The following is a 42,561-nucleotide window of genomic DNA, read 5'->3' on the forward strand; positions in this document are numbered from 1 at the left end:
CAAATTCCGGCAAGCTTGTTTTACCTTTCGAGGCTATAAATTTAAAAGCTGTAGATGTTACCGTTATTAAAATTTATGAAAATAATATTCCGCAGTTTTTTCAAACCAATAGTTATAAAGATGGCAATGAGTTACGCAGGGTTGCGAAACCTATCCTCCAGAAAACGGTTCGTTTAGATGAAGATAAGTCACTAAACCTCCACAAAAAAAACCGATTCACACTCGACTTAGATAAAATGATTCGCACAGAACCGGGCGCCATGTATCGGGTTACGATCGCTTTCAGGCAGGAATATAACGCCTATAACTGTAAAGCTACTGAAGAAGCGCAGGTTAGCGATGGCGAAGGCGAAGACGAGTATGGCGAATACGATAATTATGGAGAAAAGATTGACGAAGACGATGATTTCTGGCAACGATACAATAATTATTATCCAAAAAATTACCAATGGAATGATAAAGGAAACCCCTGCACGCCATCGTTCTACACAAATGAAAAGTGGGCAAGCAGAAACCTGATAGCATCAAATATTGGCCTGGTTGCAAAACGCGGTAACGACAACAGCATGCTTATCATCGCTACAGATTTACGCACCGCAGAGCCTTTAAGTGGTGTCAACCTGGAGTTAATGGATTTTCAGAAGCAAATTATTTTCACTACAAAAACCGATGGTGATGGATTTGCCAGATTCGATTTAAAGCGTCAGCCATTTCTGCTAATTGCAAAGAATGGGTCCGAACGTGGCTATTTAAAACTCGATGATGGCAGTTCACTTCCTTTAAGTCGTTTCGATGTTGGAGGAGACGTGGTTCAAAGCGGATTAAAGGGGTTTATTTATGGCGAACGCGGCGTTTGGCGCCCGGGCGATAGTTTATTTGTATCGTTTGTATTAGAAGATAAACTGAAAAAATTACCGGCAAACTACCCGGTAACCATGGAGTTTTACAACCCTAAAGGGCAGTTGTACAAGCGACTGATTAATGGCAAACCATTAAATGGATTTTACACTTTCAAAACGGCAACTGAAAGCACTGCACCAACCGGAAACTGGCTGGCAAAAGTAAAAGCAGGTGGCGCAACATTTACTAAAACCCTGAAAATTGAAACGGTAATGCCAAACCGTTTAAAAATCGATTTCAACGTAGGCAACAGAACTTATTTAAGTACGGGTACATCTGCTGCCACACTAACCGCCAAGTGGCTGTTTGGCTCGCCGGCGCAGAACTTAAAAGCAAAAGTTGATGTTAACTTAAACACTACCGAAACAAAGTTTAAAGGTTTCGAGGGATTTAGTTTTGATAACCCGACTGTGAACTTTGAGTCGCAGGTTAAAACCATTTTTGAAGGCGCTTTAAATGCTGCTGGAATGGCACAAATTAATACAAACTTGAACGAGAACAATACTGCTCCGGGCGTTTTGAGAGCCAACTTCACCACGAAAGTTTTCGAGCCGGGTGGAAATTTCAGCATAGATAATTTCAGTATTCCTTATCACGTTTATAAAAGCTATCTGGGTATCCGACCTGAAAAAGGCGATAAATTGAGCGGTATGTTAGTTACCGGAAAAGATCATAAAATTGAAATTGTAAATGTTAACACCGACGGTAAGTTGCTTGCTGGAACTAAGACTGTACAAGTAGAATTGTACAAAACACAATGGCGTTGGTGGTGGGAACAAGACAGTGAGTATACCTATGCAAACTTTACGCAAAACCAGTACAACAAGTTAGTAGAAACGCACCAGGTAAAACTAGTTAACGGAAAAGGGAATTGGAATTTACGTATAGACGAACCGGAATGGGGCCGTTATCTGATACTTGTTCGCGATGAAAATGGCGGCCATGTTACCGGAAAATCCGTTTATGTAGATTGGCCAGGTTGGGCCCAGCGAGAACAGGCTGCTAATCCGACCGAGGCATCTATGCTATCTTTTACTGCTAATAAAGAGAAATTTACCGTCGGTGAAGACATCACTTTAACCATTCCAACTGCGAAAAATGGCAGGGCTTTAATTTCTGTTGAGAATGGAAGTCGGGTTTTAAAAACGTTTTGGATTGATACCAAAGCCGGACAAACGCAATATAAGTTTAAGGCCGAAAAGGAAATGGCCCCAAATGTTTTCGCAAATATTACGCTTCTACAGCCACATGCGCAAACCGTAAACGATTTGCCAATAAGGATGTACGGTGCAATCCCGCTCTCCGTTGAAGACCCTCAGACGATTTTAAAACCAACAATTAAGATGTTGGACAAAATCAAACCAGAAACGGAAAATACCATCACCGTTGGCGAGCAAAACGGTAAAGCTATGACTTACACCATTGCATTGGTTGATGAGGGCCTACTGGATTTGACACGCTTCAAAACCCCAGACCCACATAGCGCTTTCTATGCACGTGAAGGTTTAGGCGTAAAAACCTGGGATTTATTTGATTACGTTCTAGGCGCCTGGGGCGGAAATCTCGAACGCATTTTAAGCATTGGTGGCGACGGCAGCATCAATAAAAATTTGAATCCCGCAAAGGCAAATCGATTTCAAGCCGTTGTTAAATTTATGGGGCCATACACAATTGGAAAGGGCGAAAGCAAAACGCATAAATTTAAGCTACCACAATATATTGGCGCCGTTAGGGCTATGGTTGTTGCAGGCCAGGATGCTGCTTACGGTTTTGCAGAAAAATCAGTTCAGGTAAAAAAACCTTTAATGGTGTTGGCCACATTGCCACGGGTTATTGGTCCGGGTGAGAGTTTTACCCTGCCAGTTACCGTTTTTGCTACCGAAAACAATTTGAAAAATGTTTCTGTTCAACTGCAGGCTAGTAATTTAATTGTACAAGGAACAAACAAACAGCAGCTGTATTATCAAAAAACGGGCGAGCAAATGGCCTACTTTGAAGTTAAAGCGCCAAATACCGTTGGCATTGCCAAAGTAAAAGTGATTGCCCAAAGTGGCGCAGAGAAAACCGTTTACGATGTTGAAATGGACATCAGAAATCCGAACCCTTACATAACCAATGTGGTTTCGGCGACTGTTCAACCTCATACTAAATGGGCGGTAAATTATCAACCTATCGGGATGACAGGAACAAATTCCGGGTCATTGGAAGTGTCGTCAATACCGGCAATTAATTTGGGTAAACGATTAGGTTATTTGATTCAATATCCTCATGGATGTATTGAGCAAACCACTTCAGGGATATTTCCTCAACTTTATTTAGATAGATTGAGCCCGTTAAATGAACAGCAAAAAGCCAAAACAGAAGCGAACATTAAAGCCGGCATTAATAGGTTAAAGGGTTTCCAAACTACTGATGGAGGTTTATCTTACTGGCCTGGCGAAGCGAATTCTGATGAGTGGGGAACTAACTATGCGGGCCATTTCTTAGTTGAGGCGCAAAACGCAGGTTATACCTTGCCAGTTGGGTTGATTGATGAATTGTTACGTTACCAGAAAACAAAGGCCACAAACTGGGCTCCAAACAGCAATAATTTTTATGGCGGAGATCTATCTCAGGCTTACCGTCTATATATGCTCGCCCTCGCAAAGAAACCAGAAATGGCGGCAATGAACCGTTTAAAAGCTTTTGAATATTTATCCGTTGCTGCAAAATGGCGCCTTGCTGCTGCTTACAAGTTAGCCGGCCAAAGTAATGTTGCGCTGAACATGATTAGTGGATTAGACACATCCATCCAACCGTACAAACAGCTGGGGGGCACTTATGGCTCGGATGTTCGTGATGAGGCGATGATTTTAGAAACGCTCACATTGCTTGGTCAAAAAGCAAAAGCCGCTGGTTTGCTCCAACCTTTAGCGGCCAAACTCGGCGAAAACACCTGGTACAGTACACAAACCACAGCATACAGTCTTTTAGCAATTGCTAAATTCTGTGGAGCGAACCAGTCATCAAATAAATTGCAATATCAATATAGTTTAGATGGAAAGTCTGCGCCTGTTAACTCCACTCAGTATTTGAACAGTACATCTATTAACTTTAAAGGCAATACCGCATCGGTTACCAATAACGGAAATAATGTGCTTTTTGTTCGGTTGGTTCTGGAAGGACAGCCCGTAGCCGGACAGAACAATTTTCTGCCTAACAAACCAGATGTTTTGGATATGAACGTTACTTACAAACGTTTAAACGGAACTGTATTAGATCCGACCACAATAAAACAAGGGACAGATTTCTACGCAGAGGTTTCGGTTAAAAATCCAGGTAGAATGGGCTATTATGAGCAAATGGCTTTAACTCAAATCTTTCCATCGGGTTGGGAAATTATAAATACCCGTGTAAATGATAATCAAAGCATCCTGGCATCATCTCCATTTACTTATCAGGATATTAGAGATGACAGGGTTTTCACTTACTTTAACATAAGGGAGAATGAAAGCCTGGTTTATAAGGTATTGCTTAATGCATCTTACGTTGGCAAATATTATCTATCGGCGGTTCAATGTGAAGCAATGTACAACAACGATATTTCTGCTACCCAAGCCGGGAAATGGGTTCAGGTTGTGAAGTAGCCAAAATAAACCTGCGAAGTTTCGAAGGCCAAAAACCGGGTCGAACTTCGCAGGTTTAATCATTCAACAATTCTTCGGATGCAAAAAATTCCTAGATCATTTTTTTTTACTGACATGATTTGCCTGGCTTTGCTCCTGGCATTTCTATTTTCTTTGCCTGCAAAGCTTTTTAAGTCCCCTACTTCATTTGTAGTCGAAGCCAGCAACGGAAATTTACTTAGTGCAGCGATTGCCAGCGACGGGCAGTGGCGGTTTCCTGTTGCAGATTCCGTTCCGGTAAAATTTAAATATTGCATTATAGCATTTGAGGATAAACGTTTTTACCATCACTTTGGGATTGATTTTTTGGCGATGAGCAGAGCCATGAGACAGAATTTTAAAGCTAAAAGTGTGGTTAGTGGTGGCAGTACCTTAACCATGCAGGTTATTCGCCTATCCCGAAGGCAAGACCGAACAATTTTGCAAAAACTGCTGGAGGTAATTCTGGCCTTGAGGTTGGAATTTAGGTACTCCAAAGAAGAAATTATTGGCCTATACGCAGCGAACGCCCCTTTTGGCAGTAACGTTGTGGGCCTTGAAGCTGCGAGTTGGCGTTATTATGGTCGCGATGCGAAGACATTATCCTGGGGCGAGATGGCTACGCTTGCTGTGCTTCCAAACAGCCCTTCTCTGGTTCGTCCAGGTAAAAATTCGGCAAGATTAATTAAAAAAAGGAATGATTTATTGGACAAATTAGCAAGGCTTGGGTATATCGACCAGTCTACAGCTAACCTTTCAAAATTAGAACCTGTACCTGGCAAGCCACTCCCATTACCTCAAAATGCGCCGCATTTACTTAACCGCTTTAAAATTGAAAGGGCAAGTCTTGAGGTGAGTTCAACCAGAATTAAATCGACAATTAACGAAGAACTTCAGCTCAAAATTAATTCTATCCTTAAGCGATACAATAACAGATACAGGGCTAATGACATTAACAACATTTCTGCATTGGTTTTGAACGCAAAAACCGGACAAGTAGTCAGTTATGTTGGCAATATTTATCAGCCTGAAAATGCCGATTTGCAAAGCCATGTCGACATGATTAAAGCACCGAGAAGCCCCGGCAGTACGCTTAAGCCGTTGTTGTATGCGAGTATGTTGAATGATGGCTTTATTTTGCCGAAAACATTAATTCCTGATATACCAACACAAATTGCAGGTTACTCGCCACAAAATTACGACCTGGGCTATGACGGGGCAATTTCTGCAGATAAAGCTTTGAGTCGCTCGCTAAATATTCCAGCTGTAAAAATGTTGCAGCAATATAAATATGAACGATTTTATGACAAGTTAAAAAAGTTAGGCATCGGCACTTTGAACCAGCCAGCAGACCACTACGGTCTGTCGCTTATTTTAGGCGGAAGTGAAGTTACCATGTGGGATTTGGCTAATACGTATATGGGCATGGTGAGAACACTAAATCATTTCAATACTTACAAAGGCCTTTATAATCCAGATGACTACAGCCAGGCAACTTACTTTGTAAGCAAAGAAATTGATAATAAGGACTATGAGCGAACTTCCTTTTTGGATCATGGCGCCATTTGGGCAACCTTTAATGCGATGGAAGAAGTAATGCGGCCCGGCGATGAGGGTTTGTGGGAACAATTTTCGTCTTCGCAAAGGGTGGCCTGGAAAACGGGCACAAGTTTCGGCTTTCGGGATGCCTGGGCAGTTGGTTTAACGCCAAACTATGTGGTTTGTGTGTGGGTTGGCAACGCCGATGGTGAAGGAAGGCCTGGTTTGGTCGGAATTGAAGCCGCTGCGCCGGTTTTATTCGATATTTTTAAACAATTACCTAACGGAAAGTGGTTTGAAACACCGAAAACGAAACTTAAAAAGCTAAGAATTTGCAAGCAGAGCGGTTATAAAGCCGGTGAAAATTGTACCGATGTTGTGGAGGAAATGGTACCGGTTGCAGGTGAAAAAACGGCCATTTGCCCATTTCATAAGATGATACATTTAGACAAGGGTGGTACCCATCGCGTTACTGACGAATGTGAAAGCGTAAACAGCATGCAACATAAAAGCTGGTTCATTTTACCGCCGGCAATGGAATATTATTACAAAATTAAAAACAGCGATTACAGAAGCCTGCCACCTTTCAAATCGGGCTGTACGCTTGGCGGTGGAAACACCGCGATGGAACTGATTTACCCTAAAAACGGTGCGGTTGTATATATTCCTTTGGAATTAGACGGGACCAGGGGTAAAATAGTACTGAACGCGGCACACAGAAATCAAAATTCTAAAATTTACTGGCATGTCGATAATGAGTACATCGCTACAACAACCAATTATCATCAACTTGCCGTTAGTCCGGCGCCGGGCAAACACACGCTAACGCTGGTTGATGAAAACGGTGAGCGTTTAGTGCAGAATTTTACTGTAATGGATAAGGAGAAAAAATCCGGAAATTAAATAGGAAAACCAGCAATAACAGTTAATTAATTGGGCTCTTTAAGCGTTAAAATCCTGCATCTACTAAAAAATACATAACCGAGCTGACTAAGGATTGAAGGTTTTCATTATTCGGAAAGAGCTTAAACGTAGCAAATGGTTGGCTTTGGGTCTTCATTGCAATGTTCTGTGTAAATAAACCTGATATAGTGGAAATACTTTTTTAAAAACCAGTAAGATTTTCAAAATCTTTCTGGTTTGAAAAAGATTGGAACGATAGCAGGACTGTCGCAACCGATTAACACAAAACATTGCTTTTCGAAAAAAGATAGCGTTTAAGGTTTTTACACCGCGGCTTAAATTTCTGTTTTTGTTATGATTAATTTTCGTTCTACGGTGCCGTAAACAATCAAAAATTGGGCAAGCATATAGGTTGCCATTATAAGTACACCGGCCTGCGGGATTGGCTGTGCGAACTTGTTTACGGCCAGGGCGCTATCAGATAAAAGAAAAAATAATGCGCCGTACAGAATAAGTTTATAGCTAAATATATTCACCTTCCCGTATCTGTTAACAGCCATAATGGCCATAAATGTAATGATGATGGCGTAGATTAAAACGGCGAACTGCATGGCGCCAAGAAAAGGCTGCAAGTAAAAGAATAAGCCAACACAAAAAATAATTAATGCGCCTACCGCCCATAAAAAGAAAGAATTTTTGAGATTTGGGTTCGATTTATGATCGAGGATAAATGCCCTGATATAATACACATGACAAAGTAAAAAGGCGACTAAACCGTAGGTAAAAAAGCCTGGTCGACTGGTTTGCAGCATCAAAAAAACGTCGCCGGCGAGCGCAAAAATTAATCCGGTAAAGATGCGCTTATGAAAACGACCTTTTAGTTTAGTAGCTAAATAAAGCCAAACCAAAAGAACAACTGCAATTAAAGGCTTTGAGAAGTTGCGAAGTGGAATATTGCCCGTAGATTCTGCATAAAGTTGAATGACGAATATGAGGGCAAAAATGAAGGAGAATAGCTTAGTTTTCATCGAGATAAAGGTTTGCCTTTTGCAAATTGAAAAACCAAATTACGGATATTAACTGAATGCCAGCAAATATAACCTGGTATCCGACTGGAAATTTTAACGCCAAAACGAGTACAAAGCCAAGCGCCAACCTCCAATATTCGAATTTCCTTAACCATTGCTTTTGTTCCAGTAACGCCCCACATGCCGTTAGTGTACACAAAGTAAAAATGGCGCCGCATATTAATGGCAGGGATGCTAATCTCGTGTATGAAAACAAGATAACCGAGCCAGCCGTTAATGCGATAAGGAACTGAACTAGTACATAAGCTGTCATTTTCGGGTGGTATTTTGGATTATACTTTTGATAAGTTTTAGCGTCGATTTCGGGCGCATTCTGGAAGCCACCTAAATCGGCTGGAAACCAGCCGGGCGGCTTGGTAAAAACTTTAATCTTATCGGCAAGGGTTGATGATTTGCGAGCAGTTTTTACCAATTCATCCCAATAATGAACGTTAGCCCAAACCGGATTCCAACTTGCTAATGGTTTGGTAATGCCATAGTAAACTTCTTCTTCCTCCTGTTGAAAAGTGCCAAAAATTCTATCCCAGATAATTAAAGTACCCGCATGGTTTTTGTCGATATATTTTGGATTGGAACCATGATGCACACGGTGATGAGCAGGTGTATTTAATATGTACTCAAGAAAACCCATCGATTTAACAGACCTTGTATGGATCCAAAACTGATAAAGTGTATTGAAAGCACTCAGGGTTAAAAACATAACAGGGTCGAAACCGGCAAAGGCCAGAGGTAAATAAAACACCCAGCTAAACCATCCCTGAAACCAGCTTTGCCTAAGGGCTACCGTTAAATTATATTCTTCTGATTGATGATGAACAATGTGCGCCGCCCAAAGTGCATTTACCTGATGGCTCATCCGGTGAAACCAGTAATAAAAAAAATCGACTGCGATGAAAAGCGTGATCCACATCCAGATGGTTTTTGGCATTTCGAAAAGCCGCCAATGTTCGAAGATGTATTTGTAGCCGAAGAATAACGCCGTTTTCATGAAGATACCGGTGAGCTGTTGTCCTATCCCCTGACTTAGATTTGCAATGCTATCATTTAGCCTGTAATAATTTAGCTTGTAATAAAAATTGTAGGCCAGTTCCAAGCCAATAAGGATAAAAAAAACAGGTATAGATAGTGCAATGTAATCCACTTTCATTGGCAGGATAATCTTTGGCTAGCACACTAAATTTAGCAAATTTTTTAAAAACCCGCTCACTTCTAAGCGATTCGTTTTTCGTTAATTGATTTTACCCACTCCGTTTTACTACATTTTGTGCAAACGGTTTTTCTTGCCGGCTGTAATTTTTTTGTGTTACCACAGAAAGAGCATGAATATAAACCTTCTGTTTCGATTTCCTCAGAATGGGCATTAAAGGCATCTGGCAGTATCGGCAGCCCGTATTTTACTGCGTCATCTTCGTAAAAGAAAGCGCTTAGTTCGCCCGACGTTTCTATAATTGCCAATTTTACCTGGCCCAAATGTGAAACACTTTTTTGTCGCAGTTCTGCAAAAAATTCATCCTGTGCCAGCGTTTCCTTCTTAAAGTTTTCGATGGAGAATTCGCCATCTTTAATTAAAGATGTGGCCGTACCTTCAACAATTTTTTCAATTTTATGGTATTTGCCAACAAGATAAGAGGTAAATTTATATGCGCTAACTACAACGGCAAAAACCACTAAGGCAGAACCTAAACCAACCTCTTTATAAAACATTGGGTCGCCGGCTGCAGAACCTAAACTGATAATAACCACCAACTCAAATACCGAAAGTTGCTTCACTCCCCTTTTTCCCAGCAAGCGTAAGCTAAATAGGATGATGAGGTACATGACTAAGGTACGAATCATAATTTCGGGAACAAAACCCCATTCTTCGTCACCAAATAATATCTTTTCGAAATCAGGCATAGCGCATATCTTTAATCGTTAAACTCGATAATTCCGAATTTGTTTAAATGATATCATAAATAGATGCACGCAAAACATTATCAGTCTGATTTTGTATTAGCATAGTTAATAACTTATAATAAAAGATTTGTTGCCGTGAAACGAGTACTGGTTGTAGATGATGATCCCGATATTTTAGAAGTTTTTCAGCTCGCATTGGAAGCTGAGAACTATAGTGTTTATCCATTACTTTCTCCAAGGTTTATTTTTAAAACGATTAAAGATTTTCACCCGGATTTAATTATTCTGGATATCATGTTAAACGGAATGGACGGCAGGGCAGTTTTCAAACAGCTTCGCTCAAATCCAGAAACCGAAGAGATACCGGTAATCATGGCGTCGGCAAGATACGATGAAAGCTATATTGCGTCACAAGAATTTCATCCTGATGATTATTTGGAAAAGCCGTTTAATATGGCTGCCATGCTTCAAAAAGTGAACAGATTAACTGAAAATTAATTCCATTATGAAAATAAAATTACTAATGCCGATTGCTGTGCTTTTTTTAGCCCTTTCGATGAACGTTAAAGCGCAAACTGGCAGACCAGATAAGCTGTATTCTATGAGCAGCATAGGTTTTGCTTTGCCAGTAGGTGAAACATCCGATTACTTGAAGCCAAAATTCTCTACCGCCCTTGGTTTAAATCTTGCTTTGGGTACTAAAGGGTTGTTTCTCTATCCAAAGGTTAGTTTGCACGCCTTTCAGTTTAATCAAATAACGCCAGATGCAGGTTTCAATTACACACTCCAAAAAGGACGTGCCACAACATACCTCTTAAACGTGGCATTGGGCTATCGTAAAATAGTAAAAAAATGGGCTTACTATGGGTTTGCAGGCGCCGGTGGCGGATTTATTTTAACACCACAAGCTTCTGTTAATGCGCAAACGCTACAAGTTACTATGGATAACAAAACAAACAGCACCGGAATTTTCGAAGCGGGTGGCGGTTTAGAATACAATATTGGTAGTGCAAATTTATTTGCCGAGGTAAGTTACATGTACGGTTTTGGCAAAATACAAAACAGAACTTTTAATACAGTTCCTATCTCAATAGGTATAAAACCTAATTTGAGCAAGTTGTTGAGTAAACTCTAAATAACAATACGAAATACCAAAGCGACAGCGTTAATACGTTGTCGCTTTTTTTATTTACAGCCATAAATAATGCGAAAATTTGTTTTAATTACTAATTATTTTAGTATAGCTTTGTATCAAAACCAATTTGATGTTATACGCAGTTGTAGATATAGAAACCACAGGAGGCCATGCTTCAGCAAATGGCATAACTGAAGTTGCCATCAACATACATGATGGTAACGAAATTACTGAAAGCTACACTACATTAATAAATCCCGGAAGAGCCATTCCAGCGTACATTACAGCCTTAACCGGGATTGACGAGGAAATGTTGGCCAACGCACCTGCTTTTGAAGATGTAGCCCTACAGATTTATCAGCTTTTACATGGAAAAGTGTTTGTTGCGCACAACGTTAACTTCGATTATTCTTTTTTAAAACATCATCTGGCTCTAGCCGGTTACGATCTGCAATGCAGAAAGCTTTGCACTGTTCGGATGAGTAGGAAAATCTTTCCCGGAAAGGTTTCTTACAGCCTTGGCAAACTCTGCAATGCACTACAAATTCCACTTCAAAACCGCCACCGTGCCGCTGGGGATGCTGATGCAACAAGCATTTTATTTAATTTACTTTTGGAGCATGATTTGGAAGGAACAATTCCGGAAATGCTGAAAAAAACTTCCAAAGAACAGGTTTTACCGCCGAATTTGGACAAAGCCGCCATTATGAGGTTACCGAACCAGCCGGGGGTTTATTATTTTAAAGACAGTAAGGGTAAAATAGTATACGTTGGTAAGGCCAAAGATCTTAAAAAACGGGTAACGAGTCATTTTACGGGAAATAAGCCAAACAGGCAACGTCAGGATTTTTTACGAACGATACACCACGTTGATTATGTGGTTTGTGGAACCGAACTGATGGCTCTCATTTTAGAAGCGAACGAAATTAAACGGCTTTGGCCCGAAAATAACCGTGCCATGAAACGATATGAGCACAAATATGATTTATATGTTTTTGAGGATCAGAATGGCTATTTAAGGTTGGCAATAGATAAGCACAAAAAAAATAATAAGGCCTTGCAAAGCTTCAATAACCTGCTGGAGGGCTATAACTTTCTAAACCAGATTGTGGATAAATACCAGCTTTGTGCCAAATTGTGCTATTTACAAAAAACAGCGACAAGATGTACCGCACACGAAAATGGCCAGTGTTTTGGTGCCTGCAGTGGCATCGAAACAGTAGCCGTTTACAACAAACGACTAACGTCGGCGCTTGATGACATCCAAAATATGCAGCCAAGCTTTGCCCTGGTAGATGAAGGGCGGGAGCATGAAGAGTTAAGTTGCCTGGTTGTTGAGAAAGGAAGGTTTTATGGCATGGGCTACTTTAAAGATAAAAATTACCTGGCAGACGGGCTTGCATCTGTCAAGGAAAATTTATCAACTTATCAATCAAACAGCTATATCTTAAATCTAATCCTCAACCACGCTGAACAACATCCGCAGAAATTATATAAATTGTAGGATGATAACTGCAGCATGGATTGAAAGCGTTTGCCTGGATTTTGAGGGTGTTACAGAACATCCGCATTTTGATAAAAAGGCATTCAAATTTAAAAACAGGATTTTTGCTACACTCGATTTCGAACGTGGAAAGTTGAGCATAAAACTTTCAGAAATCGATCAATCGGTTTTTTGTGATTTTCAGCCAGAAAAAATTTATCGTGCAAATGGCGCCTGGGGTAAACAAGGTTGGACAATTTTTGCATTCAACACTTTGAAATCGGCAATGCTGATTGATGCACTAACGTTAGGATACGTAATGATTTCACAAAATAAAAATAAATTGTCCTAAACAGCCCCGTAAGTTTTCTTGTAGAAGCACCCTAATTCGACATAAGGTTACCTATCTTTATTCAAACAAAAATAAAACATTATGACAAAATCAATCTGGATAAACCTGCCGGTAAATGATGTAAGCAAATCAAAAGAGTTTTTTACTCAAATTGGTTTTACACCCAATACTCAGTATGGAGCTAATAATGATTCCGCTTCGTTTCTGGTTGGTGATGGTAAGCTGGTAATTATGCTTTTTAAAAAAGCATTGTATGAATCTTTCGCCGGCGGCGCCGTTCCAAATCCTGTATCCGGCACTGAAGTTTTATTCTCTATCGATGCAGAAAGTGCCGACGAGGTGGATGATTTAGCTAAAAAAGTTGTAGAGGCCGGCGGCAAGCTTTACGGAGAACCTGGCTACAAAGATGGCTGGATGTATGGTTGCGGTTTTATCGACCTCGATGGCCAACGCTGGAGCATCCTGTATATGGATATGAGTAAAATGCCATTAGGCTAATAATTGTTGCACAAGAACTTGCGCTATGAAAAATGATGTTTTAACTGTTGAGCGAACTTATGACGTACCCGCCGATAGAATCTGGCTGGCTTTAACCGACAATAATGAATTAAAGAAATGGTTTTTTGTGTTTAAGGATTTTAAACCAAAACCAGGCTTCAAGTTCGACTTTATGGGCGGGCCTGATGAAGGTCCGCATTTTTTGCATTTATGCGAAATATCGCAACTGATTGAAGGAAAAAAATTAGCGTACACATGGCGCTATGATGGCTACCCGGGTAACTCAGAAGTTTGCTGGGAATTATTTGAAAAAGATGGGCAAACCCGCGTGGTTATCTCTCACTCCGGGCTTGAAAGTTTTGCCGAAAATGGAAAAGACTTCAGTAAAGAAAGTTTTAAAGGCGGATGGAGTTACTTTCTGAATGATGCATTAAAAAGATATCTGGAAGAATAGTTTGTTTAACAAAAAGATGCCCAGGCCTTAGGCGCTGGGCATTTTATTAAACGCTTTACTTCTTATAAGAGTCAGGAATTAAATTGTCGCTTTAGAAGTGCCGCGACCGTTTTGTCTGTTTTAAATGTAATCTCATCAATCGATAAATCACTGATTTTAACCCATCGAAAAGCCTGAAGTATTTCACCTTCCCCATCAAAATCAAATATTTTATCTTTAAATGGTAGAACTAACGGCGCTTTCTCGCTCACCAGATAATATACACTTATAACCTGGCTATCATTGAAAGAGGATTTTTCGAAGAAATCTGTTGTGTAAAAATGCGAGATAACATTAATTTCCGCATTGCATTCTTCCATAAATTCTCGTTTCAAACCGTCAATCAGGCCTTCGCCAAATTCTAATCCTCCACCCGGAAACTTACTAAAACGAAAGCCATATTCCTGTTCATCGCTCACCAGCACTTCACCGCGATGGTTAATCAGTAAGCCATAAACCCGCACATTAAAGTAACTCATTCTCGAAATGCTTTTTATTTTTGATTACAATTTCTGGTGTCCAAACAATTTCGTTTTTGAAAGCTTCTGCCCTAACCGGACATTCGCTCATGTGGCAGTAATGACAGCAGGCAGGCAAACATGGGTCTGCATGAATAAAAAGTTCTGCTTTTCTAACGCCGTTTTTATTGATAAGCTCATCAATCTGCGAAATTTCGCGATGAACTTCGTTGAGATCGAAGTAATATGGCAAGGTAACATGGCAATCGATATGAAACTCGGGTCCGTACTGCTGAGTGCGTAGATTGTGTACATCAATCCAGGGATTATGCCTGTTTTTTTGTAGCACATCAACAACCTCCTCCACCAATGTAAAGTCACTTTCATCCATTAAACCCCCAACCGAGCCTCTGGTTAATTGGTAACCTGAATAAACAATGTAGAAGCCAACTAAAATAGAGAGCAAACTATCAAACCAAATAATATTCGTTAACTGAATTAAGATCAAACCAATTACTATCGCAACACTGGTATAAGTATCAGTTAGCAGGTGCTTTCCATCTGCCTGTAAGGTAATAGAATGTTCTTTTTTTCCGGTGTTAATCAGGTATAAACCAACCACCATATTAATCAATCCGGTTACACCAATAATTAAAGTACCCTCTAACAACTGGCCAACCGCATGCGGGTAAATCAAGTTGTACGACGATTTGAAGATAATAATGACCCCGGCAAGCAAGATCAAAATTCCTTCAACAAAGGCCGAGAAAAATTCCACTTTACCATGGCCGTAAGGATGATTTTCATCTCTCGGCTGGGTACTTAAGTAAATGCTGTAAAAAGCAAAACTGCCCGCAATTACATTAACGATACTTTCGGCAGCATCAGTTAAAATAGCGTTCGATGCCGTAATAAAATATGCCAAAAATTTCGCCAGCATTAAAACAATGCTCACAATCAGGGAAATTAAAATTGCTCGTTTCTTTACCGTCACCAGGATTTTTTTTCAAAAATACGGTAATGAAATAAATTAATCAGAAAAACTGCGTCTTTTTTAGTGCAGAATAATATTTGGTTTATATATTTGCGCTCAAAGCAATTAACCATGAGCATTTTATCTAAAAGAATCAATAATTTATCCGAATCGGCAACGCTTAAAATGACCAAACTGGGTCGCGAATTAGCCTCAAAAGGCATTAACATTATTAGTTTAAGTGTTGGAGAGCCGGATTTTAATACGCCAGACCACGTAAAAAATGCAGCAAAAAAAGCTCTGGACGATAATTTTACCCGTTATTCACCAGTACCCGGTTATCCGGACCTGCGCCAGGCAATTGTTAATAAACTTAAAACGGAGAATAATTTAGATTATGATATTTCACAGATCGTAGTTTCTACGGGTGCAAAACAATCGCTTTCAAATGTAATTTTAACATTAATTGATCCGGGAGATGAAGTGATAATTCCAACTCCATATTGGGTTTCATACTCGGAAATGGTTGTCCTTGCCGAAGGTAAATCAGTCTTTATTGATACCGATATCGATAGCAATTTTAAAATAACACCCGAACAACTGGAAGCGGCGATTACGCCTAAATCAAAGCTTTTTATGTTTTCGTCGCCATGCAACCCTACGGGTTCGGTATACAGCAAAGCTGAATTGGCTGCTTTAGTGAAGGTTTTTGAAAAACATCCAAACATTTATATCCTGTCTGACGAAATTTATGAACACATTAATTTTGTAGATAACCACGAATCAATTGCGCAATTCGAAAGCATAAAAGACCGCGTAATTATTGTTAATGGCTTTTCTAAAGCGTTTGCCATGACTGGATGGAGATTGGGTTATATTGCAGCTAATAAAGAAATCGCTGCAGCAAATGATAAGCTTCAGGGCCAAACCACATCAGGAACCTGCTCTATAGCTCAACGTGCGGGTATTGTTGCTTATGAGCAGGGTTTAGAAAGCGTTTTAAAAATGAAAGAAGCATTTTTACGACGCAGAGAACTTGTTTATAACTTATTAAACGAAATTCCGGGCGTAAAGACAAATCTTCCTGATGGAGCCTTTTATTTTTTCCCTGAAATCAGTTCCTTTTTCGGTAAAAAGGATGCGGATGGTAATGTGATTAAAGACTCTTCAGATTTAGCACTTTACTTGCTTAATGTTGGCCACGTGGCTACTGTTGGCGGCGATTCATTTGGCAATAACAATTACATCCGTCTCTCTTATGCCGCATCTGACGAAAGTTTAGTTGAAGCTTTAAGAAGGATAAAAGAAGCATTGGGTAAATTGAGTTAGAACGTTAATTATAGACAAAAAATCCCTTGCTGATTTAGATTTGCAAGGGATTTTTTTTTTGCTACGATGTCTGTTAAAATTCATCAGTTTTCTCATCGAATGAAATACTTTGAGGTTTCTGGTTATTATTCGGAAGCTTTTCGCTTAACCTCTAGGATTGATAGCAACTTTAATATCAAAATAACAAATTAAGATATTATCTTTACTGCCTTATCAGTCATCTCCTACATTTCTATTTTTCATGACAAAAGATGTTATCTCAAAGACGAACAGGTCTGGTTCGTTAGATTTACTTCGAATCATCGCTGTAATCGCAATATTCTTAGGTCATTATGCAGATTCTTTTAACTATGTCTTCAGGATAGTACCTGAAAATCTGAAATATAGTCCGGTAGTTCGTTATTCTACAGTTGCATTAACTATTTTCTTCATGGTAAGTAGTTACGTAATAACGATGACATCCCTTAAAAGAAACATCCAAGATTTCGTAATTATAAGATTAGCAAGGATTTACCCGCTATTTTGGGTTAGTTGTATCGTTGCGTTTCTGCTACCAAGATTTTACGGCGAACACTCGTATCTGCCTACACTTCCCTTCAAAACCCTTTTGATGAATATGACGATGATGCCAACAGTATTTGGTTTTCAGGCGCTTAGCCCGGTATTCCATACATTGGTTGTAGAACTTTGCTTTTATCTTTTTGTGCTTTTTATATTAATTTTTAAAGGTTGGAATAAAATTTTACTCATAATTACGGTTCTCCTTAGTTTATTCGCAATCGGACAGTTCTTCCCTGCAACCAGGAATGCCTATTTCATGTTTACACCGTTTATTGCCGGGATGTTATTCTATTTTATTAATGCAAAAAAGTTTACGCCCTGGAAAGTTTACACACTTGCCTTAGTTAATTTTTGTTTTGCGTTAAAAGGTTCTATGCTTTTAACTGAAGATATTGACAGATATTATAAAATACCCCACTCTGCTAATTATTTTGTAATGGGCGGCATAATCACCCTACTCTACTTAACGTTTCTTTTAATTTCTTTAAAGAAAATCAATATCCCCGGTTACCCATTCCTTAAAAAGCTTGGTGAAATTGCCTACCCGTTTTTCCTTTTCCACATATTCTTCCTTGGCGTGTACTGGCATTTTAGAAATACCATTCAGGCAGACATCCTACTTTGGGGTTTAATGATCTTTATCGGGCTAATCTGTTGGGGCTTAAACGTCTTCGTAGAAAAACCACTTTCTAAAATCGTAAGCTTAATTCTGGTATTCATTTTCAACGTTTTCAGAAAAAGAGATATCTCAGTAAAAAGTGAAAGTTTAACTCACCAATTTTAGTTGTCTCAAAAAATTCAGTTCTATACTCGTGTTAAATTGCAATAAAATTCCCTGATAATTTATGATTAAATCGTTTACCAGCAAAGTTCAAAAATTCAGCAGTAGCCTAAGTATTTTCAGGCTCTTAAAGCTGATCTGGGAAGGCTCAAAACAGTGGTCTATCATTTCAATATCTTTTATCGCAATAGAAAGTGGTTTATTTTTTTCTTCGTTATACTTTCTTAAAGTGCTTATCGATACCATTTCAGCGCATGGAATTAATGATATTAAAAATGAACCCGAGGTAATTAAATACATTATCCTTTCAACTTTATCGGCTATTCTTTTTACTTCTGTGAAAGCGATTTCGAATTACATAACAGAAAAACAATCGGGAAAAGTAGCTGAACATATTGATGAGAAGATTCATAATTGCGCAATTGAACTCGACCTCTCGTTCTACGAGAGTCCAGGCTATTTCGATATTTTAAAGCGAGCTAGGGATATGGCTACCGATCGGCCAAACGTCATTGTTTTTACCATGGTAGATATTGCAAAAAACATGATCAGTTTAATTTTAATTGCTTCGATGCTTGTATCGATAGACTGGAGGCTGTTTCCAATACTTGCGCTATTCGTAGTGCCGACTTTATGGGTTAGAATCAACTTTGCAGACAGCCAAAACATTTTACGGCTATCGCAGACTGCACTGGAACGAAAATCGAATTACTTAAGCACGCTGTTAACTTCAGATGTGCACGCAAAAGAGGTAAGAAGTTTCGGTCTCGGCAATCATTTAAAGAAATTGTATGTCGATATCAGACTCTTATTATTGTCAGGAAGGTTGAAAATAAGTAAGCAAAAAACTTACCAGGAGTTAATAACATCAACCATCGCCACAATGGGCTTTTTTGCTTGTGTGGCATACATCGCTATCGGAAGCATTCACGGCATCACCAGTGTTGGCGATATTTCGCTTTTCCTTATTGCGTTTCCGCAAGCATTTAATATTATGCAAAATCTGTCATCCGGCATTTCCACACTATATCATAACAACATTTTTGTAAAGAGTATTTTCGAACTCTTTGATTTAAAGAGTAGCCTGAAAGAAAATGAGAACCCGCTAGTGATACCCGCCGATAATGAAGTTGATTTAGAACTAAAAGGCGTGAGTTTTATTTATCCCCATGCAGAAAAAAATACATTAACGGATATAAACTTAAAAATGCCTGCGGGTAAAATAGTTGCTGTTGTAGGAAGTAACGGGGCTGGAAAATCTACTTTAATTAAATTACTTTGCAGGCTGTATGATCCAACGTCAGGTTCAGTTAACTTGAATTATACAGATATTAAGTCATTTAAAATTGCAGACTATCAAAAGCAAATCTGTGCTGTTTTTCAGGATTTCGGAAAGTACAATGTGACTGTTGCCGAGAATATCCGTTTTGGCGACATCTATAATGAGATCAGATTTGAAGACATTGTTGAGGCAGCGAAGAATTCAGGAGCAGATAAGTTTATTGATAACTTTCCCAATAAATATGAGACCACAATGGGTAGAATATTTGAAGACGGACATGAAGTTAGTATCGGACAATGGCAAAAGTTAGCCATTGCCAGGGCTTTTTACAGCAACTCGCGATTCATCGTGCTTGACGAAGCAACAAGTGCACTTGATGCAACAGCAGAAAAAGAATTATTTGACTCATTCAGAGAACGGATAGGTAACAGGGCGGCGCTAATCATAAGCCACAGGCAATCTGCTGTTAAACATGCAGATTATATTTATATGCTTGTAAATGGAACAATATCTGAATCCGGCACTCACGAGGAACTCGTATCATTAAAAGGTGATTACTATCACCTATTCAATGATAACTTAGCAACAGATTAAAATGCAAAAAATTATTATCGTTAGTACTTGTGCGGAAGATTGGGGCGGTAGCGAAGAGTTATGGGGACGCAGTGTACCATTACTACAAAATGCAGGTTTTGAAATTTCTGTAGTTAAGTATCAAATAAACAGACAGCATCCGGCATTTATTAAACTAGCTGCTAAAGGGGTTATGTTATTTGATATTTTTCCAAGAAAGTCTGCTCCTGAACGCATTCTAAATTTTGCAGGAAACTTTATTGAAAAAGTTGCAGTAGGTCTAAAGCTGAAACCCTGGAAATTTGAAGAAGATTTTAGCGGCTTCGTAAATATCATAAAAAAAGAGTCGCCTGCGCTAGTAATAATTTCACAAGGAATTAATTTTGATGGTTTGAAACTTGCCTATCAATGCAATTTGTTGAACGTGCCTTATGTGACTATAGCACAGAAAGCGGTAGATTTTTATTGGCCTCAAACCCAAGACAGAAAAATAATGCTGGGGGCATTGGAACATTCTAGAATGAACTACTATGTTTCTAAACACAATTTGCGTCTTACCGAAGAACAGTTTGGAAAAAAATTAATAAATGCCAAGGTAATCTTCAATCCCGTTAAACTTTCAGGTAATATTGTTCCCTATCCAAAAGAGATAAAAACATATAGGCTTGCTTGCTTGGGGAGATTATTTGTTTTAGATAAAGGACAGGATCTGTTAATCAGAATTTTATCTCAGGAAAAATGGCGCAATCGTCCGGTTCAAGTATCGTTTATAGGTTCCGGAGTAGATAAGAATGCGTTGGTTGACATGAAGAACTTACTGAAAGTAGAAAATATTGATTTTGTGGGGCAGATTGATAATGTGGAAAAAATGTGGCATTCTTACCATGCACTTATCTTGCCATCAAGAAGTGAAGGATTGCCGCTTTCTATGGTGGAGGCAATGTCAGCAGGGCGACTTGTAATTATCTCTAATGTAGGTGGAAATACGGAAATTACCACTGAAGGCGTGAACGCTTTCTCAGGTTTCCCAAATGAAATTTCTTTTGAAGATGCAATGGAAAGAGCATGGCAGCAAAGAGAACAATGGGAACAGATGGGAAGAAATGGCGCTGAGACAGTTTCTAAACTAATCCCGAAATCGCCCGAAGGTGATTTCTCAGATATGATTATAAAACTTATTAAATCAGTTTAATTAAACAATATGCTCTCTAGAGACATAGATGAATCAATTCAAAAGGGGATTTCTTATCTTCATCAGAATCAATTTCCTAATGGTGAATTTTGTTGCTACATCGGACATGAAGACACCATGTTGGAAACAGTTCCTGATGCAAACGTTTTCCCAACATCTTTAATTGCATATTCAATACTCGATTTGGGTGATTTTTCAAAAGTGAATGATATTTTACAGCTTTCTGCATCATTTTTACAAGCACAATCAATGAGAGGTGGGATATGGAACAACTTTACAAAAGCTCATCCTTACTTTAAGGTATGCCCTCCAGATGTCGACAATACCTCGTGCGCTTCGATATTACTGAACGCTGTTAACAGAGAGTTTCAAAGCAATGAAGCTATGCTGTTGTTGAACAGGAACAGAAATAATTTATTTTATAGCTGGTATACTTTTAGGCCAACTCTGAAATGGAATAAAGATTACTGGCTGCTCATGTTGAGGGAGTTTAAATACCCAGTTCAATCTTTACTATTCTGGGCTAATGTAGAGGCCAAAAAGTATGACATTGATGCTGTGGTGAATGCAAATGTCCTTTTTTATCTGGGATTAACAAAAGATACGTCAGGAATTATTAACTACCTGCTCGACATAATTTTAACCCAAAAAGAAGCTGACTGTGATAAGTGGTATCGGAATCCGTTCACGATATATTATTTTTTTTCGAGAATCTTGTACTCAGGAGTGGCAGAGTTAGAACCGATAAGGAAGCCTATCACCCAGCGAATAATTGATACCATTAAACAAGATGGTTCTTTTGGGGAAAGTATACTAGACACAGCTCTGGCAGTAATTTCGCTTATCAAACTAAATTATCAAATCACAAATTTAGAAAAAGCCATTAACTTTATCGTTAACACCCAAGGTGAATATGGGGAATGGCCTCGCTGGGCAGTTTATTACGGGGGGCCGAAGAAATTACAATGTTATGGCTCCGAAGAATTAACTACTGGTTTCTGCCTCGAAGCATTAGCGCTATATAAATCCAGATACAGCAAATGAAAGGTTTAAGCATCATCCGTTCGCAGGAATGGTGGTCTCATAAACTGCCTCCGCTCCTGGCTATAGCATATGCTACCGTTTTAATGTCGCCGGTGCCGTTATTTCGGGTTGCACACTGGGCATTATTTCTTTTATGTGCTTTAGTTGTTGGTGCAATATACGTTAGCGTAATCAATGATATAACCGACCTGGAGGAAGATATTGCCAGTGGAAAAGCCAACAGAATCCAACAAGTGGCAGAAAAATATAGGTGGTTTATCCCCGCGATATGTTTATTGGCCGGTTTCATTTTCGGTTACTTCCTATATCCCGACCTACTTTCCTGCGCCCTTTATTTATCATCGTGGATAGTGTTTAGCCTTTACTCGATAAAACCCATCCGGTTAAAAAACCGGGGGATATTTGGTGTTTTTGCCGATGGTTGCGGTTCGCATTTATTTCCCAGTTTATTAATGGTTGCAAGCATGAGTTATATAACCAACCAGGAGATTAACTGGATATGGTTTGCAGCGGTTGGTGTGTGGGCATTAACATATGGCCTAAGGGGAATTTTATGGCACCAGTTCGCTGACAGACTTAACGACATCAAAGTAAATCTGAATACGTACGCAAGTAAAACAACGCCGGCGGCGTTTAAAAATAAAGGCCGGTTTCTGATAATTGTAGAACTTGCCGCATTCAGCGTGATGCTGTATAAAATAAACCTGACGTTACCGTTTGTTGGCCTGGGCATTTATCTCCTATTGGTTTTTTTAAGATACAAAATCAACAAAACCCAGGTTATAATTATCCTAAAAACCAATGACCAACCATTTCAGATTTTAATGGCCGATTACTATCAAATGTTTTTCCCTGTATCACTGTTAGTCGCAGCTTTTATTTCCGAACACTATAACGTGCTAATTTTAGCTTGCCATTTATTTCTGTTTCCTCATATTTTTTGGCTGGCTATTTACGATTATTTTTATTTTTTTAAAGTGTTTATACACAAGGTTAAGCATTCATTTTCGAAATAATAATGTACTCCGCTCGCTAATTACCCTAAACGCAAATAATTTGAAGTTTCTTTATTAACTTTGTAACAAGATTTACTCGATAGAAAATATATTTTTAATGGTGAATTTAGCGCTAAAAATCTACCCCTTTTAGAAAAATTTAATGGCTGACCGCGAATTAGTAACGATAATTATCCCTACGTATAACCGGGAAAAAAGGCTCCCTGATGCAATTGAAAGTGCGATTAGCCAAACATATAAGAATATCCAAATTATAGTAATTGATGATGGCTCTATAGATCGGACTTCCCTAATCGTTAAAAATTACCCACAGGTAGAATATTATTACAAAAAAAATGGCGGTCAGGCATCGGCCAGAAATGCCGGTTTAGCACATGCTAAAGGAACCATCGTAGCTTCCCTAGATTCTGATGATGTTTGGCACCCCGATTTCTTGGAGGAATGTGTAGGCAAACTAGAAGAAGAAAATCTCGATTTCGTATTTGCAAACTGGGAACAGGAAAGCAGAATCGGTGATCCATGGAATTTTCTTTCAAACGACCCGTTTTTGAAAACCTATTTCGGGAAAGAGAAAGATAATTGGGTTGTGTTAGATTATTCGGAAGTAAGGGATTTGTACATTAAATCTTGCCCCTCGCCTTCCTCGTCTGTTGTAATTCGACGTTCATCCATATTAAAGGGTTGGGATGAAGAGATGAATATTGGCGACGACTGGTGCATGTATTTAGAACTTATTTTATCAAGACCATGCAGAGCTGCGTTTACCTTGCAACAGCTTTGGCACAAACGTATCGACGAAATAAATGTTTACGACGGCAGAAAATGGAGTGAAGTGTTGGAATTTTTGTACATAGCAGATGCCAAAGCAAAAATTATCAAATTTAATCACCTGTTAACTCCAAAAGAAAGAAAAATTTTAGAAGAACGTTATATGGGCGGCTTAGTAGAGTTTGCAAAACATAACTTAATCAGGGAACTGAATTTTAAGTATTCATTTAACCTTTTAGTGAAATCGTTTGCCATTAACATCCCTTTCACCTTAAAAGAAATCCCAAGAGTGCTGCTAAAAGGCTTAAACCGAAAGGTTAGCGCCATCCCTCAACAGCGGATTTAATTTAAGCGCTAAGTGCTTTAATCTACTAACTTCTAATTGCTTCTACTGGGTCTAATCTTGAGGCAGAATAAGCAGGCCAAAAACCTGAAATCGTTCCGATAATAACGGATATTCCTATGCCCAGAATAATATTATTTAATCCGAGAATGATATGAAAATCTGTCGCAGCCCCTATTCCAAGCGCCAGCAGATAAACGAGCAGTAAGCCAAGTAAGCCGCCGAGAATACAAAGTGAAATGGCTTCGAAAATAAACTGAAGCAATATAAAATACCGTTTTGCACCGAGCGACTTTTGGATTCCAATAATATTTGTACGTTCTTTTACCGATACAAACATGATGTTTGCGATGCTGAAACCGCCTACCAAAATTGAGAATCCGCCGATAACCCAACCTGCCAAATTCACTACGTCGAACATCTTATTTAGCTGATTAGATAAGATTGTTGTTTTATTCAACGCAAAATCATCTTCCTGGTTAGGCTTTAAACGATGGATAGAACGCATCAAACCACGAAGTTCACTTTCCACTTCTTCGAGAGAAACATTATCTGAACCCCTCACGGTGATTTGTGGATTATAACGCTCATTTTGAACATCAAGAATACTTTTAGCAAAGTTGATCGGAACGTTTACACTTTTATCGAGGGAGGTACCAAGCATATCTTCACCTTCCTTTACGAAAACGCCAATTACGGTAACACGTCTGCCCAAAACCTGAACCTGTTTACCTACCGGATCATCACTCCCGAATAAACCTTCAGCAATCTCAGCACCAATCAAACAAACAGGCGTACCATTATTGCTTTCATTATCTGTAAAATATCTTCCGGATTGCAATTCAAAATTCCAGGTTTTGTTAAAATCCTGCGAAGCTGCAGACACCGAGATTCCCTCAACTGAGCCGCTTCTATACTTTATTGTTCTATTACTTGTAGAAATCTCGAAAGTAATCCCATCAGAATTACTCATTCTTTCTTTTAAATTCTCAAAATCACGTATTGACGGTTCGGGGCGGTTTGCATACTTCCACCAGGGATAATTATCGCCAAAACTCCATGGCCATTTCTGAATATAAATTGTGTTAGAACCTAACTTATCCACACTCGCCTGCAACTTACCGCGAAAGGTATCTACGCCAGAGAAAACAAAAATAATTACAAAAATACCAATGGTTATTGCCAAAAGCGATAACATTGTACGCAATTTGTTCTGGCGCAATGCATCAAATGCAAAACGAAAACTCTCACCTATAAGTCTGAAGATTATCATAATTGTTGTTTAGACACCGCACAGTTAAAAAGGTTACAACCGTTTTTCAAAACTAATCATTTTAAATTTGCAGGCCTGCTGCAAGATAACAAATTCCGTTTAAAACATAATATACCGTAAATGCGTTTGATAAATACGAAAAAGAAGAATTAAATTCGTATTTTTGCACCTCAAAAAATTCATCAAGAATGAAATTATCACAATTCAAATTTAACTTACCCGAATCATTAGTTGCCAATAATCCTTCGGAGGAACGCGACGAAGCACGTTTAATGGTTTTACATAAAGACAGCGGTAAAATTGAACATAAAATCTTTAAAGACGTTTTAGGTTACTTCGACGATAAAGATGTAATGATCTTAAATAACACAAAAGTTTTTCCTGCCAGGTTATACGGCAATAAAGAAAAAACCGGTGCTACAATTGAGGTTTTTTTGCTTCGCGAGCTAAACAAGGAACTGCGTTTGTGGGATGTTTTGGTAGACCCTGCCCGTAAAATCAGAGTAGGTAATAAATTATATTTTGGCGATGATGACTTATTGGTTGCTGAGGTTGTAGACAATACGACTTCGCGAGGTCGTACAATTCGGTTCTTATTTGAAGGAACTGATGAAGAATTCAGAAAAAATGTTGAAATTTTAGGTGAAACACCGCTTCCAAAATACATTAAACGTAAAGCTACGGCCGAAGATAAAGAGCGTTATCAAACCATCTTCGCCAAGCATGAAGGTGCTGTTGCTGCGCCAACTGCAGGTTTACATTTTAGTCGCGAGTTGATGAAGAGATTAGAGCTGAAAGGGATAGAATTCGCTGAGGTAACCTTGCACGTGGGTTTAGGAACTTTTAGAACTGTTGAGGTTGAAGATTTGACTAAACACAAAATGGACTCTGAGCAATTTATCATCGAACAAAAAGATGCTAACATTGTAAATAAAGCTTTAGAAGAAAAAAGGAAAATATGTGCAGTTGGTACAACATCAATGCGTGCCATCGAATCAGCGGTTTCTGCTAACAGAACCCTTAAAGCAGCGAACGACTGGACAAGTAAATTTATTTTTCCGCCCTACGATTTTAGCATTGCAAATTCGATGATCACAAATTTTCACACGCCAGAATCGACTCTGTTAATGATGGTGAGTGCATTTGGTGGCTATGAAAATGTAATGAACGCCTATGAGGTTGCCGTAAAAGAAAAATATAAATTTTACAGCTATGGCGATGCCATGCTGATTATATAATATTAAATTTGAGTTATAAGCACCTGGTATTAAAACTTTGCAATGCCAGGTGCTTTTAATTTGATACCCAAAATGAAATACTACGCTGTAATTGTGGCAGGCGGTTCAGGCAATCGAATGCAAACCGAAACCCCGAAACAATTCCTCTTGCTTAAAAACCGCCCGGTTTTAATGCATACCATAAAGGCTTTCGCACAAAGCAGTACTCAACCAAAAATTATTGTTGTTTTACACCCCGACCAGCATGCGTACTGGAACAGGCTGTGCGTAGAATTTAATTTTAACATACCGCACATGGTTGTGGCAGGTGGAAAAGAACGTTTTTTTTCAGTGAAAAATGCTGTGCAACAAATTGAAGAGGAAAGTTTTGTGGCTATACATGATGCAGTTCGTCCATTGATTTCTACCGAATTAATTGATAAGTGTTATAGCGAGGCAGAAATTAAAGGCAACGCAGTCGCGGCTGTTCAATCTAGCGACAGCGTGAGAACGCTTGTGGGCGAGAAAACACTGGCTTTAAAACGTAATGAGATTTACCTGGTTCAAACACCGCAGACTTTTAAACTGGCCACGTTAAAACGGGCTTACCAACAACCATTCGACAGCCATTTTACAGATGATGCCAGCGTTGTTGAGTTTACTGGTGAAGAAATTAAAATAATAGAAGGCGAGCGGAATAATATAAAGATAACGTATCCAATTGATTTGGAACTTGCCGAACTTTTGCTAAAAGTATAACACTAAAAAGGAGTTTCAAATTGAAACTCCTTTTTTATAATAACTTGTTTATAAAGCTTAGCTTATAAACGAATGCACTTAGGTCTGTTTTACGCTGCCCTACCAATAACTTTAAGTAGAATTGCAATTACTGCAATTACAAGTAAAACGTGAATGATTCCACCAACGTCACCGAAGCCGTGAAATACAAATCCTATAACCCAAAGTATTACTAATACTACCGCTACTAAATACAATAAATTTCCCATTGTGTTAATTTTTTAAGTAAATGTTTATCTATTAACACAAGTTGTATATTTTTGTTTAAAATTTGTCAGTTTATTTTACAAGCGCCTTACTTACAGTAAATTAAACATTTTACAAACAACAAGTAATTCAAAAAAAAACTCCCGGTTTTAAAATCGGGAGTTAATATTTTTAATATTCATCTTCATTAAAGAAGAAATCTTCTTTAGTTGGATAATCAGGCCAAATTTCCTCTATTGTTTCATAAGGCTCGCCATCGTCTTCAAGTGCCTGTAAATTTTCAATTACTTCTACAGGTGCACCAGAACGGATGCCGTAATCAATTAACTCATCTTTTGTTGCAGGCCATGGTGCGTCTTCCAGGTGGGAAGCTAATTCTAGTGTCCAATACATATCTTCAATTCTATTAAATTCTTATACTTAATAATGCGCAAAGTATATTAAAATTTTTGAGCAAAACAAACTTATTTTTCCACCATTATACGCGAGGTATCCAAATGTTTTCTTCTGTTCCAAAATCTAAATTTAGTTTTCTGGCTAAAACGAATAAATAATCACTCAGCCTGTTTAAGTAAACGGTTACGCGTTCGTCTACAAAGCTATTTTCGGCAAGCTCTACCGTTAAACGTTCAGCCCTTCTACAAACGCATCTGGCTAAATGGCAATAGGCTACTACGCTATTTCCGCCTGGTAAAACAAAGTGTTTTAAAGGAGGCAAGGATTCGTTGATCGCATCAATTTCGGTTTCCAGCAAGGTAACATCGGCATCGTGCAAATCCGGAATTTTCATTTTCGATTTCTCAGGGTCAGCAGCTAGTGATGCCCCGATTGTGAAAAGTCTGTCCTGAATTTCTTTGAGTAACTTTTGATGGTGAGTTTCAATGTCCTGACAACCAACCAAACCGATGTACGAATTCAACTCATCAACCGTGCCGTATGTTTCGATGCGCAAATGAAACTTTGGTACCCTCGTACCTCCTATCAGCGACGTTTGTCCCGCATCGCCAGTTTTGGTATAGATTTTCATTAAAGAGATTTGGAATATTGGGTTAGCAAAGGTTGAAAACTTCTAATCACAAAGTTGATTATCATTAATTAATTTTTTCCCAGTCGCTTCCACTTTCCTTTAGCGCCTGCAAACGTGGAGAAACGTTTTTAATGTCTGTATTTATGTAGTCGTTTTCAATTAAACCATCCCGCATACGTACAATTCGATGGGCGTGTTGTGCAATATCTTCCTCGTGGGTTACTAAAATAATTGTATTGCCTTTGCTGTGAATTTCTTCAAGCAAACCCATAATCTCGATTGAGGTTTTGGTATCTAAATTCCCTGTCGGCTCATCTGCAAGGATGATGGAAGGATCATTTATTAGGGCTCTTGCAACAGCAACACGCTGGCGCTGACCACCAGACAATTCGTTCGGTTTGTGATCCATACGATTTCCCAAACCCACGTTTTCCAATGCTTTAGCCGCTCTGGCATCTCTATCTTTTTTGCTGTTTCCGGCATATATTAACGGTAATGCCACATTATCCAACGATGTTGAACGCGGTAAAAGGTTGAAAGTTTGAAACACAAAGCCAATTTCCTGATTTCGGACTTCGGCCAACGCATCATCCGTCATATGGCTTACATCGGTTCCATTTAGTATATAAGTTCCGCTTGATGGTGTATCTAAACAGCCTAAAATATTCATTAAAGTAGATTTGCCAGAACCTGATGGCCCCATCAACGCTACGAATTCGCCCTTATTTATATCTAAACTAACAGATTTTAAAGCATGAATTACTTCTGAACCGATAACATATTTGCGACCAATTTCCTTAATTGTAATGAGTGGTTGAGGCATAGTTTTTATTTTTTAGACAATGGCAATGCTAAAGATGTTACAAGCGAATTGATTTTTAAGCTATGCAACAGTAATAATCTAGTTGTATAATTTTACTTCTCAATAATTTTCGGAACCATAAAAAACCTTTCATTATGCTTAGCAGCATTTTTTAAACCATCAGTGGTCGAAATCTCCTGCTTAATTTCATCTTCCCGCCACACATTCGTGGCATCGTTCATGTAAACCAATGGCTCAACATTTGTGGTATCAAGCTCATTCAGCTTTTCCATAAAAGATAAAATCTTATTCATTTCGGGAATCAGCTGCTCAACATCTTCTTCTTCGATATGTATTCTGGCCAGGTCGGCAATCTTATAAATTGTTTTCGAATCTAAATTCATTTTAATAAAGCTTACTGTTAATCATTTCAAAAACCCGCTCTTTCAACATTTCGGTATCGGCATCTGCTAAATCCGAAGTATTAATTGGTTTATGGATGTAAATATCGCAAATTCCGGGCTTACTTCCATATTTGGCACCATCATCCCAGTTAATTTTCCAAACATTAGTAATACTTACCGGCACCAAAGGTATATTTTTATCAATGGCAAGCCTGAAAGGACCATTTTTAAACTCGCCCAATTTCGGCGGGTAATGGTCGTCAATTTTTCCCTCTGGAAAAATGATAAGACTCATGCCCTTTTCTAAGTTTTCGCCCGCTTTCTTAAAGGCTCTGAATGCGGATATCTTACTGTCGCGATTTACTGAAATATCTATTGTTTTAAAAAAAATGCCTAATACCGGGTTATTCAGCAGTTCATCTTTTCCCATAAAATGAAACTTACCTTTTGCCAAAATGCAAAACACCATTATATCGAGGTTCGAGGTATGATTGGCACAATAGATATACGTCTGGTTTTTGCTGAGTTTCTCTTCAAACTTAAACGAGAAAAAAACACCAGCAAATAAACTGCAAAGGAAGCTGTTGGCTTTTCTTAAAGAATTTAAAACACCATAATATCTTGGGCTTCGCGATGTTAAATAATAAAGCGGATAAAACAACGAGAAGAAAAACAGTATCCAAAACAGATACCAAACCCGGTGAACTTTCCTTAAAAATTTGGTCATAGCCATCAAAAATATAAAAATTACGTTGCTTTCCTATTTATCCAAATCGTTATTGGAAATCGCTGATTTCCGGCTGTAAACTTGAACATTATTAAGCAAATAAATACGTGCATCACAGATTAGCAGTAAAAAGGTTCAATTAACAATTGCACATCAACCAATCAAGAAGTTATCTTTTCGCGGAAAACTACTGAGATAAAAACAATACCATAATATAGTTTGATGCTAATTTATTTTTAATTTCGTGGCATTATGAAAGAAACAGTGGTGAGCGGCATCCGCTCTACAGGAAAATTACATTTAGGTAACTACTATGGCGCAGTAAAGAATTTTGTAAAAATGCAACATGATTACAATTGTTACTTTTTTATTGCCGATTTACATTCATTAACAACACACCCTACACCAGCTGACTTACACGGCAATATAAAACATGTATTGGTTGAATACCTTGCGAGTGGAATAAACCCGGAAACGAGCACCATTTATATACAAAGTGATGTACCCGAAATAGCCGAATTGTATCTTTATTTAAACATGAATGCTTACATGGGCGAACTTGAGCGCAGTACTTCATTTAAAGATAAAGTTCGGGCAAATCCGGATAATGTTAATGCAGGCCTGCTAACCTACCCGGTTTTGATGGCAGCAGATATTTTGATTCATAAGGCTACAAAAGTACCTGTTGGCAAAGACCAGGAACAGCATCTGGAAATGGCCCGCACCTTTGGCAACCGTTTTAACAGGTTATACAATACCGAGTATTTCCCCGAACCCTATGCTTTCAGTTTTACAGAAAAACTTGTGAAAGTGCCAGGATTAGACGGAAAAGGCAAAATGGGAAAATCGGAAGGCGAAGCTAATGCCGTGTACTTATCAGATGATCCTGAAACCATCCGCAAGAAAGTTATGAGGGCAGTAAGCGATGGTGGTCCGACGGAGGAGTACCAGCCAAAACCCGAGGCCATTCAAAATTTATTCGATTTGATGAAGGTTGTTTCGAGCGAAGACACCCTCAATCATTTCGATGATTTGTACAATAAGATGCAAATTCGTTATGGCGATTTTAAAAAGCAATTAGCCGAAGATATGATCATCGCTACTGCGCCAATGCGTGAAAAAATTCAGGATATTGCAAAAGACGACTCCTACTTAAGACAGGTTGCTAAACACGGCGCTTTAAAGGCTCGCGAAAGTGCTCAAAAAACGATAAGAGAAGTGAGAAGCTTAATCGGGTTCAAAAGTTTTTAATTAATTTAATAGATTTGAGGTAAAGGCACTCTTTGTAAAGTTTCCTCATTCATATCACAGAAAAAAAATATGCACATAGCAATAGTAGGAAATATAGGTGCAGGTAAAACCACTTTAACTGGTTTATTGGCGAAAAATTATGGATGGGAAGCTTTATACGAAGCTGTAGACAATAATCCGTACCTGGAAGATTTTTACAGCGACATGAAACGCTGGAGTTTTAACCTTCAAATTTATTTTCTAAATAGTCGTTTCCAGCAAATTACAGATATTGAAGTAAACAAACGGAACGTAATACAAGATAGAACGATTTATGAAGATGCCCATATTTTTGCCGAAAACCTGCACGATATGGCCTTGATGACTACCCGTGATCATGATAATTACCGTGCGATTTTTGACAACATTACTTCGTTTATTAAACCGCCGGATCTGCTCGTTTACCTGCGTGCATCTGTACCTACTCTGGTGAATAACATTCAACGTCGCGGCCGTGAGTATGAGGCAGGCATTCGCATCGATTATCTGTCAAAACTGAACGAAAAATATGAAGCCTGGATTAAAGGCTATAATCTGGGAAAATTGTTAATTTTAGATAAGGACAAACTGGATTTTACAAACAATCCTGAAGATTTAGGACAGGTTATACAATCCATTGAAGCGGAAATAAACGGTCTTTTTTAAATTGGCAATGGCTAAAGATTTTCAAAAAGATAGTCCTGAAAACTGGAAATGGGGCATAATTTATTTCAACAGGAATGATTCACGATTCGTTTTACCAAAACGCGAATTGGGTTTTGGTTGGACTTTAAATTTCGCGCATCCTATTTCATACATCTTTACCGGGCTAATTTTAGCATTTGTTGCCTATAAAATTTATCAATAGCATGAGCCAGTTTAAAATTATTGGAATCATTCCTGCCCGTTACGCTTCAACCCGCTTTCCGGGCAAACCCTTGGTTGATATTGCCGGCAAATCCATGATACAACGTGTTTATGAGCAGGCAGCAAAATCAGAAAGCCTTTCGAAGGTAGTAGTTGCAACTGATGATGAGCGAATTGCAAACGAAGTTGCAAGGTTTGGAGGTAGCTTTGTTTTTACCTCATCAAACCACCAAAGTGGAACGGACAGATGCGCTGAAGTTATTGAAAAAATGTCCGATTTTGACATCGTCATCAACATTCAGGGTGATGAACCCTTTATCGAACCGGCTCAGATTAACTTGCTTGCAAGTTGCTTTACCGAAGAAAAGGTACAATTAGCAACCTTGATTAAACCGATTGAAAGCCAGGAAAGTATTTATAACCCAAACAGTCCCAAGGTTGTTATCGATGTAAATGGCCGGGCAATGTACTTTAGCCGTAGTCCGATTCCATTTATTAGAAACGGCGAGCCTGGCGTTTGGGCCGAGAAACATCGGTTTTACAAACATATCGGCATTTACGGTTACAGAACCGAATCGCTGAAGGCCATTACAAAACTTCCTCCCTCTTCGTTAGAAATAGCCGAAAGCCTGGAACAATTGCGGTGGATTGAAAATGGATTTTACATTCAAACTAAGGTAACAGATTTGGAAACCGTTGCCATTGATACACCTGAAGACCTTAAAAAACTTAACAAGCTTTTAAAGGTCTTAAAACTGGAGTAAATCTCAACTTGTTATAAAATTATTAGTTTTGATTATGAGAAAATTTTTGCTGCTACTGTTTTGTTGTCCTCTTTTTTTTGGAAGCTGTAATAACAGCGACAACAAAAAAGCCGATGCCATCGAATTTAAAAATGTTAACTCCAGCATTGCGAAATCATTTTCTGATTTGAACACCCAGGATACTTTTAAAATCGAATTAACCGGTAGAAAACCAGAAGACATGGTTCTGAATTTTTCCATCAAAAATGCTAAAGGCGCCGAAATTTATAACGTAAAATTAAAAGGTACCGAGCTTGTTGGCAATACCGATCCAAATATTGATTTATCAAAAGAAAAAGACCAGATTATTTTCCTCAAAACCATAGCAAATGATTTTTTTAGCGACGATAATTTCCTTGAACCTGCGGTAATGCCAGAGGATAAGGCGGATAATAACGCTCCTGACAAGGCGCTTTACGAGGAGTTAAAAAAATCGGGATTGAATGGCTTTAAATATCGTTTAGGCAAAGAGAATAACGTTTATATTGCCTGGAGTGATAAAGAAAAGAAGGTTAAAATTTATTATCAGTGTTGCTAAACACTAAATATAAGCAATTCGAAAAGCCAACTATCACGAAGAGTTACTTTTGGCTCAGGATAGTTTTGTTTCGCCGCGGGTGCTCAAAATAACAGCAAATCCGTTTCTATCAAACCCTAGTTTTTCAACCGGCCAAAACTTTTGTTTTTGTCGGCTATAGCTAAAAGACCGTTTGCTCAATTCGTTATAAAAGCGAAAATAAAAGCCAGTTTTGGGTTAGTTTTCTGAATCACACCAGTTTATCATATTTAAAAATACAGCGTTTTATTTATGCGCTACCGAGTAATTTTGTTACCTTTGTACCCCGTACAAAAAGCAACATTTTTTGCCTTTGTTGCATAAATTCAGAAACATGACTAAGTATATTTTTGTTACGGGCGGTGTTACTTCCTCTTTGGGTAAGGGCATCATCTCCGCTTCTTTAGCTAAACTTTTACAGGCACGGGGTTATCGTGTAACCATTCAAAAATTCGATCCTTATATCAACATCGACCCTGGAACCTTAAATCCTTATGAACATGGCGAGTGCTTTGTAACAGAAGATGGTGCCGAAACTGATTTGGATCTTGGTCACTACGAACGTTTCTTAAATGTTCCAACCTCTCAGGCAAATAACATAACAACAGGCCGCATTTATCAAAATGTAATCAGCAAAGAGCGCAAAGGCGAATATTTAGGCAAAACCGTTCAGGTTGTTCCGCACATTACAGATGAAATTAAGCGCAACATGCGTATTCTGGGCGATAGCGGAGAATACGATATCGTAATTACCGAGCTGGGTGGTACCGTAGGTGATATCGAATCGCTACCATTTATCGAGGCAGTTCGCCAGTTTAAGTGGGAAGAAGGCAGTACAAATGCAATTGTAATACACTTAACGTTGGTTCCTTACCTTGCAGCCGCCGGGGAATTGAAAACAAAGCCGACTCAACACTCCGTAAAAGCACTTTTAGAGTACGGCATCCAGCCTGATATTTTAGTTTGCAGAACAGAGCACCATTTAGGAACGGATCTAAGAAAAAAAATTGCGCTGTTTTGTAACGTTAACATCAACGCAGTAGTCGAATCGATGGATGCATCAACTATTTATGATGTTCCGCTGCTGATGCTGAAAGAACAACTAGACAAAACAGTTCTATCTAAATTAAAGTTACCAACGAAGAACGATCCGGATATGGAAAGCTGGAAGGACTTTCTTGGTCGCCTTAAAAACCCAACTGCCGAGGTTAAAATTGGCTTGGTTGGAAAGTATGTTGAGTTACCGGATGCTTATAAATCCATTATCGAATCTTTTGTACACGCAGGTTCGAGAAACGAATGTAAGGTAAAAGTGGAATACATCCACTCAGAAAGCATTTTCCCTGATAATGTAAAAGAAAAACTTGGACACCTTCAGGGCGTTTTAGTTGCACCGGGCTTTGGCAGTCGTGGTATTGAAGGTAAAATTGACACCATTAAATACGTTAGAGAAAATAATATTCCTTTCTTTGGAATTTGTTTGGGCATGCAGTGTGCCGTTATAGAATATGGCCGTAATGTTTTGGGTTTGAAGGGTGCGCACACGGTAGAAATTGAAGAAAATGCTGAAAATCCTGTAATTAACATGATGGAAGAGCAGAAAAAAATAACCAATAAAGGCGGAACGATGCGTTTGGGTTCTTATCCATGCGACATTAAGAAAGGCACAAAAGCTTTCGCTATTTATGGTAAACAACACATAAACGAACGTCATCGCCACCGTTATGAGTTTAATAATGAATATTTAACACAGTATGAAAATGCAGGCATGATTGCTTCGGGTATTAATCCTGAATCTGGTCTTGTAGAGATAATTGAGTTAAAAAACCATCCTTTTTTCGTTGGTGGACAGTTCCACCCCGAATTAAAATCAACAGTAGCAAATCCTCATCCACTTTTTGTTAAATTTGTGGCCGCTGCAATGGAGTATGCTAAAAAGAAAACAAATTAACTGCAGCATAAAAACTAATAATGGATAGAAATACCTTTACAGGATTATTCCTGATTATGATCATCTTGGGCGGATCATTCTACTTCTTCAGACCAAGTGAAGCGGAACTTAAAAAAGCCAAAGAAACTGAAAGAATAGATTCCCTTAAAAAAGCCGGTGCTGTGATAGCGCCAAAAGATACGGTAATAAAAGCTTCACCAATTGCTCCAGTTGTTGATTCGCTTGCATTGAAGGGCCCTTTTGGAACTGCAATTGCCGGAACAGAATCGGAAACAGTTCTTGAAAACGAAAACTTATTAATTACCTTAACAAATAAAGGCGGTAAAATTTTATCAGCACAGGTAAAAGGTCAGAAAACTTTCGATGGAAAACCACTAATTCTTTTTGATGTTGGTGCAAATAAATTTGGCTTAAACCTGAATGTTGCGGGTAAAGTTGTTAACACAAACGATTTATATTTCAGCCCTACCAAAACAGGAAACAAGGTAATTATGCGTGCCAATTACGGCACAAATGCTTATGTTGAATTTACTTACGATTTAAAAGCGCTAAGTAACAAAGTCGCTTTTAATGTAAACCTTGTGGGTTTGCAACAGGCAATTTCTGGTAACAGCATCAATTTGAACTGGGAAGCAACATTGCTTCAGCAAGAAAAATCTATAGAAAGTGAGCATCGTTACTCTGCGCCTTACTACAAATATTTAGACGGTGATGTAAACCACTTAAGTGTTTCTAAAGACGAAAAAGAAGAACTTTCAAAAGCTAAAATTCAGTGGATTTCTTTTAAACAACACTTTTTCTCTGCTTCATTGATATCAAAACAGCCTTTTGAAAAAGGAAGTTTAGAAGTGAAAATCCCAACAACTCCCGGCCAAATTAAATTCTACGGCGCAAATATGCAGTTGCCTTATACACACCAGGCAAATCAGGCATATGAGATGGAGTTTTATTTCGGAACAAACAAATTTTCAGCTTTAAAAGCACAGGGCTACGATTTAGAGCAACAGGTTGACATGGGCTACTGGCCGTTAAAATATGTTAACCGTTTTATTGTATTGCCGGTTTTCAATTTTCTTAACGGATTCAACTGGAGCTATGGCTTAATTATTTTTGCTTTAACCATATTGCTTAAACTTGCCTTGTCTCCCCTAACCTACAAGTCTTATTTATCGATGGCTAAGATGAGGGTGTTAAAACCTGAAATGGATGAGATTAAAGCGAAGGTTGGCGAGGATAATCCTACTTTAGTTCAGCAGGAATATTTAAAACTCTACAAGAAAGCTGGTGTTAACCCGCTAGGTGGTTGTTTGCCAATGGTTTTGCAACTTCCGCTGGTAATGGCCTTTTTCTTCTTTTTCCCTAATTTATTCGAACTCAGACAGGAAAGTTTCCTTTGGATGAAGGATTTATCAACCTATGACGAATTTATTCGCTTCGGTGTAAAAATTCCTTTCATCGGCGACCACTTAAGTTTAATGTGTGTTTTGATGACCATCTCTACATTGATCATGACTTATTTCAATAATCAGGTTTCTGGTGCTACCGGCCAAATGAAATATATCGGTTATATTATGCCGGTTATTTTCTTAGGCGTGTTAAACAGCTATCCGGCAGGTTTAAATTATTACTATTTCTTAGCCAACTTAATGACTTTCGGACAGCAGTTCTTGATTCGTAAAATGGTTGATGATGATAAAATTCATGCTTTAATTCAGCAAAATAAAGCCAGACCTGCAGACGAGAAAAAGAAAAAGTCTAAATTTCAACAACGTTTAGACGATTATATGCGTCAGCAACAACAACAACTTCCTACAAAAGGAAAAAAATAATTTATTCGAGTAAAGCGTAAAAGCTGCAAGTGGCCTGGGTGTTTAATGAACATTCAGGCCATTTCTCTTTAGCTAATGTGTAAAACCACTTAAATTTTGTAATATTTGACGTACATCCTTTCTATTAAGGTAAAAAATTGCAATTTTTATAAATCAAATCTCAACCAACAAATTAATTCATTCTTAAAATGCAAAAAAGACTAACAATTATTCTATTCTTCGTTGTCAGCTTTGCCTACGCACAAAAAAAACCATTAGATCATAAGGTTTATGATACCTGGGAAGCAGTAGGTACAAAGCAGTTATCAAACAATGGCCAACTAGCCTTATATAGTGTTTTACAACAGGAAGGTGACGCAACTTTGTATATAACCAACTTTAAAACAAACTCAAAACTCACAGTTCCACGTGCTGCTGTTGGTCAGTTCAGTAACGACTCCAAATTTGCAGCGTTTTTGATAAAACCTTTTTATAAAGATTTGCGCCAGGCGAAAATTAAAAAAACAAAACCTGATGCAATGCCGAAAGATACCTTAGGCATCGCTAATCTGACCAGCAACACCGTTACAAAAGTAGCCAGGGTAAAATCGTTCAAAATGCCCGAAACGGGTTTTGGCTATTTAGCTTACCAGCTGGATAAATTGGATACCACAAAAAAAGCGACCGCCGCTGCGCCAAAGAAGGATAATGAAACCGATTTCGCGGATGATGAACCAGCTGGAGGCATTAGAAAAGAAGAAGGTACCGACCTTATCGTTAAAAACCTCTTAACAGGTGTAGATAAAACTTATAAGTATGTTACCGATTACGCGTTCAGTAAAGATGGCAAGCAACTTGTTTTTGCCTGCAGCGGTTCTAAAAAAGATAAAACAGCGCCACAAGGGGTTTACCTTTTAAACACCGAAAAAGGGTTATTGAAAACGCTTGTAAAGGGCAAAGGAAGCTTTAAGGGTTTTACCTTTGATGAAGAGAGTGAACACCTGGCTTTCATCGGTGAACAGGATCCGGAGAAAAAAGAAGTTAAAAACTATAACATTTACTACAACTCTCTCACACTTGATACCGCTCAAACAATTGTTGATTATGACATGCCTGGCTTACCCGCAAAATGGTCTGTGAGTGGCGATGGCAAAGTAACCTTTAGTAAAGACGGCAAAAAATTGTTCTTTGGCATTGCCCCTGTTAAAAAACCAAAAGATACCACCATTGTCGATTTTGAAGTTGCCAAAGTGGATGTTTGGAACTATAAAGATGATTACCTGCAACCAATGCAGCTTAAAAACGCAGACAGAGATGGCAAAAGAAGTTTTCTTTCAGTAATTGACGTTTACAGCAGCGACCCGAAGGTTGTGCCTTTAACGGATTTAAGTTTGCCTGATGCAAATATGGTTAGCGATGGCGATGCAAACTTTGTGCTTGCATCTACCGATTTTGGCCGGAGAATAGAATCGCAATGGAGTGGTTCTACGCTTAGAGATTATTATTTGGTTGATACAAAAACCGGACAGCGCAAAAAAATTATCGAGAAGCTTAACGGAAACGCAACGGCCTCGCCTGGCAGTAATTATGTAATTTATTTTGATGAAAATACCTCTAACTGGTTTACTTATCAGGTAGCTACAGGAAAAATTACGCAACTCAATAATGGAATGAACGTTAAGTTTGCCGATGAAGAAAATGATGTTCCGGATACACCGAAAGCTTATGGTATTGCAAGCTGGACAGAAGACGACAAAGCCGTTTTGATTTACGACCGCTTCGACATTTGGTCCTTTTCTCCAGATGGAAAATCGCCGGCAAAGAACATTACCAACAACTTTGGCCGGGATAATAAGATAACGCTCCGTTACCAGCGCACACAGCAAGATAACCGCTTTGAGCGTGGAGCCGATACTAAATTTGTGAAAGCAAATGAGTTGGTTTGGTTGGATGGTTTCAATAACGTAACCAAAGAAAATGGTTTTTACCGAAAAAATGTTGGCACTGTTAAAAACCCCGACCTTGTGGTGATGGGTAAAACAAAGTACTCGAACCTGCTTAAAGCAAAAGATGCCGATGTTTATATTTTTGATAAAGGAAATTATGTGGCTTCGCCCGATGTTTACGTTACGAGTGATTTCAAAACCGAAACTAAACTGACAGCAACTAATCCGCAGCAAGCAAGCTACAATTGGGGAACTGCAGAATTGGTGAAGTGGACTACGCCAAAAGGCTACCAATCAGAAGGTATTTTGTATAAGCCAGAAAACTTCGATCCAAATAAGAAATATCCGATGATTGTTTATTTCTACGAAAAATTATCCGATGGTTTATATGCATATCAGGCGCCAGCCCCAACGCCATCGCGGTTAAACATTTCATTTTTTGTAAGTAACGGTTATTTGGTTTTTGCACCCGATATTACTTATACAACTGGTCACCCCGGCCAATCTGCTGTAGAATTTATAAATTCTGGTGTAGAGAACTTGAAGAAAAACAGCTGGGTTGATGGCAGCAAAATTGGAATTCAGGGCCAGAGTTGGGGAGGATATCAGGTTGCTTACTTAATTACTCAAAACGATATGTACGCAGCAGCCTGGGCTGGTGCGCCAGTGGCTAACATGACCTCTGCATACGGCGGCATTCGTTGGGAAAGTGGCATGAACCGCCAGTTCCAATATGAAAAAACACAAAGCCGTATCGGTGCCACACTTTGGGAAAAGCCTGAGTTGTACATCGAAAACTCCCCTCTTTTTATGTTCCCTAAGGTGAACACCCCTGTTGTGGTTATGGCAAACGATGCAGATGGAGCCGTGCCATGGTATCAGGGTATAGAAATGTTTACTGGTTTGCGCAGGTTAGGAAAACCCGTTTGGATGCTGAATTATAACGGTGAAGCACACAACCTTGTTCAACGCCAAAACCGTAAGGATATTCAAATTCGTGAACAACAGTTTTTCGATTACTACCTGAAGGGTGCTAAAGCGCCAGCGTGGATGACAAGCGGTGTTCCCGCAACAGAAAAAGGTAAAACCTGGGGTTTTGAACTAACAGATGATAAACCTTAAATAAAGCAAGTACGATACAGGAAAAGCAAGATGGCCACAAGGTTATCTTGCTTTTCTTTTAAACAAGCAGTTTTATTATTCAATATTTTGGTATTTTGTACCCTTTAAACTAAACAAGTTAATTAAATGGCATTAAGTAGAATCTGGTCGGCATTTATTATTGTAGCAATTGTTGTTGCCTCTATTAAGTGTTTCTTTTTCGGACAAACAGATATTTTCAACTGGATGGTAATTGGAAAGTCTTCCGACCCTTTAAATCCATTAAAATTAGATGGCATCATCGAAACCTGTTGGATTGCTGTAGACCTTTGTATTAAACTTATCGGCACACTGGCCCTTTTTATGGGCTTAATGAACATCGCAGAAAAAGCTGGCGGAATTCGCTTGCTTTCCCGTATTATTGGCCCATTCTTTTCGAAATTGTTTCCTGATATACCAGCAGGCCACCCTTCCATGGGGCACATGATTATGAACTTTTCGGCAAATTTGCTGGGTTTAGACAATGCTGCAACACCATTTGGCATTAAAGCGATGGAAAGTTTGCAGGAACTAAATCCAAATAAAGACACCGCAAGTAATTCACAAATTATGTTTCTCTGCTTGCACGCTGCCGGTTTATGTTTAATTCCGGTGAGTGTAATTGCAATCAGGTCGACACAAAACGCCCAAGACCCAACAGATATATTTATTCCCTGTTTAATCGTAACCTTCGTTGGCACAATGGCCGCAATGTTAATTGTATCATTCAAGCAAAAAATAAACCTGCTGCAACCAGTAATTATAACCTGGGTTTTAAGTATCTCGGCAGTGGTTGGCCTGCTTGTTTGGTATGTAAGCAAGCTAAATGCAGATAGTATAAAATCCTTTTCGGGGTTGTTAAGCGGCGGTATAATTTTATTGATATTTCTGTTGATTGTATTGGGCGCATTATACAAAAAGATTGATGTGTTCGATGCTTTCATTGACGGAGCAAAAGGTGGCTTTGAGACAGCATTGAAAATTATTCCTTATTTGGTTGGCATTTTGGTAGCCGTGAGCATGCTGAGAACCAGCGGCACGTTCGATGTTGTGATGAGTGGAATAAAAAATGCTTTCATATTTTTAGGCGCCGATGTAAGGTTTGTGGACGCGCTACCTACCGCTTTAATCAGGCCGCTAAGTGGCGGTGCTGCCCGGGGAATGATGGTTAGTACAATGATTGCAAGCGGCCCGGATTCATTCGCAAGTAAATTGTCAGGCGTTTTTCAAGGTGCCTCTGATACGACATTTTATGTTGTCGCGGTATATTTTGGCTCTGTAGGGATAAAAAATACCCGCTATGCCATTGGTTCGATGCTGCTGGCAGATTTGGTCGGCGTGTGCACGGCAATTGCGTTGAGCTATATGTTTTTTGGTTGAGAAATTGGGGATAAATAAAGAAAAGCCCTGTTTTCAATAGACTGCCCCCCAAATGTTAGACGAAATTAGTAATTAATTATTTAAGGCATGAACCCGATATTCGATTGGGCTCATGCCTTTTAGATTCAGTCTTAT

38 protein-coding genes (1 of these 38 only partly in view) are annotated in these 42,561 nt (G+C 38.8%); 26 read left to right on the forward strand and 12 right to left on the reverse strand.

What is annotated here, in order from left to right; translation table 11 throughout:
- Both ASG14_RS17735 and pbpC read left to right on the forward strand, forming a co-directional pair.
- Positions 1 to 4,526, forward strand: the 3' portion of a protein-coding gene (locus tag ASG14_RS17735) for an alpha-2-macroglobulin (protein WP_056872415.1). 1,069 nt of this gene lie to the left of the window's left edge; the window shows 4,526 of its 5,595 coding nt (coding positions 1,070-5,595); its start codon lies beyond the left edge, outside the window; the stop codon is at positions 4,524 to 4,526.
- 78 nt (positions 4,527 to 4,604) lie between these two features.
- Entirely contained in the window at positions 4,605 to 6,986 is a 2,382-nt protein-coding gene (gene pbpC, locus ASG14_RS17740) for a penicillin-binding protein 1C (RefSeq protein ID WP_056872416.1), read from the forward strand.
- Positions 6,987 to 7,321: 335 nt separating this feature from the next.
- Here the strand turns inward: pbpC and ASG14_RS17745 are convergent, their stop codons facing one another.
- The 3 genes from ASG14_RS17745 to ASG14_RS17755 form a co-directional block, all read right to left on the reverse strand.
- Positions 7,322 to 8,014 carry a lysoplasmalogenase gene (locus tag ASG14_RS17745; RefSeq protein ID WP_056872417.1) on the reverse strand — a complete coding sequence of 231 codons (693 nt, stop codon included), beginning with the start codon at positions 8,012 to 8,014 and terminating at the stop codon, positions 7,322 to 7,324.
- On the reverse strand, positions 8,004 to 9,221 hold the full coding sequence (locus tag ASG14_RS17750) for a sterol desaturase family protein (protein ID WP_056872418.1): 1,218 nt from the start codon (positions 9,219 to 9,221) through the stop codon (positions 8,004 to 8,006). Before ASG14_RS17750 ends, ASG14_RS17745 begins: the two co-directional genes overlap by 11 nt.
- Positions 9,222 to 9,283: 62 nt before the next feature.
- Complete coding sequence (locus tag ASG14_RS17755) at positions 9,284 to 9,970, reverse strand: DUF421 domain-containing protein (RefSeq protein ID WP_056872419.1); 687 nt, start codon at positions 9,968 to 9,970, stop codon at positions 9,284 to 9,286.
- A gap of 135 nt (positions 9,971 to 10,105) precedes the next feature.
- Here ASG14_RS17755 and ASG14_RS17760 point away from each other — a divergent pair, with 135 nt between their 5' ends.
- From ASG14_RS17760 to ASG14_RS17785, 6 genes are all read left to right on the forward strand, one after another.
- Positions 10,106 to 10,468: a PleD family two-component system response regulator gene (locus tag ASG14_RS17760; protein WP_056872420.1), complete on the forward strand. Its 363-nt coding sequence runs from the start codon at positions 10,106 to 10,108 to the stop codon at positions 10,466 to 10,468.
- A gap of 7 nt (positions 10,469 to 10,475) precedes the next feature.
- Positions 10,476 to 11,105 carry an autotransporter outer membrane beta-barrel domain-containing protein gene (locus ASG14_RS17765; protein ID WP_056872421.1) on the forward strand — a complete coding sequence of 210 codons (630 nt, stop codon included), beginning with the start codon at positions 10,476 to 10,478 and terminating at the stop codon, positions 11,103 to 11,105.
- A 130-nt stretch (positions 11,106 to 11,235) separates the two neighbouring features.
- Positions 11,236 to 12,609 carry an exonuclease domain-containing protein gene (locus tag ASG14_RS17770; protein ID WP_056872422.1) on the forward strand — a complete coding sequence of 458 codons (1,374 nt, stop codon included), beginning with the start codon at positions 11,236 to 11,238 and terminating at the stop codon, positions 12,607 to 12,609.
- Position 12,610: 1 nt separating this feature from the next.
- Entirely contained in the window at positions 12,611 to 12,940 is a 330-nt protein-coding gene (locus ASG14_RS17775; RefSeq protein WP_056872423.1) for an MmcQ/YjbR family DNA-binding protein, read from the forward strand.
- An 81-nt stretch (positions 12,941 to 13,021) separates the two neighbouring features.
- Entirely contained in the window at positions 13,022 to 13,438 is a 417-nt protein-coding gene (locus ASG14_RS17780) for a VOC family protein (protein WP_056872424.1), read from the forward strand.
- 25 nt (positions 13,439 to 13,463) lie between these two features.
- Entirely contained in the window at positions 13,464 to 13,892 is a 429-nt protein-coding gene (locus ASG14_RS17785; protein ID WP_056872425.1) for an SRPBCC domain-containing protein, read from the forward strand.
- Positions 13,893 to 13,963: 71 nt separating this feature from the next.
- Here ASG14_RS17785 and ASG14_RS17790 read toward each other — a convergent pair whose 3' ends face one another.
- The gene (locus tag ASG14_RS17790; protein ID WP_056872426.1) at positions 13,964 to 14,410 is read right to left on the reverse strand and encodes an NUDIX domain-containing protein; all 447 of its coding nucleotides are present in this window, start codon (positions 14,408 to 14,410) and stop codon (positions 13,964 to 13,966) included.
- Complete coding sequence (locus tag ASG14_RS17795; protein ID WP_082491679.1) at positions 14,397 to 15,383, reverse strand: cation diffusion facilitator family transporter; 987 nt, start codon at positions 15,381 to 15,383, stop codon at positions 14,397 to 14,399. The genes ASG14_RS17790 and ASG14_RS17795 overlap by 14 nt, the downstream gene beginning before the upstream one ends.
- Positions 15,384 to 15,494: 111 nt before the next feature.
- On the opposite strand from ASG14_RS17795, the gene ASG14_RS17800 reads away from it, so the two are divergent.
- The 7 genes from ASG14_RS17800 to ASG14_RS17830 all read left to right on the forward strand — a co-directional run bounded on the left by ASG14_RS17800 (position 15,495) and on the right by ASG14_RS17830 (position 24,254).
- Complete coding sequence (locus ASG14_RS17800) at positions 15,495 to 16,691, forward strand: pyridoxal phosphate-dependent aminotransferase (protein ID WP_200940368.1); 1,197 nt, start codon at positions 15,495 to 15,497, stop codon at positions 16,689 to 16,691.
- A 241-nt stretch (positions 16,692 to 16,932) separates the two neighbouring features.
- Complete coding sequence (locus ASG14_RS17805; RefSeq protein ID WP_082491681.1) at positions 16,933 to 18,036, forward strand: acyltransferase; 1,104 nt, start codon at positions 16,933 to 16,935, stop codon at positions 18,034 to 18,036.
- A gap of 61 nt (positions 18,037 to 18,097) precedes the next feature.
- Positions 18,098 to 19,909, forward strand: a complete 1,812-nt coding sequence (locus tag ASG14_RS17810) for an ABC transporter ATP-binding protein (protein ID WP_056872428.1) — start codon at positions 18,098 to 18,100, stop codon at positions 19,907 to 19,909.
- A gap of 1 nt (position 19,910) precedes the next feature.
- Positions 19,911 to 21,080 (forward strand): glycosyltransferase, encoded by a 1,170-nt coding sequence (locus ASG14_RS17815; RefSeq protein WP_056872429.1) that lies wholly within the window; start codon positions 19,911 to 19,913, stop codon positions 21,078 to 21,080.
- A 9-nt stretch (positions 21,081 to 21,089) separates the two neighbouring features.
- Positions 21,090 to 22,124: a hypothetical protein gene (locus ASG14_RS17820; protein ID WP_157274989.1), complete on the forward strand. Its 1,035-nt coding sequence runs from the start codon at positions 21,090 to 21,092 to the stop codon at positions 22,122 to 22,124.
- Entirely contained in the window at positions 22,121 to 23,140 is a 1,020-nt protein-coding gene (locus ASG14_RS17825; RefSeq protein ID WP_056872431.1) for a UbiA family prenyltransferase, read from the forward strand. Before ASG14_RS17820 ends, ASG14_RS17825 begins: the two co-directional genes overlap by 4 nt.
- A 142-nt stretch (positions 23,141 to 23,282) precedes the next feature.
- Positions 23,283 to 24,254, forward strand: a complete 972-nt coding sequence (locus ASG14_RS17830; RefSeq protein WP_056872432.1) for a glycosyltransferase family 2 protein — start codon at positions 23,283 to 23,285, stop codon at positions 24,252 to 24,254.
- A 25-nt stretch (positions 24,255 to 24,279) separates the two neighbouring features.
- Here ASG14_RS17830 and ASG14_RS17835 read toward each other — a convergent pair whose 3' ends face one another.
- Positions 24,280 to 25,524, reverse strand: coding sequence for an ABC transporter permease (locus tag ASG14_RS17835; protein WP_082491683.1), 1,245 nt, complete (start codon positions 25,522 to 25,524; stop codon positions 24,280 to 24,282).
- Positions 25,525 to 25,712: 188 nt separating this feature from the next.
- On the opposite strand from ASG14_RS17835, the gene queA reads away from it, so the two are divergent.
- Entirely contained in the window at positions 25,713 to 26,762 is a 1,050-nt protein-coding gene (gene queA / locus ASG14_RS17840) for a tRNA preQ1(34) S-adenosylmethionine ribosyltransferase-isomerase QueA (protein ID WP_056872434.1), read from the forward strand.
- Between the two features lie 72 nt (positions 26,763 to 26,834).
- Positions 26,835 to 27,500: a 2-C-methyl-D-erythritol 4-phosphate cytidylyltransferase gene (locus ASG14_RS17845; protein WP_056872457.1), complete on the forward strand. Its 666-nt coding sequence runs from the start codon at positions 26,835 to 26,837 to the stop codon at positions 27,498 to 27,500.
- Positions 27,501 to 27,589: 89 nt separating this feature from the next.
- Here ASG14_RS17845 and ASG14_RS20340 read toward each other — a convergent pair whose 3' ends face one another.
- The 6 genes from ASG14_RS20340 to ASG14_RS17870 all read right to left on the reverse strand — a co-directional run bounded on the left by ASG14_RS20340 (position 27,590) and on the right by ASG14_RS17870 (position 30,706).
- Positions 27,590 to 27,748 carry a lmo0937 family membrane protein gene (locus ASG14_RS20340; RefSeq protein ID WP_109924584.1) on the reverse strand — a complete coding sequence of 53 codons (159 nt, stop codon included), beginning with the start codon at positions 27,746 to 27,748 and terminating at the stop codon, positions 27,590 to 27,592.
- Between the two features lie 169 nt (positions 27,749 to 27,917).
- Positions 27,918 to 28,139, reverse strand: coding sequence for a DUF2795 domain-containing protein (locus ASG14_RS17850; RefSeq protein WP_010603503.1), 222 nt, complete (start codon positions 28,137 to 28,139; stop codon positions 27,918 to 27,920).
- An 85-nt stretch (positions 28,140 to 28,224) separates the two neighbouring features.
- Positions 28,225 to 28,773, reverse strand: coding sequence for a cob(I)yrinic acid a,c-diamide adenosyltransferase (locus ASG14_RS17855; protein WP_056872435.1), 549 nt, complete (start codon positions 28,771 to 28,773; stop codon positions 28,225 to 28,227).
- Positions 28,774 to 28,837: 64 nt separating this feature from the next.
- Positions 28,838 to 29,596, reverse strand: coding sequence for an ABC transporter ATP-binding protein (locus ASG14_RS17860; protein ID WP_056872436.1), 759 nt, complete (start codon positions 29,594 to 29,596; stop codon positions 28,838 to 28,840).
- Positions 29,597 to 29,688: 92 nt separating this feature from the next.
- Positions 29,689 to 29,979: an Asp-tRNA(Asn)/Glu-tRNA(Gln) amidotransferase subunit GatC gene (gatC, locus tag ASG14_RS17865; protein ID WP_056872437.1), complete on the reverse strand. Its 291-nt coding sequence runs from the start codon at positions 29,977 to 29,979 to the stop codon at positions 29,689 to 29,691.
- A 1-nt stretch (position 29,980) separates the two neighbouring features.
- Positions 29,981 to 30,706 carry a 1-acyl-sn-glycerol-3-phosphate acyltransferase gene (locus ASG14_RS17870; protein WP_056872438.1) on the reverse strand — a complete coding sequence of 242 codons (726 nt, stop codon included), beginning with the start codon at positions 30,704 to 30,706 and terminating at the stop codon, positions 29,981 to 29,983.
- Between the two features lie 252 nt (positions 30,707 to 30,958).
- Between ASG14_RS17870 and trpS the strand changes: the two genes are divergently transcribed.
- The 9 genes from trpS to ASG14_RS17915 all read left to right on the forward strand — a co-directional run bounded on the left by trpS (position 30,959) and on the right by ASG14_RS17915 (position 42,426).
- The gene (gene trpS / locus ASG14_RS17875; RefSeq protein ID WP_056872439.1) at positions 30,959 to 31,957 is read left to right on the forward strand and encodes a tryptophan--tRNA ligase; all 999 of its coding nucleotides are present in this window, start codon (positions 30,959 to 30,961) and stop codon (positions 31,955 to 31,957) included.
- A gap of 69 nt (positions 31,958 to 32,026) precedes the next feature.
- On the forward strand, positions 32,027 to 32,641 hold the full coding sequence (locus tag ASG14_RS17880; RefSeq protein WP_056872440.1) for a deoxynucleoside kinase: 615 nt from the start codon (positions 32,027 to 32,029) through the stop codon (positions 32,639 to 32,641).
- A gap of 7 nt (positions 32,642 to 32,648) precedes the next feature.
- Entirely contained in the window at positions 32,649 to 32,843 is a 195-nt protein-coding gene (locus tag ASG14_RS17885) for a DUF5808 domain-containing protein (protein ID WP_056872458.1), read from the forward strand.
- Position 32,844: 1 nt separating this feature from the next.
- On the forward strand, positions 32,845 to 33,606 hold the full coding sequence (gene kdsB / locus ASG14_RS17890; protein WP_056872441.1) for a 3-deoxy-manno-octulosonate cytidylyltransferase: 762 nt from the start codon (positions 32,845 to 32,847) through the stop codon (positions 33,604 to 33,606).
- A 34-nt stretch (positions 33,607 to 33,640) separates the two neighbouring features.
- A complete protein-coding gene (locus ASG14_RS17895; RefSeq protein WP_056872442.1) occupies positions 33,641 to 34,183 on the forward strand; it encodes a hypothetical protein in 543 nt (180 codons plus the stop codon).
- 352 nt (positions 34,184 to 34,535) lie between these two features.
- Positions 34,536 to 36,152, forward strand: a complete 1,617-nt coding sequence (locus tag ASG14_RS17900) for a CTP synthase (protein ID WP_056872443.1) — start codon at positions 34,536 to 34,538, stop codon at positions 36,150 to 36,152.
- 20 nt (positions 36,153 to 36,172) lie between these two features.
- Positions 36,173 to 37,981, forward strand: a complete 1,809-nt coding sequence (gene yidC, locus ASG14_RS17905; protein WP_056872444.1) for a membrane protein insertase YidC — start codon at positions 36,173 to 36,175, stop codon at positions 37,979 to 37,981.
- 188 nt (positions 37,982 to 38,169) lie between these two features.
- The gene (locus ASG14_RS17910; protein WP_056872445.1) at positions 38,170 to 41,028 is read left to right on the forward strand and encodes a S9 family peptidase; all 2,859 of its coding nucleotides are present in this window, start codon (positions 38,170 to 38,172) and stop codon (positions 41,026 to 41,028) included.
- A gap of 126 nt (positions 41,029 to 41,154) precedes the next feature.
- Complete coding sequence (locus ASG14_RS17915) at positions 41,155 to 42,426, forward strand: nucleoside recognition domain-containing protein (protein WP_056872446.1); 1,272 nt, start codon at positions 41,155 to 41,157, stop codon at positions 42,424 to 42,426.
- Positions 42,427 to 42,561 lie beyond the last annotated feature (135 nt).

Origin of the sequence: Pedobacter sp. Leaf194, assembly GCF_001423945.1 — a bacterium.
Classification (GTDB): Bacteria; Bacteroidota; Bacteroidia; order Sphingobacteriales; family Sphingobacteriaceae; genus Pedobacter.

What these genes read in the sequence shown, in the direction of transcription:
- pbpC (WP_056872416.1), top strand. Translation starts at nt 4,605, where the DNA reads ATGCAAAAAATTCCTAGATCATTTTTTTTTACTGACATGATTTGCCTG.
- ASG14_RS17745 (WP_056872417.1), bottom strand. Translation starts at nt 8,014, where the DNA reads ATGAAAACTAAGCTATTCTCCTTCATTTTTGCCCTCATATTCGTCATT.
- ASG14_RS17750 (WP_056872418.1), bottom strand. Translation starts at nt 9,221, where the DNA reads ATGAAAGTGGATTACATTGCACTATCTATACCTGTTTTTTTTATCCTT.
- ASG14_RS17755 (WP_056872419.1), bottom strand. Translation starts at nt 9,970, where the DNA reads ATGCCTGATTTCGAAAAGATATTATTTGGTGACGAAGAATGGGGTTTT.
- ASG14_RS17765 (WP_056872421.1), top strand. Translation starts at nt 10,476, where the DNA reads ATGAAAATAAAATTACTAATGCCGATTGCTGTGCTTTTTTTAGCCCTT.
- ASG14_RS17770 (WP_056872422.1), top strand. Translation starts at nt 11,236, where the DNA reads ATGTTATACGCAGTTGTAGATATAGAAACCACAGGAGGCCATGCTTCA.
- ASG14_RS17775 (WP_056872423.1), top strand. Translation starts at nt 12,611, where the DNA reads ATGATAACTGCAGCATGGATTGAAAGCGTTTGCCTGGATTTTGAGGGT.
- ASG14_RS17780 (WP_056872424.1), top strand. Translation starts at nt 13,022, where the DNA reads ATGACAAAATCAATCTGGATAAACCTGCCGGTAAATGATGTAAGCAAA.
- ASG14_RS17785 (WP_056872425.1), top strand. Translation starts at nt 13,464, where the DNA reads ATGAAAAATGATGTTTTAACTGTTGAGCGAACTTATGACGTACCCGCC.
- ASG14_RS17790 (WP_056872426.1), bottom strand. Translation starts at nt 14,410, where the DNA reads ATGAGTTACTTTAATGTGCGGGTTTATGGCTTACTGATTAACCATCGC.
- ASG14_RS17800 (WP_200940368.1), top strand. Translation starts at nt 15,495, where the DNA reads ATGAGCATTTTATCTAAAAGAATCAATAATTTATCCGAATCGGCAACG.
- ASG14_RS17805 (WP_082491681.1), top strand. Translation starts at nt 16,933, where the DNA reads ATGACAAAAGATGTTATCTCAAAGACGAACAGGTCTGGTTCGTTAGAT.
- ASG14_RS17810 (WP_056872428.1), top strand. Translation starts at nt 18,098, where the DNA reads ATGATTAAATCGTTTACCAGCAAAGTTCAAAAATTCAGCAGTAGCCTA.
- ASG14_RS17815 (WP_056872429.1), top strand. Translation starts at nt 19,911, where the DNA reads ATGCAAAAAATTATTATCGTTAGTACTTGTGCGGAAGATTGGGGCGGT.
- ASG14_RS17820 (WP_157274989.1), top strand. Translation starts at nt 21,090, where the DNA reads ATGCTCTCTAGAGACATAGATGAATCAATTCAAAAGGGGATTTCTTAT.
- ASG14_RS17825 (WP_056872431.1), top strand. Translation starts at nt 22,121, where the DNA reads ATGAAAGGTTTAAGCATCATCCGTTCGCAGGAATGGTGGTCTCATAAA.
- ASG14_RS17830 (WP_056872432.1), top strand. Translation starts at nt 23,283, where the DNA reads ATGGCTGACCGCGAATTAGTAACGATAATTATCCCTACGTATAACCGG.
- ASG14_RS17835 (WP_082491683.1), bottom strand. Translation starts at nt 25,524, where the DNA reads ATGATAATCTTCAGACTTATAGGTGAGAGTTTTCGTTTTGCATTTGAT.
- queA (WP_056872434.1), top strand. Translation starts at nt 25,713, where the DNA reads ATGAAATTATCACAATTCAAATTTAACTTACCCGAATCATTAGTTGCC.
- ASG14_RS17845 (WP_056872457.1), top strand. Translation starts at nt 26,835, where the DNA reads ATGAAATACTACGCTGTAATTGTGGCAGGCGGTTCAGGCAATCGAATG.
- ASG14_RS20340 (WP_109924584.1), bottom strand. Translation starts at nt 27,748, where the DNA reads ATGGGAAATTTATTGTATTTAGTAGCGGTAGTATTAGTAATACTTTGG.
- ASG14_RS17850 (WP_010603503.1), bottom strand. Translation starts at nt 28,139, where the DNA reads ATGTATTGGACACTAGAATTAGCTTCCCACCTGGAAGACGCACCATGG.
- ASG14_RS17855 (WP_056872435.1), bottom strand. Translation starts at nt 28,773, where the DNA reads ATGAAAATCTATACCAAAACTGGCGATGCGGGACAAACGTCGCTGATA.
- ASG14_RS17860 (WP_056872436.1), bottom strand. Translation starts at nt 29,596, where the DNA reads ATGCCTCAACCACTCATTACAATTAAGGAAATTGGTCGCAAATATGTT.
- gatC (WP_056872437.1), bottom strand. Translation starts at nt 29,979, where the DNA reads ATGAATTTAGATTCGAAAACAATTTATAAGATTGCCGACCTGGCCAGA.
- ASG14_RS17870 (WP_056872438.1), bottom strand. Translation starts at nt 30,706, where the DNA reads ATGACCAAATTTTTAAGGAAAGTTCACCGGGTTTGGTATCTGTTTTGG.
- trpS (WP_056872439.1), top strand. Translation starts at nt 30,959, where the DNA reads ATGAAAGAAACAGTGGTGAGCGGCATCCGCTCTACAGGAAAATTACAT.
- ASG14_RS17880 (WP_056872440.1), top strand. Translation starts at nt 32,027, where the DNA reads ATGCACATAGCAATAGTAGGAAATATAGGTGCAGGTAAAACCACTTTA.
- ASG14_RS17885 (WP_056872458.1), top strand. Translation starts at nt 32,649, where the DNA reads ATGGCTAAAGATTTTCAAAAAGATAGTCCTGAAAACTGGAAATGGGGC.
- kdsB (WP_056872441.1), top strand. Translation starts at nt 32,845, where the DNA reads ATGAGCCAGTTTAAAATTATTGGAATCATTCCTGCCCGTTACGCTTCA.
- ASG14_RS17895 (WP_056872442.1), top strand. Translation starts at nt 33,641, where the DNA reads ATGAGAAAATTTTTGCTGCTACTGTTTTGTTGTCCTCTTTTTTTTGGA.
- ASG14_RS17900 (WP_056872443.1), top strand. Translation starts at nt 34,536, where the DNA reads ATGACTAAGTATATTTTTGTTACGGGCGGTGTTACTTCCTCTTTGGGT.
- yidC (WP_056872444.1), top strand. Translation starts at nt 36,173, where the DNA reads ATGGATAGAAATACCTTTACAGGATTATTCCTGATTATGATCATCTTG.
- ASG14_RS17910 (WP_056872445.1), top strand. Translation starts at nt 38,170, where the DNA reads ATGCAAAAAAGACTAACAATTATTCTATTCTTCGTTGTCAGCTTTGCC.
- ASG14_RS17915 (WP_056872446.1), top strand. Translation starts at nt 41,155, where the DNA reads ATGGCATTAAGTAGAATCTGGTCGGCATTTATTATTGTAGCAATTGTT.